The organism is Micromonospora sp. WMMB482, assembly GCF_019038635.1.
In the GTDB taxonomy this organism is placed as follows: domain Bacteria; phylum Actinomycetota; class Actinomycetes; order Mycobacteriales; family Micromonosporaceae; genus Micromonospora; species Micromonospora marina.
Genome location: NZ_JAHOPD010000020.1, coordinates 630,941 through 687,274, shown reverse-complemented (window position 1 = coordinate 687,274; position 56,334 = coordinate 630,941). Strand labels below are relative to the sequence as shown.

Annotated in this window: 53 protein-coding genes, 1 tRNA gene and 1 riboswitch (1 of these 55 running past the window's edge); of the genes, 22 read left to right on the top strand and 32 right to left on the bottom strand. The window is 73.7% G+C overall.

Annotated elements, in window-relative coordinates; all coding sequences use genetic code 11:
• Together KSK32_RS03975 and KSK32_RS03970 are read left to right on the top strand one after the other, a co-directional pair.
• Positions 1-811 carry the 3' portion of an NADH-quinone oxidoreductase subunit NuoF family protein gene (locus KSK32_RS03975; RefSeq protein ID WP_216928570.1) on the top strand. It extends 656 nt beyond the left edge of the window, so only the last 811 of its 1,467 coding nucleotides appear in the window; its start codon lies off the left edge, out of view; its stop codon occupies positions 809-811.
• Between the two features lie 16 nt (positions 812-827).
• Positions 828-1,409 carry a redoxin family protein gene (locus tag KSK32_RS03970; RefSeq protein ID WP_216928568.1) on the top strand — a complete coding sequence of 194 codons (582 nt, stop codon included), beginning with the start codon at positions 828-830 and terminating at the stop codon, positions 1,407-1,409.
• Between the two features lie 69 nt (positions 1,410-1,478).
• On the opposite strand, the gene serS is transcribed toward KSK32_RS03970, so the two are convergent.
• The 5 genes from serS to KSK32_RS03945 all read right to left on the bottom strand — a co-directional run bounded on the left by serS (position 1,479) and on the right by KSK32_RS03945 (position 7,165).
• Positions 1,479-2,762 carry a serine--tRNA ligase gene (gene serS / locus KSK32_RS03965; RefSeq protein WP_216928566.1) on the bottom strand — a complete coding sequence of 428 codons (1,284 nt, stop codon included), beginning with the start codon at positions 2,760-2,762 and terminating at the stop codon, positions 1,479-1,481.
• 427 nt (positions 2,763-3,189) lie between these two features.
• Positions 3,190-4,347: a MerR family transcriptional regulator gene (locus KSK32_RS03960; protein ID WP_216928564.1), complete on the bottom strand. Its 1,158-nt coding sequence runs from the start codon at positions 4,345-4,347 to the stop codon at positions 3,190-3,192.
• Positions 4,348-4,378: 31 nt separating this feature from the next.
• On the bottom strand, positions 4,379-5,554 hold the full coding sequence (locus KSK32_RS03955) for a trans-acting enoyl reductase family protein (protein WP_216928561.1): 1,176 nt from the start codon (positions 5,552-5,554) through the stop codon (positions 4,379-4,381).
• Between the two features lie 31 nt (positions 5,555-5,585).
• The gene (locus tag KSK32_RS03950) at positions 5,586-6,725 is read right to left on the bottom strand and encodes an alcohol dehydrogenase catalytic domain-containing protein (protein WP_216928559.1); all 1,140 of its coding nucleotides are present in this window, start codon (positions 6,723-6,725) and stop codon (positions 5,586-5,588) included.
• Positions 6,722-7,165 carry a hypothetical protein gene (locus tag KSK32_RS03945; RefSeq protein ID WP_216928557.1) on the bottom strand — a complete coding sequence of 148 codons (444 nt, stop codon included), beginning with the start codon at positions 7,163-7,165 and terminating at the stop codon, positions 6,722-6,724. Before KSK32_RS03945 ends, KSK32_RS03950 begins: the two co-directional genes overlap by 4 nt.
• A 156-nt stretch (positions 7,166-7,321) precedes the next feature.
• Between KSK32_RS03945 and KSK32_RS03940 the strand changes: the two genes are divergently transcribed.
• Positions 7,322-10,096: a LuxR C-terminal-related transcriptional regulator gene (locus KSK32_RS03940; RefSeq protein WP_216928555.1), complete on the top strand. Its 2,775-nt coding sequence runs from the start codon at positions 7,322-7,324 to the stop codon at positions 10,094-10,096.
• A 3-nt stretch (positions 10,097-10,099) separates the two neighbouring features.
• On the opposite strand, the gene KSK32_RS03935 is transcribed toward KSK32_RS03940, so the two are convergent.
• The 3 genes from KSK32_RS03935 to KSK32_RS03925 form a co-directional block, all read right to left on the bottom strand.
• Positions 10,100-10,654 (bottom strand): DsbA family protein, encoded by a 555-nt coding sequence (locus KSK32_RS03935; protein WP_216928553.1) that lies wholly within the window; start codon positions 10,652-10,654, stop codon positions 10,100-10,102.
• Positions 10,655-10,754: 100 nt separating this feature from the next.
• Positions 10,755-11,429 carry a BON domain-containing protein gene (locus tag KSK32_RS03930; RefSeq protein WP_216928551.1) on the bottom strand — a complete coding sequence of 225 codons (675 nt, stop codon included), beginning with the start codon at positions 11,427-11,429 and terminating at the stop codon, positions 10,755-10,757.
• Between the two features lie 160 nt (positions 11,430-11,589).
• A complete protein-coding gene (locus tag KSK32_RS03925; RefSeq protein ID WP_216928550.1) occupies positions 11,590-11,994 on the bottom strand; it encodes a hypothetical protein in 405 nt (134 codons plus the stop codon).
• 419 nt (positions 11,995-12,413) lie between these two features.
• On the opposite strand from KSK32_RS03925, the gene KSK32_RS03920 reads away from it, so the two are divergent.
• Positions 12,414-12,773, top strand: coding sequence for an STAS domain-containing protein (locus KSK32_RS03920; protein WP_013287849.1), 360 nt, complete (start codon positions 12,414-12,416; stop codon positions 12,771-12,773).
• Positions 12,774-12,874: 101 nt separating this feature from the next.
• Entirely contained in the window at positions 12,875-13,327 is a 453-nt protein-coding gene (locus tag KSK32_RS03915) for an SRPBCC family protein (protein WP_018787115.1), read from the top strand.
• A 23-nt stretch (positions 13,328-13,350) separates the two neighbouring features.
• Here the strand turns inward: KSK32_RS03915 and KSK32_RS03910 are convergent, their stop codons facing one another.
• The 4 genes from KSK32_RS03910 to KSK32_RS03895 all read right to left on the bottom strand — a co-directional run bounded on the left by KSK32_RS03910 (position 13,351) and on the right by KSK32_RS03895 (position 18,862).
• Positions 13,351-14,424: a hypothetical protein gene (locus KSK32_RS03910; RefSeq protein ID WP_216928548.1), complete on the bottom strand. Its 1,074-nt coding sequence runs from the start codon at positions 14,422-14,424 to the stop codon at positions 13,351-13,353.
• 4 nt (positions 14,425-14,428) lie between these two features.
• Positions 14,429-14,559: riboswitch (cyclic di-AMP (ydaO/yuaA leader) on the bottom strand.
• Positions 14,560-14,702: 143 nt separating this feature from the next.
• Positions 14,703-15,617 carry a cation diffusion facilitator family transporter gene (locus tag KSK32_RS03905; RefSeq protein WP_216928546.1) on the bottom strand — a complete coding sequence of 305 codons (915 nt, stop codon included), beginning with the start codon at positions 15,615-15,617 and terminating at the stop codon, positions 14,703-14,705.
• 91 nt (positions 15,618-15,708) lie between these two features.
• Positions 15,709-17,823: an AAA family ATPase gene (locus KSK32_RS03900; protein ID WP_216928543.1), complete on the bottom strand. Its 2,115-nt coding sequence runs from the start codon at positions 17,821-17,823 to the stop codon at positions 15,709-15,711.
• Between the two features lie 124 nt (positions 17,824-17,947).
• The gene (locus KSK32_RS03895; protein ID WP_216928541.1) at positions 17,948-18,862 is read right to left on the bottom strand and encodes an alpha/beta fold hydrolase; all 915 of its coding nucleotides are present in this window, start codon (positions 18,860-18,862) and stop codon (positions 17,948-17,950) included.
• Positions 18,863-19,009: 147 nt separating this feature from the next.
• On the opposite strand from KSK32_RS03895, the gene KSK32_RS03890 reads away from it, so the two are divergent.
• Entirely contained in the window at positions 19,010-19,639 is a 630-nt protein-coding gene (locus KSK32_RS03890; RefSeq protein WP_216928539.1) for a carbonic anhydrase, read from the top strand.
• A gap of 37 nt (positions 19,640-19,676) precedes the next feature.
• Here the strand turns inward: KSK32_RS03890 and KSK32_RS03885 are convergent, their stop codons facing one another.
• Positions 19,677-20,006: a hypothetical protein gene (locus KSK32_RS03885; protein WP_216928537.1), complete on the bottom strand. Its 330-nt coding sequence runs from the start codon at positions 20,004-20,006 to the stop codon at positions 19,677-19,679.
• Between the two features lie 330 nt (positions 20,007-20,336).
• On the opposite strand from KSK32_RS03885, the gene KSK32_RS03880 reads away from it, so the two are divergent.
• The 3 genes from KSK32_RS03880 to KSK32_RS03870 are packed head-to-tail and all read left to right on the top strand — an operon-like array spanning position 20,337 to position 22,871.
• On the top strand, positions 20,337-20,828 hold the full coding sequence (locus tag KSK32_RS03880) for a DUF3145 domain-containing protein (protein WP_013287841.1): 492 nt from the start codon (positions 20,337-20,339) through the stop codon (positions 20,826-20,828).
• A 33-nt stretch (positions 20,829-20,861) separates the two neighbouring features.
• Positions 20,862-22,586, top strand: a complete 1,725-nt coding sequence (locus KSK32_RS03875; protein ID WP_216928535.1) for a glycoside hydrolase family 3 protein — start codon at positions 20,862-20,864, stop codon at positions 22,584-22,586.
• 54 nt (positions 22,587-22,640) lie between these two features.
• Positions 22,641-22,871, top strand: a complete 231-nt coding sequence (locus tag KSK32_RS03870) for a hypothetical protein (protein ID WP_216928533.1) — start codon at positions 22,641-22,643, stop codon at positions 22,869-22,871.
• An 87-nt stretch (positions 22,872-22,958) separates the two neighbouring features.
• Here KSK32_RS03870 and fabF read toward each other — a convergent pair whose 3' ends face one another.
• The 5 genes from fabF to KSK32_RS03845 all read right to left on the bottom strand — a co-directional run bounded on the left by fabF (position 22,959) and on the right by KSK32_RS03845 (position 27,998).
• Positions 22,959-24,185, bottom strand: coding sequence for a beta-ketoacyl-ACP synthase II (gene fabF / locus KSK32_RS03865; RefSeq protein WP_216928531.1), 1,227 nt, complete (start codon positions 24,183-24,185; stop codon positions 22,959-22,961).
• Positions 24,186-24,187: 2 nt separating this feature from the next.
• Positions 24,188-24,427 (bottom strand): acyl carrier protein, encoded by a 240-nt coding sequence (locus KSK32_RS03860; protein WP_007072348.1) that lies wholly within the window; start codon positions 24,425-24,427, stop codon positions 24,188-24,190.
• An 84-nt stretch (positions 24,428-24,511) separates the two neighbouring features.
• Positions 24,512-25,456, bottom strand: a complete 945-nt coding sequence (locus KSK32_RS03855) for a beta-ketoacyl-ACP synthase III (RefSeq protein ID WP_216928529.1) — start codon at positions 25,454-25,456, stop codon at positions 24,512-24,514.
• Positions 25,457-26,626, bottom strand: a complete 1,170-nt coding sequence (locus KSK32_RS03850; protein WP_216928526.1) for an acyltransferase domain-containing protein — start codon at positions 26,624-26,626, stop codon at positions 25,457-25,459.
• A gap of 97 nt (positions 26,627-26,723) precedes the next feature.
• Positions 26,724-27,998, bottom strand: coding sequence for a CdaR family transcriptional regulator (locus KSK32_RS03845; protein ID WP_289256489.1), 1,275 nt, complete (start codon positions 27,996-27,998; stop codon positions 26,724-26,726).
• A 104-nt stretch (positions 27,999-28,102) separates the two neighbouring features.
• Here KSK32_RS03845 and KSK32_RS03840 point away from each other — a divergent pair, with 104 nt between their 5' ends.
• Positions 28,103-28,432 (top strand): hypothetical protein, encoded by a 330-nt coding sequence (locus KSK32_RS03840; protein WP_216928522.1) that lies wholly within the window; start codon positions 28,103-28,105, stop codon positions 28,430-28,432.
• 77 nt (positions 28,433-28,509) lie between these two features.
• Here the strand turns inward: KSK32_RS03840 and KSK32_RS03835 are convergent, their stop codons facing one another.
• Positions 28,510-29,172 (bottom strand): hypothetical protein, encoded by a 663-nt coding sequence (locus KSK32_RS03835; RefSeq protein WP_216928520.1) that lies wholly within the window; start codon positions 29,170-29,172, stop codon positions 28,510-28,512.
• Between the two features lie 192 nt (positions 29,173-29,364).
• On the opposite strand from KSK32_RS03835, the gene KSK32_RS03830 reads away from it, so the two are divergent.
• Positions 29,365-29,967, top strand: coding sequence for a copper resistance CopC family protein (locus KSK32_RS03830; protein WP_216928517.1), 603 nt, complete (start codon positions 29,365-29,367; stop codon positions 29,965-29,967).
• Between the two features lie 169 nt (positions 29,968-30,136).
• Here the strand turns inward: KSK32_RS03830 and gltX are convergent, their stop codons facing one another.
• The 3 genes from gltX to KSK32_RS03815 are packed head-to-tail and all read right to left on the bottom strand — an operon-like array spanning position 30,137 to position 34,182.
• Positions 30,137-31,546, bottom strand: a complete 1,410-nt coding sequence (gltX, locus tag KSK32_RS03825) for a glutamate--tRNA ligase (protein WP_216928515.1) — start codon at positions 31,544-31,546, stop codon at positions 30,137-30,139.
• Between the two features lie 48 nt (positions 31,547-31,594).
• A complete protein-coding gene (locus KSK32_RS03820; RefSeq protein WP_216928513.1) occupies positions 31,595-32,872 on the bottom strand; it encodes an MFS transporter in 1,278 nt (425 codons plus the stop codon).
• The gene (locus tag KSK32_RS03815) at positions 32,869-34,182 is read right to left on the bottom strand and encodes a GH1 family beta-glucosidase (RefSeq protein ID WP_216928511.1); all 1,314 of its coding nucleotides are present in this window, start codon (positions 34,180-34,182) and stop codon (positions 32,869-32,871) included. The genes KSK32_RS03820 and KSK32_RS03815 overlap by 4 nt, the downstream gene beginning before the upstream one ends.
• A gap of 200 nt (positions 34,183-34,382) precedes the next feature.
• Here KSK32_RS03815 and KSK32_RS03810 point away from each other — a divergent pair, with 200 nt between their 5' ends.
• The gene (locus KSK32_RS03810; protein WP_018787096.1) at positions 34,383-34,829 is read left to right on the top strand and encodes an SRPBCC domain-containing protein; all 447 of its coding nucleotides are present in this window, start codon (positions 34,383-34,385) and stop codon (positions 34,827-34,829) included.
• Positions 34,830-34,967: 138 nt separating this feature from the next.
• Here KSK32_RS03810 and aceE read toward each other — a convergent pair whose 3' ends face one another.
• Entirely contained in the window at positions 34,968-37,712 is a 2,745-nt protein-coding gene (gene aceE / locus KSK32_RS03805) for a pyruvate dehydrogenase (acetyl-transferring), homodimeric type (RefSeq protein WP_216928509.1), read from the bottom strand.
• A gap of 189 nt (positions 37,713-37,901) precedes the next feature.
• On the opposite strand from aceE, the gene KSK32_RS03800 reads away from it, so the two are divergent.
• Positions 37,902-38,309: a secondary thiamine-phosphate synthase enzyme YjbQ gene (locus KSK32_RS03800; protein WP_216928507.1), complete on the top strand. Its 408-nt coding sequence runs from the start codon at positions 37,902-37,904 to the stop codon at positions 38,307-38,309.
• Between the two features lie 37 nt (positions 38,310-38,346).
• On the opposite strand, the gene KSK32_RS03795 is transcribed toward KSK32_RS03800, so the two are convergent.
• Entirely contained in the window at positions 38,347-39,990 is a 1,644-nt protein-coding gene (locus KSK32_RS03795; RefSeq protein WP_216928505.1) for an alkaline phosphatase, read from the bottom strand.
• A gap of 185 nt (positions 39,991-40,175) precedes the next feature.
• Between KSK32_RS03795 and KSK32_RS03790 the strand changes: the two genes are divergently transcribed.
• The 5 genes from KSK32_RS03790 (at position 40,176) to KSK32_RS03770 (ending at position 44,371) form a co-directional block, all read left to right on the top strand.
• Positions 40,176-40,646 (top strand): MarR family winged helix-turn-helix transcriptional regulator, encoded by a 471-nt coding sequence (locus KSK32_RS03790; protein WP_216928503.1) that lies wholly within the window; start codon positions 40,176-40,178, stop codon positions 40,644-40,646.
• Positions 40,647-40,708: 62 nt separating this feature from the next.
• Complete coding sequence (locus tag KSK32_RS03785) at positions 40,709-43,117, top strand: transketolase C-terminal domain-containing protein (RefSeq protein ID WP_216928501.1); 2,409 nt, start codon at positions 40,709-40,711, stop codon at positions 43,115-43,117.
• 110 nt (positions 43,118-43,227) lie between these two features.
• Positions 43,228-43,662, top strand: coding sequence for a DUF3052 domain-containing protein (locus KSK32_RS03780; protein WP_013287823.1), 435 nt, complete (start codon positions 43,228-43,230; stop codon positions 43,660-43,662).
• A gap of 83 nt (positions 43,663-43,745) precedes the next feature.
• Complete coding sequence (locus tag KSK32_RS03775) at positions 43,746-44,213, top strand: peroxiredoxin (RefSeq protein WP_128138072.1); 468 nt, start codon at positions 43,746-43,748, stop codon at positions 44,211-44,213.
• Between the two features lie 83 nt (positions 44,214-44,296).
• Positions 44,297-44,371 (top strand) — tRNA-Val (locus KSK32_RS03770).
• A gap of 215 nt (positions 44,372-44,586) precedes the next feature.
• On the opposite strand, the gene KSK32_RS03765 is transcribed toward KSK32_RS03770, so the two are convergent.
• Positions 44,587-45,123, bottom strand: coding sequence for a hypothetical protein (locus KSK32_RS03765; RefSeq protein ID WP_216928499.1), 537 nt, complete (start codon positions 45,121-45,123; stop codon positions 44,587-44,589).
• Positions 45,124-45,438: 315 nt separating this feature from the next.
• Between KSK32_RS03765 and KSK32_RS03760 the strand changes: the two genes are divergently transcribed.
• Positions 45,439-46,437, top strand: coding sequence for a phosphotransferase enzyme family protein (locus tag KSK32_RS03760; protein WP_216928497.1), 999 nt, complete (start codon positions 45,439-45,441; stop codon positions 46,435-46,437).
• Between the two features lie 39 nt (positions 46,438-46,476).
• Here the strand turns inward: KSK32_RS03760 and KSK32_RS03755 are convergent, their stop codons facing one another.
• On the bottom strand, positions 46,477-48,228 hold the full coding sequence (locus tag KSK32_RS03755; protein WP_216928494.1) for an ABC-F family ATP-binding cassette domain-containing protein: 1,752 nt from the start codon (positions 48,226-48,228) through the stop codon (positions 46,477-46,479).
• Between the two features lie 200 nt (positions 48,229-48,428).
• Positions 48,429-50,276 carry a glycoside hydrolase family 15 protein gene (locus KSK32_RS03750; protein WP_216928492.1) on the bottom strand — a complete coding sequence of 616 codons (1,848 nt, stop codon included), beginning with the start codon at positions 50,274-50,276 and terminating at the stop codon, positions 48,429-48,431.
• A gap of 226 nt (positions 50,277-50,502) precedes the next feature.
• On the opposite strand from KSK32_RS03750, the gene KSK32_RS03745 reads away from it, so the two are divergent.
• Positions 50,503-51,300, top strand: coding sequence for an alpha/beta fold hydrolase (locus KSK32_RS03745; RefSeq protein ID WP_216928490.1), 798 nt, complete (start codon positions 50,503-50,505; stop codon positions 51,298-51,300).
• 1 nt (position 51,301) lies between these two features.
• On the opposite strand, the gene KSK32_RS33175 is transcribed toward KSK32_RS03745, so the two are convergent.
• From KSK32_RS33175 to KSK32_RS03735, 3 genes are read right to left on the bottom strand one after another with little or no spacing between them, the layout of a single operon-like run.
• Positions 51,302-51,517 (bottom strand): hypothetical protein, encoded by a 216-nt coding sequence (locus KSK32_RS33175; protein ID WP_254186933.1) that lies wholly within the window; start codon positions 51,515-51,517, stop codon positions 51,302-51,304.
• Positions 51,427-51,873: a hypothetical protein gene (locus KSK32_RS34885; RefSeq protein ID WP_353939617.1), complete on the bottom strand. Its 447-nt coding sequence runs from the start codon at positions 51,871-51,873 to the stop codon at positions 51,427-51,429. Before KSK32_RS34885 ends, KSK32_RS33175 begins: the two co-directional genes overlap by 91 nt.
• Complete coding sequence (locus KSK32_RS03735) at positions 51,780-52,235, bottom strand: MarR family winged helix-turn-helix transcriptional regulator (RefSeq protein ID WP_254186932.1); 456 nt, start codon at positions 52,233-52,235, stop codon at positions 51,780-51,782. Before KSK32_RS03735 ends, KSK32_RS34885 begins: the two co-directional genes overlap by 94 nt.
• Positions 52,236-52,339: 104 nt before the next feature.
• On the opposite strand from KSK32_RS03735, the gene KSK32_RS03730 reads away from it, so the two are divergent.
• Both KSK32_RS03730 and KSK32_RS03725 read left to right on the top strand, forming a co-directional pair.
• Positions 52,340-53,221, top strand: coding sequence for a universal stress protein (locus KSK32_RS03730; RefSeq protein WP_216928488.1), 882 nt, complete (start codon positions 52,340-52,342; stop codon positions 53,219-53,221).
• Positions 53,222-53,365: 144 nt separating this feature from the next.
• Entirely contained in the window at positions 53,366-54,580 is a 1,215-nt protein-coding gene (locus KSK32_RS03725) for an ROK family transcriptional regulator (RefSeq protein WP_216928486.1), read from the top strand.
• A gap of 168 nt (positions 54,581-54,748) precedes the next feature.
• Here KSK32_RS03725 and KSK32_RS03720 read toward each other — a convergent pair whose 3' ends face one another.
• Both KSK32_RS03720 and KSK32_RS03715 read right to left on the bottom strand, forming a co-directional pair.
• On the bottom strand, positions 54,749-55,681 hold the full coding sequence (locus KSK32_RS03720; RefSeq protein ID WP_216928484.1) for a phosphotransferase: 933 nt from the start codon (positions 55,679-55,681) through the stop codon (positions 54,749-54,751).
• A gap of 40 nt (positions 55,682-55,721) precedes the next feature.
• Positions 55,722-56,297: a dihydrofolate reductase family protein gene (locus KSK32_RS03715; protein ID WP_216928482.1), complete on the bottom strand. Its 576-nt coding sequence runs from the start codon at positions 56,295-56,297 to the stop codon at positions 55,722-55,724.
• Positions 56,298-56,334 lie beyond the last annotated feature (37 nt).

Genomic DNA, 56,334 nt, shown 5'->3' with positions numbered 1-56,334 from the left:
CGAGTACGCCGCGCTCGGCACCGACGACGAGCCGGGCACCGTGCTGCTCACCGTCACCGGGTCGGCGAAGCGTCCCGCCGTGGTGGAGTGCGCCGCCGGCACCCCGCTGCACGAGATCCTCGACCTGTGCGAGGTGCCGCCCGGTCCGGGCATCCTGACGGGCGGCTACCACGGCAAGTGGATCACCGCGGCGGCCGCCGAGCGGGCCGAGGTGTCCCGCAAGGGACTCGCCGCTGTGGGCGGCACGCTCGGCGCCGGCATCGTCGTGCCGCTCGGCGCCGACACCTGCCCGCTCGGTGAGGCTGCCCAGGTCGTGCGGTACCTCGCGGGTGAGTCCGCCGGGCAGTGCGGACCGTGCAAGATGGGCCTGCCCGACCTGGCCCGCTCGGTCGACCTCGCGGTCTCCGGCAGCGCCCCGGTCGAACTGGTCCGGGCCGCGGCCGGCGACGTCAAGGGCCGCGGCGCGTGCAGCCACCCGGACGGCACCGCACGGTTCGCGCTGTCCGCCATGGAGGTGTTCGCCGACGACCTGCGGCTGCACGCCACCGGCGAGGGCTGCGGCAAGCGGGTGAAGGGCACGATGGGCCTGCCCGGCGCGCCGGACGCCAACCCGCAGAAGCTCACCCTGGACTGGTCGCGCTGCGACGGCCACGGGCTGTGCGCGCACGTGGTGCCGGACTTCATCCGGCTCGACGGCAACGGCTACCCCGCGTTCCCGCCCACCCCGGTGCCGACGTGGCTGCGCGAGGGCGCGCTCAAGGCGGTCAAGGTCTGCCCCGAACTCGCGCTCCGCCTGGTCCGGGCCGAGTAGAACCCAGGAGCCGCCGATGCGTACCGCCGTTCGTGTCACCGCCGCCGCCGTGCTGGCCCTCGCCGCCGCGCCCGCCTGTGCCGCCGGACCCGAGCCCGGAACGCAGGCCGGAGCGGTCGCCCCGGCGTCCCCCGCCGCCGCGTCCCCATCCGGGTCGGCGTCCGGACCGGCGTCCGCGTCGACGGCCGCGGTGCCGGCCGCGCTGTCGTTCACCGGCAAGACCCTCGACGGTACGGCGTTCGACGCCGCCGCCCTCGCCGGGCGGCCGGTAGTGCTCTGGTTCTGGGCGCCGTGGTGCGCCACCTGCGCCAGCCAGGCGTGGACGGTGGCCGAGATCGCCCCGGCCTACCGCGACACGGTCCCCATCGTCGGCGTCGCCGGGCTCGGCGAGCAGAAGGCCATGAAGTCGTTCGTCACCGAGTTCGACCTGGGCGGCACGACTCAGATCGACGACCGGACGGGCGCGCTGTGGCGCCGGTTCAAGGTGGCCGAGCAGAGCACGTTCGTCGTCCTGGACCGCACCGGACGGGTCGTACGCAAGGGATTCCTGGACGGCGAGGCGCTGACCCGGCAGGTCGAGACGCTGGCCCGGGAATGACCGGCGGCGGCCCGCGCCGCGCCCGCCTCACTCACGGGGGAGGGGCGGGGACGGCGGCGGGTGTACGGGTCAGCGCGGGGTGAGGCGGTCGGTGCCGAGCTTGTCGCGCAGGACCTCCGGGACCACCACCGAGCCGTCGGGCTGCTGGTGCTGCTCCAGGATGGCCGGGAACAGGCGGCTGGTGGCCAGCGCCGAGCCGTTGAGCGTGTGCACGAAGCGGGTCTGCTTCGCACCCGGCTCGCGGTAGCGGATCGCCGCCCGGCGGGCCTGGTAGTCACCGGCCCACGAGACCGACGACACCTCCTTGTACTTGCCGGTGCTCGGCATCCACACCTCGACGTCGAGCGTCTTCTTCATCGAGGCGCTCGCGTCACCCGCGGCCAGCAGGCTGGTCTGGAAGTGCAGACCGAGCTTGCCGACCAGGCCCTCGACGTGGCCGACCATGGCCTCCAGCGCCGCGCCCGCCTGCTCCGGCAGCGTGAACTGGAAGACCTCCACCTTGTTGAACTGGTGGCCGCGCACCGTGCCGCGCTCGTCCGAGTGCGAACCGGCCGCCTCGCGCCGGTAGCACGGCGTGTACGCGAACGCCTTCAACGGCAGCTTCGGCGTCTCCAGGATCTCGTCCTGGTACGCGCCGAGGATCGCCGTCTCCGCCGTGGGCAGCAGGAACTGGCCGCGCGAGGACGACTGCTTGTCGATGTGGTAGACGTCGTCGTGGAACTTCGGGAACTGCCCGGCGGCGAAACCGGCGCTCTCCAGCAGCAGGTGCGGCGGAAGCAGGAACTCGTAGCCGGCCTGGATGTTCTGCTCGATCAGCCAGTTCACCAGCGCCCACTCCAGCCGGGCGCCGAGACCGGTGTACATCCAGAAGCCCGAGCCGCCGAGCTTGACGCCCCGCTCGTGGTCGACCAGGCCGAGCGCGCGGCTCAGCTCCACGTGGTCGCGTACCTTCTCGATGGCCGGCGCCTCGCCGAACGTCCGGACCACCCGGTTGGCCTCCTTGCCCCCGGCGACCACGTCGTCGGCGGGCAGGTTCGGCAGCTCGCTCATCGCCGAGCGGAGCCGGGACTGCACCTCGTCGAGTTGGGACTCCAGCTCCGCGAGCTGCTTGCGCTCGGCCTCCGGGGCGACCGGCTGCGGCGTGCCGCCGGACCGTTTCGCCTCCGCGTACGCGCGCGCCTCGGCCTTGCGGCGCTGCCGCTCGGCATCGATCTCCGTGATCAGGGCGCGCCGTTCCTGGTCGAGCCGCTGGATGTCGTCCAGCGCCCGGGTGACCTCGGCGGGATCCAGACGCTTCGCCAGCGCGGTCGCCACCGCCTCGCGATCCTTCCGGATCAACTCCATGTCGAGCATGCTGCTCGTACGCCTCCGTCCAGGCAGTCAGGTGGGACCTCCAGATGCTACCGTCGCGCCCCTGCCGCCCCGGCCCGGCCCGCGCAGCCCGCCGTCGCGAGGCCTTTTCCGGTGACGGTGCGTGGTGGTGGTGCCGCCGATCGGCCGTGCTCACGTTCCGTGATGGCGCTCTGATGCTCGTGCCGCCCCTTTGCCGCTCGACAGTCCGCTGACCTGGTCAATCTCGCGGAGCCGCGTTCCGGCAGGCATGTCCCTCCGGCGACTTTGCTCTGCAGCCACCGACGCAGCGTTCGACGCAGCGTCAGCGTTGCACGGATGGCTGCAGAGCAAAGTCCGCATGGGGCGAGCACCCTGGAGGGCGACCGGCGTCACGCACGGTCACGGTTTGCTGCCGCAGTGCGGTGCCGGCGCCGGCGAGCGCGGAACCTCAGAGGCGTACCGGCATCAGGACCGAGAAGGCGTGCGCGTCGTCGGCCCGCCGCACGGCCAGCGGGGTGATCGGGCCGTCCAGCTCCAGCACGAGCTGGCCGTCGCCGGCCCCCAGCGCGTCCAGCAGGTACTCCCGGTTCACCGCCACCCGAAGCACATCCGGGCCGCCCGCGCCCGCCGGGCCACCCGCGCCGTCCGCGCCGCCCGTGCCCGCCGGGCCACCCGCGCCGTCGCCCACCCCGTTCGGGTCGACCAGGCGCAGCTCGCCCCGGCCGTCCAGGCCGAGCGCGACCACCTCGTGCTCGACGCCCTCGTGCGCCCGGTGGCAGACCGGGACGCCCTCGGCGGTGAGCGCCGCGCGCAGCGCCGCGCCGTCGAACGGGATCCGGTACGCGGGCACGTCGCCGAGCTGCGCCCGCAGCAGACGCCGGTAGTCAGGGAAGTCGTACGGCAGCGGGACGGCGACCACCGGGCGGCCCGCCACCGTCACCGTCACCCGGCCGGCGGCCACGACGACCTCGGCGGCGTCGGCGCCGCCGAGATCCAGCAGCGCACGCACCTCGTCGACCGACGCGACAGGCAGCAGCGCGCTCACCGGCGGGCCGTCGACGGTGCCGGCGACCCGGGCCACGGCGAGGCGGTGCCGGTCGGTGGCGACCAGCCGGACCCCGTCCGGCTCGACCTCGAGCAGGACGCCGGACAGGACCGGCAGGTCGGGGTCGGCGCCGACGGCGAAGCGTACGGCGTCCACGGCGGCGGCGAGGTCGGTGCGGGACAGCACGAGGCGGGTGGTCACGACGGTCTCCTCCGGGTCGATCAGGCTGCGGATCCGGGAGAGTTCGCGGCGCGCGTCGGCCAGGCCGTCCTCCAGACGGCGCAGATGCGCGTCCAGCAGCCGGTGCACCTCGGCCGGCCGGTGCCGGTGCCGTAACGCCTCGGCGATCCCGGCCAGCGGCATGCCCACCCGGCGCAGCCCGGCCACCAGACGGGCCGGGTCCACCTGCTCCTCGGTGTACCAGCGGTAGCCGGTCACCGGGTCCACCCGGGCCGGGGCCAGCACGCCGGAACGGTCGTAGAACCTCAGTGCGCTGACCGTCAACCCGCTGGCCCGGGCCAGTTCCCCGATGCTGCGAAGCTCGCTCTCCACGGCCGTCATCCTGTGACCTCAAGCGGGTCGAGGGTCAACCTCACGCCGACAGGGTGCGGAACGTGATGCCCGCGCGTACCAGCCGGTCCAGCAGCGCGTCACCCATCGCCGCGACGGGTGTGACCTGCCCGGCGGTCTCCGGCAGGTCGTCGAAGGCCAGGCAGAGCGCAGACTCGGCGAGCATCTTGGCCGTCTCGTCGTACCCCGGGTCGCCGCCGGCCACCTCGGTCACCACCCGCCGCCCGCCGCCGGTGCCCACGAACCGCACCCGGAACCACGACCTGGCCCGCTGCTCGGCGGTCGGACCCTGCCCGGAGGCGAGCCGCCCGAGCAGCCAGCGCCGCGTCGGCGCCACCTTCACCAACCCCATGACAACGGCCAGCCCGGCACCGGCGACCAGCACCGTGGGCAGCCGCTTCATCGCGGCGAAATGCCGGTAGCGGAAGTCCGGGCCGTACTCCGGGCGGGCCGCCGCGGACCGGCGGACCACCTGCGGGTCGATGGTGGGCAGCGGCACCGCCCACTGGTCGAACTCGCGTACCCGGCCGACCTTGCCCGGCACCGCGCGGACCCGGCGTCCGTCCGGGCCGGGCTCCATCGCCCGGCGGGCCCGCGCCGCCCGGCTCATCTCACCGGTACGGGAGAACGCGGTGAGCGCCGAGTGGTACGTCCCGGCGGAGAACCGGCCGCCGGCCCGCACGTAACCGTCGACGGCGATCGGCGCGTCGGCCGGCAGTTGCTTGACCGTGTACCAGACGCCCAGGTCGTGCGGGATCGAGTCGAAGCCGCAGGCGTGCACCAGGCGAGCCCCGGTGCGCACCGCCTCGGCGTGGTGCCGCACGTACATCCGGTCCACGAACTCCGGCTCGCCGGTGATGTCGAGGTAGTCGGTGCCGGCCGCGGCGCACGCGGCTACCAGTGGCTCGCCGTGGTGCACGTACGGGCCGACCGTCGTGGCCACCACCCGGGCGCACTCCGCCACCGTGCGCAGCGACGCCGCGTCGGTCACGTCGGCGGTGAGCAGCGGCAGGACGGTCAGGGCCGGGTCGATCGCGGCCAGCCGGTCCCGCACCGCGGCCAGCTTGTCCGGGTTGCGCCCGGCGAGTGCCCAGCGCAGCCGGTCCGGCGCGTGCCGGGCCAGGTACTCGGCGGTCAGCCCGCCGGTGAAGCCGGTGGCGCCGAACAGGACGATGTCGTACGGACGGTCTGCGCGCATCAGCCGAGTGTGCCATCCACGGCGCTCACCTTCACGGTGTGAAGACCACCCGGACGCAGCCGTCGGCCCGGTCCCGGAACAACGCGTACCCCTCGGCGCCGCGCTCCAGCGGCATCCGATGGGTGGCCAGGTGCTCGGTGACCAGCTCGTCGCGGGCCATCCGCTCCAGCAGCGCCGGGATCGCGGCCCCGCCCCGGCGCCGGGCCGCGCGGACCGCGAGCCCCTTGTCCGCGAACGCGCCGAGCGGGAACCGGTCCACGAACCCGGGCCGGGCGTCGAGCACCACCACCACGCCGCCCTTGCGGCAGGCGTGCACCGCCTCGCGCAGCGCCGCCCCGCCGTCCGGCTCGGCCGCCGGCCACCGGCCCGGCGCGGCGGCCGTCACCCCGGAGGCGTCGACGCACACGTCCGGGCCCCGGCCGCCGCTGCGTTCGCGCAGCTCGGCGAGCACGTCCACATACCTGTGGTTGAGCGCCTCCACGCCGTCGTGCCCGGTGACCATCCGCAGGCGGTCGTCCCGGTCGTCGACCACCACCACCCGGTCCGCGCCCCGGGCCACCGCCGCACCGGCGGTGAGCTGGCCGACCGCGCCCGCCCCCCACACCGCCACCACGTCGCCGGGGGCGACCTCGCCCAGCTCGGCGCCGTACCAGCCGGCCGGCGCGGCGTCGGCGGCGAACACCGCCCGCTCGTCGCTTACCGACTCCGGCACGGCGAACGCGCCCACGTCGGCGTACGGCACCCGCACGTACTCGGCGTGACCACCGGCGAAGCCACCCAGCCGGGCCGGCCGGCCGTAACCCCCGGCGGGCGGCTGCCCCCACTCCGGCTCGGCCGGCACGCCGTTCGTGCCGTTGTCGCAGCAGGCCGGCATCCCCTGCCGGCAGAACCAGCACGCCCCGCAGGCGACCGCCGCGCCCACCACCACCCGGTCGGCGACCCGGTGCCGGCGTACCTCCGGACCGACCTCGACCACATCGCCGAGGAACTCGCGCCCGAGCACCTCCCCGGCGGACGCCTCGGGCACCCGCCCGGCCAGAAGCGGCAGGTCCGCGCCGCAGGTCGTGCTCCGCCGGACCCGGACGATCATGTCCTGGGCGTTGCGCAGCTCCGGGTCCGGGACGCGGCGCACCTCCACGAGGCCGGCACCGGCCCAGCACAGCGCCCTCACGCCGCAGCTCCCGGCCGGTCCAGTGGCGAACGGTCCGCCCGCAGCACCTCGCCGGTCTCCAGGAGCTGCTTGGTCTGCCGCAGCACCAGGCGCAGGAACCGGCCCGGGTCGTCGCCGACCAGGTGCGCGGCGAACCCCGGGAGCGTGCACTCCCCGCCCAGCGGCCGGACCGCCAGCTCGGTGCCGCGCCCGCCGGGGGCCGGACGGGCCCATACCTCGACCGCGCCGTCGAGGCGCCGCAGCGGCTCGGGCCACCGCCCGGCCGGGAGCACCTGCTCGGGCGGAGCGGCCACGGTCACCACCTGCCACCGGCCCGGCCGCGGATCGGCACCCGCCCGCCGCGCGCGGCGGCGGGCCAGCACCCGCGCGCCCGCCGGAGCCAGCACCCGTGCCCCCGCCGCCGCCAGCGCGCCGGTCGCCAGCCGTCTGCTCCGCGCCACCTGACCTCCCGCCGGTCCCCGGGCGGCCGGCGCATCCGGCCGGCCGCCCCGCGTGCCTACAGGGTGCGTGCCGCCCGGGTGAGCGGGGTTCGCCCCGAAGGGGTGAACCGGCGCGGTGCGGGTAACCGCTGCCCGCACCGACGGGGGGAGGGACGCATGCCGGAGGAGGCAGACCAGGTCGTCACCGCACCGAGCGGCACAAGCGACATCACCGGTACGCCCGATCTGCTCACCACCGGCCTCGATTCACCCGATGTCGCCGGTGGTGCGCTGCCAGGCGGCCCGCCGCTGCTGGCGTCCCGATTGACGCCGCCCGCGCCGCCCGAGCCGGTCCTGCTGCGTCCCCGGCTGCTGGACCGGCTGGAACGGGGCGCGTCGGGGCCGGTGACGCTCGTCTGCGCGCCGGCCGGCTGGGGCAAGACGACGCTGCTGTCGACGTGGGCGCAGGGGGAGCGGGACGGGTCGGCGCCGGCCTGGGTGACGGTGGCCGAGGGGGAGACCACCCGGCGGCTCTGGGGCTACCTCGCGGCGGCCCTGCGTACCGCCGCCGCAGGCGACCCGGACGACGGGCCGCCGCCGGTGCCGGACGGGCCGCCCGGGCCCGACCAGCTCGAAGCGCTCGCCGCCGCGCTCGCCGCACGGGAACGACCCGTGCTGCTGGTCCTGGACGACCTGCACCGGGTCACCGATCCGGCCGCCCTGACCGGGCTGGAGTTCCTGCTCCGGCACACCGACGGCCGGCTGCGGCTGGTGGCCGGCTCGCGCGGCGAACCACCGCTGGCGCTGCACCGCTGGCGGCTGGCCGGGGAACTGACCGTGATCGGTGCCGACGACCTGGCGTTCACCGCCGACGAGGTGGCCGACCTGCTCGTCGCGCACGGCGTGGCCGTACCCCCACCGGCCGTGACCCGGCTGGCCGAGCGCACCACCGGCTGGCCCGCCGGGCTGCGGTTCGCCGCGCTCGCGCTCGGCGACGGCGCCGACCCGGCGCGCACCGTCCAACGGTTCGCCGGTGACCAGCCGGACGTCGCCGCGTACCTGCGGGACGAGGTGCTCGCCCCGCTGGAACCGGCGACCCGCGACGTCCTGCGCCGGGCGGCGGTGGCCGTCGCGGTCCACCCCGACCTGGCCGCCGCGCTGACCGGGCGGCCGGACGCCGGGCACCTGCTCGCCGAGGCGGCCCGGGAGGGCGGTTTCCTCCACCAGGACGGCGGCAGCCCGCAGTGGTACCGGCCACACCCGCTGCTGGCCGACGTGCTGCGCGACGAGCTGGACCGGCTGCCCGCCGGCGAGGTGCGCGAGCTGCACCGGCGGGCGGCCGGCTGGTACGGCGTTCACGACCGTCCGGCCGAGGCGCTGCGGCACGCGCTTCTCGCCGGTGAGTGGGCCGACGCCACCGAGCTGCTCGTCACCCGCTGGCCCGAGCTGGCGCCGGACGAACCGGCCGCCGTACCGGCTCCACCCGAGCCGCCCGCCGAGGCGGTCCGCCGGGATCCGGAGCTGGCGCTGGCCGCGGCCGCCGAGCGGGCGTACGCCGGGGATCCGGCCGCCGCCGGCGCGCAGTTGCGGCGGGCGCTGGCCGAGGCCGCCGGCCTGCCCGCGCCGCGCCGCGACCGGTTCGGCCGGCTGGCCGCCGCCGTGGAGCTGAGCCTCGCCCGGCTCGGCGGCGACCACGAGGAGGTACGGCGGGCCGCCGACCGCCTGCTGGCCACCGGCCCGGCGCAGGCGCCCTCGACCCCGGACGGCGGAGCCGGCGATCCCCGCGCCGGAACGGCGGAGCGGGACGACGTGCGCGCGGTGGCCGGCGCGGCGCACGGGCTGGCCGCGCTGGCCGAGGGGAAGCTGTCCATCGCCCGGGACCGGTTCGCCACCGCCCGGGAGGCGGCGCGGCGGGCCGGTCGGCCGCGTACCGAGCTGCTCTGCGTCAGCCGCTCGGCGTTGCTGGAGGCGGCCCGGGGCGCGCTGCGGGCCGCCGAGGAGCTGGCCCGCGAGGCGCTGGCGATGCCGCCCTGCCAGGGCTGGTCGTCCCGGTCCGACTGCGGCTACGCGTACCTGGCGCTGGCGCTCGTGGACTGGCAGCGGGACCGGCCGGCGGAGGCCACGGCCCATCTGGCGCTCGCCGGGCCGGCCGGCGCGGAGCCGGGCGGCGCCGCGCTCACCGCGCTGTGCCGGGCCGGGCTGCTGGCCGACCGCGACGACCCGGGCGGCGCGCTGCGCACGCTCGCCGGGGCGCGGGCCGTCGCGCCCGGCCGGGAGCTGGGCGAACGGCTCGCCGCCGACGAGGCGCAGGTACGCGCCGCGGTCGGCGACGTCGACGGCGCCCGGACGCTGCTCGACGCGGCGGGCGACGGGCCGGCGCCGGCGCTGGTGGCCGCGCGGCTGCGGTTGCGCGCCGGTGACGTCCGCGCGGCCGAGCGGGCGCTGCCCGACTGGACCGCGTCCGGCGCGGCGGACTGGCCGCTGCCGGTGCGGCTGGGCGCCGGGCTGCTCGACGCGGCGCTCGCCGACGCCTCCGGTGACGCCCGCCGGGCCGGCCGGCTGCTGGAGGAGGTGCTGGCGCTCGCCGAGCCGGACGGCTTCCGGCGCGTCTTCACCCGGGCCGACCCCGGAGTACGGAACCTGCTCGCCGCGCGCCTGGACTCGGGCACCGCGTACTGGGCCACGGTGAGCGAGCTGGTCCGGGGCGTGGACGCGCAGCCGGTGGCCGCGGCGGCCGACGGTCCGGCCCGGACGCTCGACGAGCCGCTCACCGAGCGGGAGCTGACCATCCTGCGCTATCTCCAGAGCATCCTGTCCAACGTGGAGATCGCCGCCGAGCTGTCACTTTCGGTCAACACGGTCAAGACGCACGTGCGCAACATCTACCGCAAGCTCGACGCGACCCGCCGGCGGGACGCCGTCCGGCGGGCGCGCGAGCTGCGGCTGATCTGACAGTCAGCCGTCGTCGGTGGCGGCGTCCACCATTGTCAGCAGGTCGGGCAGGTCGTAGCCACCGTCGTGCCGGACGTCGTTGACGAACAACGTCGGGGTGCCGTTGACGCCGCTGCGGATGCCACCGACGAAGTCCTGCCGGACTCGGTCGGCGTACTCCTGCCGGCCGACCTCCGCGGCGATCTCCTCCGGCGACAGGCCGATCTGCTCGACGCCCAGCGACAGGTGCACCGGGTCGAGCTGGTCCTGGTGCTGGTAGAGCCAGTCGTACATTTCCCAGAACCGGCCCCGGGCCGCGGCGGCCTCGGCGGTCTCCGCGGCGGTCTCCGCGTACGGGTGGACGTTGGTGATCGGGAAGTGCCGGTACGCCAGCCGCACCACGTCGGCCCGCTGGCGCAGCACCTCGGTCAGGTTCGGGTACGCGGCGCCGCAGAACCGGCACTGGAAGTCGCCGTACTCGACGATGGTGACCGGCGCGTCCACCGGCCCGCGGACGTGGTCGCGTTCGGTCACCGGTATCCGCAGCCGTGCGGTGGTGACCTGGAGGGGCGTGGTCATCCGGTACTCACCCGCCGATCCGGACCGTTCGGATCACTCATGCCTCCCACCATGGCCCCGGCCCGGGTGAGGTGGGCTCACCCGGGCGGGGTGGTTCCCGTCAGCGCACCGCGAGGTGGTTGCGCACCTCCCGGATGCCCGGGGCGTTCCACACCACCCGCTCGATCTCCGCACGCTCGCCGGCCGAGTGGACCTGCCCGTTCAGCAGCACCGTGTCGCCGTGCACCCGTACGTCGACCTCCTCGGCCTCGGTGGCACGGTTGCGGGCCAGCGCGTCCACGATCCGCTCGGCCAGGTCGTGGCCGCCGGCGTGCACCGCCGGGCGTACCGCGATCCCGTTGCTGACCCCGCGTACGCCGGTGAGCCGGGCGACCGACCGTTCGGCGGCCCGCCGCTGGTACTCCCACTCGACCTCGCCGTGCAGCGTGACCCAGCCGTCGGCGACGGTCACCTGCAACGCCTCGATCGGGACGAACGCGTCCCACTCCAGCGCCCGTACGGCGGCGACCGCGATCTCCGGATCCTCTCGCCCGGCGGCGGTGTCGATCCGGACGGCGAGGTCGTTGGCGACCGCACGGACCCGGGCGACCCGGTGGGCGGCCCGCTCGGCGGCCCACTTCTTGGCGTAGCTGTCCACCCGGCCGGTCAGCGTCACCACGCCCTCGGTGACGGTCACCCCGATCTCGTCCGGGCCGACCCGCGGCTCCCAGGTCAGCTCGTCGAGCACGGCGCTCTGGATGTCCCGGTCGGTACGCGTGATCGTGTCGGTGGCCATCCGGCTCTCCCTCCCGTCGATCGCGGCACGGGCATGTGGTCCCGCACCCGCGATCCTGCGCGTGCCCCGGGTGAGCGGGCCTCACCCGGTCCGGGTGAGGCAGCACGGTGGCCGCCCCCGGGAGTCCCGGGAGCGGCCACCGTGTCGGGTCGCCTGTCGCTCAGCCGTCCAGGCCGGCCGGCGAGTTCGGCCGGTCGACGTCCACGAACTCGATCTCGTCCGCGGTGCGGTCCCGGCTGCCGGCGGCGCGTGCGGCGGTGCCGGCGGCCCAGCCGATCGCCGCGCCGGCGAGCGCCGCCGCGATCAGCAGCGTCCAGGGCAGCGCGGGCCGGCGGCCGGCGAGCGCGTCGAACGCGAGGCCGGCCCGGCGGCGTGCCTCTTCCGCGGCGGTGCCGACCAGGTCGGTGGCGTCGTCGGCGAGGCCGGAGGAACCGCGGCGTGCGGTCCGGGTGGCGTCGCGCACGCTGTCTCCGGCGGAACCGACGGCGGAGAGCAGGTGCTGCCACGCCTGGTCGGCGACCCGCTCGGCCTTGCCCCGGCGGTCCAGCAGGTTGGATCCGAACATCGTTCTACCTCCTCGGGTGCCGAAGGCCGGCGGCCACTTCGGACTCCGGTGTCCATCCGGCGGGTTCACTGTCTCGGGCAGTGCCCAGCGGGCGGGCGCGGCAAACCACGCCCGGGTCACGGCGACCGGGCGGTGAACGGGACGAACCACTCGAACGCGCCGGGACCGGTGCCCACGGGACGTGCGTGCGCCCGCTACCCTGGTCGGCGGATCGGCGGGGCCGACCGGCCGGACGGCTGGTCGCGACCCGTCCTTGAAGGGGAAACTGGAACCCGGAGGTCCGGATTGGGTACGCCCAGGTGTGCCCAGTTCGCGAATTGCTCATCCCGGGGGGTGGCGACCGGGCCGTGAGAGGAATACGCTCGGTCGCGGCCCGCGTACTGATGAGGCGCCCGTCATGGGCGAGTGGAGGTGCTCGCGTGAGCCTGTCGATCGTGAAGTCGGTGCGACCGGGTGGTGTCGTCCAGATCGCGCCCCGTGGGGAGATCGACGTCGACACCGCGTACGAGGTGCGGGAAGCGATCGCCGAAGTGCTCGCCAAGGGCCGCCCCTCGCGGATCGAGCTGAACATGCGGCTCGTCACGTTCATCGACTCGGTAGGCATCAGCGCCATGGTCGCGGGCTTCCAGACCTGCGAGGTCAGCGGCGTCAAGCTCGTGGTCACCGAGCCGAGCCGGTTCGTGCACCGGCAGCTCTGGGTGACCGGCCTGCTCGGCCTGTTCGGCGCGCCCGAGCCGTGGTTCGCCGACGACACGCCCGAGGTGCTGCCCGGCGCCTGAGCGCCGTTCACACCCCCTGCGGCCAGGGGGCCTTCTACCCGTTGCCAGTCCGGCGCCGGTACGGGACGATCGTCGCGACGCACGACGGCGAGGGGGCCCGCTTGCAGAGCAGCGACAGCTTCAGCTACACCGTGCAGGCCCGGTGCAGCCGGGCCGAAGCGGTGGCCCTGTTAGGTGATCTGAGTCGCCAGGGCGAGCTGCATCCGCTGATCGTCCGGGTCCGGAAGCTGCCGGCCCGGCCGGGCGCACTGGCCAGCTACGCGATCACCGACCGGCTGCAGCTCGGCCCGCTGCACTTCCCGGTCACGTACCAGGCGGACGTGCTGATCGCGGGCGAGGACGAGGTGGTCACCGTGGCGCGGCAGCAGCCCGCGACGACGGTCCGCAACCACACCCGGCTGCGCGACGAGCCCGACGGCACGGTACGCATCGACGTGGAGATCACGCTGACCGCGCCGGCGCCGCTGTTCGGGTACGCGTTCCGCCAGGCCCGGGCGGCTCACCTGGGCCTGGCGGCGCGTCTCGGAGCGACCCTGGAGGGCCGGCCGGCCTGATCCGGCCGGCCCGTCCGGGGCGGTCAGTACACCGAGAGGTGCACGTGGTTGGTGTGGTCGCTGGACGGGTCGCCGTTGGCGCCGCTGTACGACTTCCACCCGCTGCTGGGCAGCCAGATCTGCTTGAACCAGATCACGTAGAGCACGGCGAGCGGGTCGGCGTTGCGCACGAAGTACGCGGCCAGGTTGTTGCCGTACGTCCGGTCACCGCCGGAGGCCACACCGCCGAAGCCGCTCTTCTGCGCGGCGAAGTCGCAGGCCCGCCCCTTCGGGTGCTCACCGGAACCGCTGGGCCGGTGACACGAGACGTACCGGGTGAAGCCGGCCGCCTTGGCCTGTTGCAGCGCGTGCAGCGTGCGCGGGGTGATGCAGCCGTTCGCCGGCGTCGGGTCGTTGACGCTGCACGACTCCGACGGCCAGGAGCCGTCCGAGTTGCGCGGCGCCGGCTTCGCGTTCTTGCTGGAGGTGCCCTGGACGCTGCCACCGCCGCTGCTGCCGCGCGAGGTGCGGTCGTTGGCCACCTCCAGGGCGCGCTCGGCCTGTTCCTTGCGCTTGGCCATCACCGTCACCTGCTTGCGCTGCTCGCGGATCTCGCCGTCGAGCTGGGCGCGGGTGCGGGTGGCCTCGTCCCGGGTGGCGATCAGGTCGCGCAGCGTACGGTCCTCGTTCGCGGCGACCTGCTCCAGCGCGGCGGCCCGGTCCATGAAGCCCTCCGGGCTGCTGCTGCCGAGCAGTGCCCCGGCGGTGCCCAGGCGGCCGTTGCGGTACGCCACCGCGGCGATCTCGCCGACCTTGGCGTCGCGTACCGCGAGTTCGGCGCCGACTGTCTTGAGCTGGTCGTTGAGCTGCTTCTGCCGGCTCACCGACCGGTTCAGCGCGGCTTTCGCCTCCAGCCAGCCCTTGCCGGCGGCGTCGAGCTGGGCACGCAGTTCGGGCGTGCCGCCCTCGTCGTCGCCGGGAGCGGCGGCGAGCAGGCCGGTCGCCGGCGCCGCCGAGGCGGGGGAGACCGGAACGGTCGCGACGCCGAGGGCCAGCGTCGCGACGATCAGGGCCGCCAACCGGGCGGCCGTCCGTCGTACAGGTGCCACTGGGGGCATTCACACGTCCTTCCGTCAACGCCGACCGGGTTAGCTGACGGGTTCGGGACGGAAGATCCCTACCGCTGACGCGGATGCACCCCACGTACGTGGTTCCCCGGCTCGTCCCTGCGGACGATTAGGCGACGGCCGCCCCACCGGGGCCGGTGGCGTCCGCGGGTGCGGCCGCGACCGAGACTACCGGCGCTGCCCGGGCACGGCTCCGCGGAGCAACGCCGCTAGGCGGGGCAAAACCGGCATAAGACTACATTAGCCACAGTGATTTAAGTGTGTCCTAATCACCACTCGGTCGGTCCGCACACTCCGGCCGACGCTCCGGGTTCGACCTGCAACGTGGCGTGATCGATGGAGAAGTCCTCGTGCAGGGCGGCCCGCGCCGCGGCCAGCACCCCGCCCGGGTCCACGCCCGGCTCGGTGGTCAGGTGCGCCGAGGCCACCTCCATGCCCGAGGTGAGCGTCCAGACGTGCAGGTCGTGCACCTCGGCCACGCCGGGTACGGCGGCCAGCCGGTCGTGCACGGCGGTCACCTGGAGGTGCTCCGGCGCGGCCTGCACCAGGATGCGCAGCGCGGCCCGGCCGAGCCGCCAGGTGCGCGGCAGGATGAACAGGCCGATGCCGACGGCGACCAGCGGGTCCGCCCACCACCAGTCGGTCACCGCGATGACCAGCGCGGCGGCGATCACGCCGAGCGAGCCGAGCAGGTCGCCGAGCACCTCCAGGTACGCCCCGCGCAGATTGATGCTCTCCTTCGACCCGGCGCGCAGCAGTGCGAACGCGGCGATGTTGGCGAGCAGGCCGAGCGCCGCCACCACGAGCATCGGGCCGGCCAGCACCTCCGGCGGCTCGCCGAACCGGCGTACCGCCTCGACCAGGACGTAGACGGCGACGGCGGCGAGCAGCACGGCGTTGGCGAGGGCGGCGAGCACCTCCAGCCGGTAGAGCCCGAACGTGCGCTGCGGATCGGTGCCGACGCGGCGCGTGGCGGTGATCGCGGCGAGCGCCATGCCGATGCCGAGGACGTCGGTGAACATGTGCCCGGCGTCGGAGAGCAGCGCCAGCGAGCCGGTCGTGAAGGCGGCCACCGCCTCGACCACCATCAGGATGGCGAGCAGCGCGAAGGCGGCCCAGAGGCGGCCCCGGTGGCGATGTGCCGCGTTGGCCACCGCACCGCTGTGGTCATGACCTGCGCCCACGCCAACACCCTTCCTGCCCCGTACCGGCCCGACCCAATGTATGTTCACATCGCTATGTGTGCAAGTGAACTGCGGGTGGCGGCCGGGCGACTCACCCCACCGGGTCGAGCGTGGTGAGGCGCTGGGTGGCCCGGGACAGCGCCACGTAGAGCGTGCGCACGCCCGAGGGGTCGGCCCGGATCTCGCCCGGCGCCACCAGCACCACGCCGTCGTACTCCATGCCCTTGGCCTGGAGGCTGGTCACCACCTGGAGCCGGCCCGCGCCGAGCGCGCCCAGCCAGCCGGCCACCTCGTCCCGGCGCGGCACCGGCGTGATCACGCCGACCGTGCCCTCCACCTGCCCGAGCAGCGTCTCGGCCGCCTCGACGGTGGCCGCCGGCAGGTCGGCGGCGGGCACCGTGCGCTCCACCGGCGGCACCCCCGTGGACCGCACCGCGTCGGGCAGCGGCAGGTCCGGGTAGAGGCGGCGGATCTCCGCCGCCGCCACCGCGAAGATCTCCGCCGAGTTGCGGTAGTTGGTGGTCAGCTCGTACCGGTGCCGCTTGCGCCGGCCCAGCGCCTGGTCACGGGCCCGGTCCAGCTCCTGCGGGTCGCCGGTCCAGGCGGTCTGCGCCGGGTCACCGACCACGGTCCAGGACGCCAGCCGCCCGCGCCGGCCGACCATCCGCCACTGCATCGGCGAGACGTCCTGCGACTCGTCCACCACCACGTGCGCGTAGTCGCGGTAGTCGGCCGGACGCTCCCGCGCCGCCGCGCGGGCGGCGCGCTGCCGGTCGGCGTACGTGCTCAGCTCGCGCACGCCACCGGCGAGCTGGTACGGGTCGCGCCTGGGCCGGGCCCGCTGCACCGGCTTGCCGAGCAGCGCGTCCAGCTCGTCCAGCAGCGCGATGTCGGCCACCGTCAGTCCCTCGGTCCCGAGCGTCCGGTACGCGTCGCCGAGCAGCCGGATCTCCGCCGAGGAGAGGATCCCCCCGGCGTAGCGGCGCAGCCGGTCCGGGCGGGCCAGCCAGCCCAGCACGTGCCGCGGGTGCAGCCGGGGCCACCACGCCTTGAGGAACTCGCGGAACTCCGGCCGTTCGATGATCTCGTCCTCGAACGCGGGCTGCTCCGGCAGCCGGCCCACCCGCAGCGTGCGGGCCTGCGCGTAGAGCGCGGCGAGCACCGCGTCGAACGCCGCCCGGCGTACCTCGTTGCGGCGCGCCCCACGGGCCAGCGTCCGGTCCCGGATCGCGTCCAGCGCGGGACGTTCCAGGCGTAGCAGCTCGCCCCGGTAGAGCAGGCGCAGCTCGGCCGGGGAGTCCGGCACCGCGTCGCGTACCGCGCGTTCCAGCACCCGGCGCATCCGCAGCGAGCCCTTCACCGCCGCCACGTCCGGTGGGTCGGTCCGGGACGCGGACAGGCCGGGGAACAGCGAGCCGAGCGAGTGCAGCGTGGCGGTCTCCTCGCCCAGTGACGGCAGCACCGAGGCGATGTACTCGACGAACACGCCGGACGGGCCGACCACCAGGATGCCGCCGCCGGCGTACCGGGCCCGGTCGGAGTAGAGCAGGTACGCGGCCCGGTGCAGCGCCACCGCCGTCTTGCCGGTGCCCGGGCCGCCCGACACGATCGTGACGCCGTTGCCCGGGGAGCGGATCGCCTCGTCCTGCTCGCGCTGGATGGTGGCGACGATGTCCCGCATGCCCCGGCCGGTGGCCCGGGACAGGGTGGCCAGCAGCGCCCCGTCGCCGACCACCGCCATGTCCGGCGGGGCGGCCTCCGGGTCCAGCAGGTCGTCCTCGATCCGGGTGACCTTCTCCGAGGCGGACTGGATCGTACGGCGACGCACCACGCCGCGCGGCTCGGCGGGCGTGGCCTGGTAGAACGCGGCGGCGGCGGGTGCCCGCCAGTCCACCACCAGCGTCTCCGCGTCCACGCCCCGCACACCCAGGCGGCCGACGTGCAGCACCTGCCCGGTCCGCAGGTCCAGCCGGCCGAACACGAGCCCCTCGTGCTCGGCGTCCAGCACGTGCCGGCGCTGGGCGGCGTGGAAGACCATCGCGTCCCGCTCGACCAGCGCGCCGAAGTTGCCGACCCGGGCCAGCCGGTAGCCCTCCCGCTCGGCGTCGGCCGCCGACCGGCGCAGTTCGGCCAGCCGGGCGTACACCCGGTCGAGGTGGCGCTGCTCGGCGGCGATCTCCCGGTCCAGCGTGGTCTGGTCGGTCAACGCGGATGCTCCTGTGTTCGGAGGGCACGACGGGCTGAATGAGGGTACGGGCCGCCGGCAACCGGCACGCCGGGGCATGCCGCGCACGTGGCGTACGCCGGTGCCGCTCGCGAGCGGGAGACGCTCAGAGACGGGCGGCCGGGCGGCCGGCCAGTACCCGGTCCAGCACGCCGGCGAGGGCGGTGTTCACCTCGTCGGGGCGCTCCATCATCAGCATGTGCCCGGCACCCGGGCAGACGGTCAGCTCCGTGGTGGGCAGCGCCGCCGCGATCGACTCGGCGCAGGGCGGCGGGGTGAGCCGGTCCCGGTCCCCGACCAGCGCGGCGGCCGGCAGCCCGCCGAGCGCGGCGAGCGTCTCCAGCCGGTGCTGGGCGCCGATCGAGGCGCGGAAACCGCCGATCGAGCGCAGCGTGGCTCGGGCCACCGCGGAGGTGACCAGCCGGATGTCGGCCGGGTCGCAGAGGTCGCCGAACAGCATCCAGCGGATGCTCGGGCGCAGCGCGCGCAGCAGCGCGTGCGGGGGCCGCCAGCCGCCGCAGCGGGCCAGCACCCCGGCGCCTGTGGTCTCGGCCAGGCGGATCAGCCGGGTGATCCGAGGGGACAGCCCGTACGCGGTGTGCGTGTGCCCCTCGGCAGTGGTGGAGACGAAGACCAGCCCGGCGGTACGCGCGGCGAACCGGCCGGGATGGCGGTGGGCGTACTCCATCACCGTCATCCCGCCCATCGAGTGCCCGACCAGGACGATCGGCCCGGACGGGGCGATCTCGTCGACCACCGCCGCCAGGTCGTCACCGAGCTGGGCGAGGGTGGCGTCGCGCAGCGCCAGGCAGCTCGACCGGCCGTGGCCGCGCGCGTCGTAGGTGATCACCCGGACCCGGCCGCCGAAGCGTTCCCGCAGCTCGGCGACCTGGCGGTGCCAGCTGCGCCCGTCCAGCGTCCAGCCGTGCAGCAGGACGGCGGTGACCTCGGCGTCGACCGGCCCGGTGACGCTGACGTGCAGGCGTACGTCGTCGGGGAGCCGCAGTTCCAGGTCCGGCATCGTCCACCTCCCGGGCCCGCCGGTGTGTGTCCACCGGATGACCCGGCGGTGACACCGGCGTTACCCGCCATGACACCACGGCAACCGGCCCGGAGAGAAGATTCCGGTCCGGCTCCGCGGCGTCGGATCGATGGCCAGGCTGAAGGCATGCCCTCCACCGCCCGCGGTCCGCGCGCCGCCCTGGCCGAGCTGCTCGCCGGCAACCGCCGCTTCGTCAGCGGGCAGCCGGTGCACGGGCACGACGTCACCGCCGCCGCGGCGGTGGCCTCCGGCGACCAGCAGCCGTACGCGGTGGTGCTGGGCTGCATCGACTCGCGGGTGCCGTTGGAGGCGATCTTCGACCAGACGTTCGGTTCGATCTGCGTGATCCGTACCGGCGGGCACGTCCTGGACCGGGCCGTCCGGGGCTCGATCGAGTACGTGGTGGAGCAGCTCGGCGTACGCCTGGTGATGGTGCTGGGCCACGAGCGCTGCGGCGCGGTCGGCTCCACGGTCGAGGCGCTGCGCACCGGGCGGTGCCCCGGCGGCGACTTGGCGTACGTGGTGGACCGGATCGCCCCGGCGGTCACCGACGTCGGGGTGGACGACCCGGACGCGCACCCGCTGGCGATCCGTCGCCACCTCCGGCGCACAGTGGCCGCGCTGCGCCGCGACGACCGGCTGGCCGGGCCGGTGGACGCCGGCGAACTCGCCGTGGAGGGCGCGCTCTACGACCTGGCCACGGGCGAGGTGACGCTGCTGCCGCAGGAGCAGACGCGAAACCGCCCGCCGGAATGATTCCGGCGGGCGGTTCCGGTGGTGCGGGTGGGGGCGCTCAGCCCTCGAAGACGCCGGCCTCGACCAGGCGCTTCTCGGTGGCGTCCCAGCCGTGGTCCGGGTAGGTCGCGGCCAGGCCGTTGATCTCGGCGCGGATCTTGGCGGCGTGGCCGGCGGCGGCCAGCACCCGGATCTCCTCGACGAACGCCTCGGAGTCGGTGCGCAGGTGCGCGGTCTTGCCGTTGGTCAGGTTACGCACGTAGGCGTGCTTGCCGCCGTTGAGCGGGATCAGGTACTTGAACTCGCCCAGCACGCTGAGGGCGCCACCCTGGCCAGCCTGGCCGGCCCGGACGGACGCGCGCGCGGTCTTAGAGGTGTTGCTCGCCACGGAGGTACTCCTTGCAGACGTACGGTGGGGACGGAAGGCCGTCCGGGGGCTGTGCAGGTGACGCCCGGGTGGGCGCCGGCCCGCGAAGATGTACGGCGGCACAGAGAACCGCCCAGAGAACTGTACACGACCACGACACCTGGCTGGTCGTCGCGGCGTCAGAGGGCACAACCAGGTCCACCACCCGGGTATTTCCCGCCCCCGGGGCCCGGCGAATTTTCCGATTCGCTGGCGCACCACCAGTCACACGGGTCATCATGTGTGCCAGGTACCACTCGCGTAGGACGAGGTCGTAGGGGAAGACGCACCTCGGCTCACCGGGAGGTCACCGTGCCAACGCGTGGCGTCGTATACGTCCACTCGACCCCGCTCGCCGTGTGCTCGCACGTCGAGTGGGCGATCGCGCGCGTCCTCGCCGCGCCGGTCAACCTGCACTGGACGGCGCAGCCCGCCGATCCGGGCGCCCGTCGCGCCGAGTGCGGCTGGACCGGCAGCCCGGGGACCGGCGCGGAGCTGGCCGCTGCCCTCCGGCAGTGGCCCATGATCCGTTTCGAGGTCACCGAGGAACCCAGTCCCGGCGTCGACGGCGAGCGCTTCATGTACGTACCGGGCCGAGGGCTGTTCCGTGCCGCGGTCGGCGCGGCCGGCGACATCCAGCTCGGCGAGGACCGCCTCCGCAGCCTGATGGCCGCCGCGCGCAGCCCGGAGGCGCTGGCCCACGCCCTGGACAAGGCGCTCGGCACCGCCTGGGACGCCGAACTGGAGCCCTACCGGTACGCCGGGGACGGTGCACCGGTGACGCTGCTCACCCGGGTCGGGTGACGGAGGCCGAGTTGCCCCGATACGGTGGGCCGCGTGTCGATTTCCTCGCGGCGCTCCGCCGTCGCGCTCGCCGCACTGACCGCGCTGCTCGCCTCCGGGTGCTCGGACGGGCCGGACCGGCCCCGGCCCGCCCCGTCGAGCCCGGCGCCGTCGTCGGCCGCGCCCGCGCCGAGTGACCCGCCGGCCGCCGACCCGGCCGCCCGCGCCGCCGCGCTCGTCGGCACGCTGAGCGACGAGGACCTGGTCGGGCAGGTGCTGATGCCGTATGCGTACGGCAGCTCGGCCACCGAGGTCTCGGCCGGATCGGCGGCCGGGAACCGGGCGCTCGCCGGGGTCGACACCCCCGCCGAGATGGTGGCGAAGTACCGGCTCGGCGGCGTGATCCTGGTCGGTTTCAGCGCCGACGACCCGACCTCGGGCAACCAGGCCACCACGAACGTGGACAACCCCAAGCAGGTCCGCGCGCTCACCGACGGGCTGCGCGCCGCCGCCGGCAAGCTGCCCGCGGGTGCCGCGCCGTTCCTGATCGGCACCGACCAGGAGTACGGCGTGGTCACCCGGATCACCGACGGCGTGACGCTGCTGCCGAGCCCGCTCGCCGCCGGCGCCGCCGGGAACCCGGCGCTGACCGAGGCCGCCTGGCGAGCCGCCGGTGCCGAGCTGGCCGCGATGGGGATCAACCTCGACTTCGCGCCGGTCGCCGACGTGCTGGCCACCCGCAGCACGGTGATCGGCTCCCGCTCCTTCGGCGCCGACCCGGCGACCGCGTCCCCGCAGGTGGCGGGCGCGGTACGCGGTCTCCAGGCCGAGGGCGTCGGCGCCGCCGTCAAGCACTTCCCCGGGCACGGCCTGAGCGCCGAGGACTCGCACACCGAACTTCCGGTGATCAAGCAGTCCCGCGCCGAGCTGGACCGGCTCGCGTTCCCGCCGTTCCGGGCCGGGATCGGCGCCGGGGCCATGGCGGTGATGTCGGCCCACCTGGACGTCAAGGCCGTCGACCCGGGCACCCCCGCGACGTTCTCCCGCAAGCTGCTCACCGACGTGCTGCGCGGTCAGCTCGGCTTCCAGGGCGTGGTGATCACCGACGGCATGAACATGGCCCCGGCGAAGAAGTGGTCGCCGGGTGAGGCCGCCGTGCGCGCGCTCAACGCCGGCAACGACCTCATCCTGATGACGCCGAACGTCAAGCAGGCGTACGACGGGCTGCGCGCCGCGCTCAAGGACGGCTCGCTGCCCCGCGCCCGCCTGGTCGAGGCGGTCACCCGGGTGCTGACCATGAAGTTCCGGCTGGCCGGGCGGGACGCGCCCGCGCTGTCCACGCTCGACGGCGCCGCGCACCGCAAGGCCGCCGACGACCTGGCCGCCGCCGCCGTGACGGTGCTGCGCGGCACGTGCGGCGGCGCGGTGAAGGGGCCGGTGAGCGTCACCTCCTCCGGCGGCCGGGAGCGCACCCGCAAGCTGCTGACCGAGGCGCTCACCGCGGCCGGGGTCAAGGTGGTGCCCTCCGGCGGCACAGTGGTGCACCTGGTCGGGTACGGCGACGGCGCGAAGGACCTGAGCGCGGGCGCCGCCGTCACGGTGGCCATGGACACGCCGTACGTGCTGTCCGGGGCGAAGTCGCCGACGCTGATGGCCACCTACTCGTCCACCCGGGCCTCGATGACCGGGCTCGCCGCGGTGCTCGCCGGCAAGGCCCGCCCGGCCGGGCGCTCCCCGGTGCCGGTCTCCGGCCTGCCGGCCACCACCTGCCGCACCTGACCGCCGCCGAAACCCGGGTGCGTCCGGGCGGCCCCGGCTGGCAGGGTGGCGCCCATGGGAGAGACAGCACAGGGATTCCGGTACGTCGAGCGCGGTGACGGCACAGTGGTCATCACGCATCACGGCCGGGTCGCCGGCACGTTGCGCGGCGGACGGGCCGCGCAGTTCCTGGCCGAGGTCGGCGACGACCCGCAGCTGACCATGGCCCGGTGGACCGGCAACTACCGGCGGGGCAACGAGCGGACCGCCCGGCAGCACCCCCGCAACCGCCCCGGAGCTGTGTAAGGAAGGGCCCCCTGTTAACGCCTGCGGTAGAGGAAGGGCCCCTTCTTAACAGCGAGCTGTTAAGAAGGGGCCCTTCCTTACGTCCGCTCAGGGGCGGGTGAAGACCAGCGCCACGTTGTGCCCGCCGAAGCCGAACGCGTTGTTCAGCGCCGCCGGGATCTCCATGTGACGAGCCTTGTGCGCGGCCACGTCTAGGGTCAGGCCCTCGTCCGGGTCGTCGAGGTTGATCGTCGGCGGGATCACGCCGTCCCGGATGGCCAGGATGGTGGCGATCGACTCCAGCGCGCCGGCCGCGCCGAGCAGGTGCCCGGTCATCGACTTCGTGGCGGTGAGCACCGGGTGGTCGCCGACCGCCTGACGCAGCGCGCCGATCTCCAGCATGTCCCCGACGGGGGTGGAGGTGGCGTGCGCGTTGACGTGCACGATGTCGGTACGGGCCACGTCCGCGTCGGCGACCGCCCGGGCGATGGCGCGGATGGCGCCCTCACCCTCGGCGTGCGGCTGCACGATGTCGTACGCGTCCGAGGTGATACCCGCGCCGGCCAGGCGCGCGTACACCCGGGCGCCCCGGGCGGCGGCGTGGTCGGCGCGCTCCAGGATCACCACGCCCGCGCCCTCACCGAGCACGAAGCCGTCGCGACCGGAGTCCCACGGCCGGGAGGCCCGCTCCGGCTCGTCGTTGCGGGTCGACATGGCCCGCATCGAGCTGAAGCCGGCGATCGGCAGCGGGTGGATGACCGCCTCGGTGCCGCCGGCCACCACCACGTCGGCCCGGCCGGCGCGGATGATGTCCAGCCCCAGCGCGATCGCCTCCGCGCCGGTCGCGCAGGCGCTGGCCACCGTGTGCACGCCGGCCTTGGCGCCCAGTTCCAGGCCGACCCAGGCGGCCGGGCCGTTCGGCATCAGCATCGGGATGGTGTGCGGGGAGACCCGCCGCGGTCCGGACGCCTCCAGGATGTCGTCCTGGGCGAGCAGGGTGGTGGCGCCGCCGATGCCCGAGCCGACGCTGACCGCCAGGCGCTCCGGGTCCGGCCCGGCGTCGGCCAGACCGGCGTCGGCCCACGCCTGCTTGGCGGCGATGATGGCGATCGCCTCCGAGCGGTCCAGCCGGCGCAGCTTCACCCGGTCCAGCACCTCGGACGGGTCGACCGCCAGCTCGGCGGCGATCCGGACGGGCAGTTGCGCGGCCCACTCCTGGGTGAGCGCACTCACCCCGGAGCGGCCGGCGAGCATGGCGTCCCAGGTCGACGCGACGTCCCCGCCGAGCGGGGTCGTCGCGCCGAGCCCGGTGACGACGACGTCGGGACGACTCATGATCAGGACTGCGCCTCGATGTAGCTGACGGCGTCCCCGACGGTCTTGAGGTTCTGCACCTCGTTGTCCGGGATCTTGACGCCGAACTTCTCCTCGGCCGCCACCACGACCTCGACCATGGAGAGCGAGTCGACGTCGAGGTCGTCGGTGAAGGACTTCCCCTCGGCCACGTCGTCCGGGTTCACCCCGGCAACCTCTTCGAGGATCTCGGCGAGGCCGGCGGTGATCTCGTCACGGGTCATTGCGGTTGGTTCCTCTCATCGGGGGTTACCGGTGACCGGCGTCGCCGGTCACCGCACCTCGGCGCGTTCGCGCCCGAGGGGGTTTCAGGGGCAGCGCACGACCTGACCGGCGTAGGTCAGGCCGCCGCCGAAGCCGAACAGCAGCACCGGGGCGCCCGAGGGCACCTCGCGCCGCTCGACAAGCTTCGACAGGGCCAGCGGGATGCTCGCCGCCGACGTGTTGCCGGACTCGACGATGTCCTTGGCGATGAGCGCGTCCGGGATGTTCAGCCGCTTGGCGATGCCGTCGATGATCCGGGCGTTGGCCTGGTGCGGCACGAACGCGGCCAGCTCCGACGGGTCGATCCCGGCGCGCTCGCACGCCTGGAGCGCGAGCGGGGCCAGCGCGGTGGTGGCCCAGCGGAAGACCGACTGTCCCTCCTGGCTGATGTACGGCTGCCAGCCCTCGATCCGGACCGCGTCGCTCTTCTCCGGCGCGGAACCCCAGACCACCGGCCCGATCCCGGCCGGCTCGTCGTCAGCGGTCGCGCTGACCACGGCCGCCCCGGCACCGTCGGCGAAGATGATGCAGGTCGAGCGGTCGGTCCAGTCGGTGAAGTCGGAGAGCTTCTCCGCGCCGATGACGATCGCGTTGCGCGCCGCGCCGGCCCGGATCGCGTGGTCCACGGTGCCCAGCGCGTACGCGAAGCCGGAGCAGGCGGTGTTGAGGTCGTACGCCCCGGGCGCGTTGATGCCCAGCTTGGCCGCGACCCGGCAGGCCACGTTGGGGCTGCGGTCCACGGACGTGCAGGTCGCCACCACGACCAGGTCGATGTCGGCGGCGGTCAGCCCGGCGTTGGCGAGCGCCTTGCCGGCGGCGGCGGTGGCCATGTCGGCCACCGTCTCGTCGCCGGCGATCCGGCGGGTGACGATGCCGACCCGGTCCCGGATCCACTCGTCGTTGGTGTCGACCATCTGGGCGATCTCGTCGTTCGTGACGACGCGGGAGGGCTGATAGTGCCCCATCGCGACGATCCGGCTGCCGGCCATTTAGTGCGTTCCTCCGATACGGACGAGGGGCTGGCCCGGTGCGACCGGGTCGTCGTGGTGTGCGAGCCACTCGACGAGCGACCCGTTGTCGTGCGCGGTCACCTCGACCGGCCCCCGGCCGGTGGCGATGTGGCCGACGACCTGTCCGGCGCGTACTCCGGCACCCTCGGCCGGCGCGGCCGACCGGTCGAGCCGGCCGGCGGAGGGGGAGACGACCACCCGGTACGACGGCGCGGCCGGGCGGGCCGCGGGGCCGGCGTGCCGGGCGATCAGGCGGCGCGCGGCGGGCAGGTCGGCCGGGGTGTTCAGGGTGACGATCTCGGGTGCGCCCTCGCCCTTGAGCTCCCGCTTGACCAGCCCGGCGAGGGTGCCGGCCGGCGGCAGTTCGATCACGCCGGTGACGCCGAGGTCGGCCAGCGTGCGCATGCACAGGTCCCAGCGGACCGGCGCGGTCACCTGCCGGACCAGCCGCCGTACCGTTTCCGGGCCGTGCCCGGCCGGTGCGCCGTCGAGGTTGGACAGCAGGATCCGGGCCGGTGCGGAGGCCGGGACTCCGGCGGCCACCGCGGCGAGGGCGGTCTCGGCGGGCGCCATGTAGGGCGTGTGGAACGCGCCGGCCACCTGGAGCCGGATGACGCGGGTCCGGGCCGGCGGCTCGGCGGCCAGCTTGTCCAGCGCGTCGACGGCGCCGGCGGCCACGATCTGACCGGCGCCGTTGCGGTTGGCTGGGTGCAGCCCGTGCGCCGTCAGCGCGGCGATCACCTCGTCCGGGTCGCCGCCGAGCACGGCGGCCATCCCGGTCGGCTCCAGCGCGCAGGCGGCGGCCATCTCCCGCCCGCGTACGCCGGCGAGCGTCACGGCGGACTCGGCCGGCAGCACCCCGGCCAGCGCGGCGGCGCCCAGCTCACCGACGCTGTGCCCGGCGACCAGCCCGACGTCGTGCATCGGCAGGTGCTCGGCGGCGAGCAGCGCGGCGGCGACCAGCAGCGGCTGGGTACGGGCGGTCTCCTTGATCTCGTCCGCGTCCGCCCGGGTGCCCAGGTGGATCAGGTCCACCCCGGCCAGCGCCGACCACCAGCGCAGACGCGCCTCGGCGCCGGGGAGGTCGAGCCACGGCGCGATGAAGCCGGGCTTCTGCGAACCCTGTCCGGGAGAGAGTACGGCGAGCACGTGTACGACTCTGACGGATGCCGGCGTGCCGCGCTGTAACGTACGGCACGAAACCGCACTAGAACCTTTAGAGGAAACCTACAAAGATCGTCGTCGGTCATCGCCGGTCGGTGACCGTCGGCACCACCGGGTCGAGGCGTCCCACTGTCAGCGCGACCTGCAGCGCGAAGGCGTCGCGCGGGGCCAGCGGCGAGAAGCCGGTCACCTCGGCGATCCGCTTCAGCCGGTAGCGCACGGTGTTCGGGTGCACGAACAGCGCCCGGGCGGCGCTCTCCAGCGTGCCGCCGGCGGCGAAGAACGCGTCGAGCGTCTCCAGCAGTTCGCCGCCGGAGCGGGCCAGTGCCGCGTACACGTCGTGGCGCAACCGGCGGCGGGCCTCGGTGTCGCCGGCCAGCGCGCGTTCCGGTAGCAGTTCGTCGGCGGCGACCGGGCACGGCGCGGTCGGCCAGGCCGGCGCGGCCCGGAACCCGGCCAGCGCCGCCCGCGCCGACTCGGTGGCCTCGTCCAGGCTGGGCACCGCCGGGCCGACCACCACCGGCCCGTCGCCGAAGGCGGTACGCAGCTTCTCCGTGGCCGCCACCGGATCGGCCGCGCCGCCCAGCACGATGACCAGACGGTCGCCGTGCACGCCGCCGATCACCTCGACGCCGATCCGCCGGGCCTGCCGGTAGACGGTGTGCAGCACGGCGGCCACCTCGCCGCCGGGGGAGCGGCCCACCGCCACCGCCACCGGCGGCGCGTCCATCCAGCCCAGCGCGGCGGCGCGGCTGGCCAGCACGTCCGGGGAGTCGCCGCGCAGCAGCGCGTCGACCAGCAGCGCCTGCAACCGGGCGTCCCAGGAGCCGCGGCTCTCGGCGGCCCGGGCGTAGACCCGCGCGGCGGCGAACGCGATCTCCCGGGAGAAGCGCAGCACCGCCTCGCGCAGCGACTGCTCCTCGCCCGGCACCGCCAGGTCCGACACCTGCTCCTCGACCACGTCGATGGTCACCTTGATCAGCGCCACGGTCTGCTGGAGGCTGATCGACCGGGCCAGCGCCTGCGGCGCGGCGGCGAAGACCTCGTCCGACACCTCCTGGGTGCGGTCGGTCGCGCCGCCGCCCTGGCGCAGCCACTGCACCAGCGAGCGCACGCCGGCCTGGGCGACGAGCATGACCCAGGAGCGCTGGTCGGCGGGCAGCTCACGGAACCACGGCAGCGTCTCGTCCATCCGGGCCACGCTGGCGGTGGCCAGGCCGCCCGCCGCCCGTTCGATGCGGCGCAGGGTCGCCGACGTCTCCGTTCCGCCCGGTTCGCTCACCGCACCAGCCTGACACGGCGTGACCAGCGGATGCACTTCGAGGCCACGCCCTGGCCGCGGCGTGACGATCTCCACCGGTACGCGCTGACGATCTTGTTCGGCCGGGCCAGTACGGTGTCAGGGCACGCCGGGCCAGACTCCGGCCGGGCGGGCGAGGGCGACGCGTGAGGGGGGCCGGGATGGCGCAGGGGGAGGCCGAGCACGGTTGCGCCCAGGGTGAAGCCTGCCGGCGGGGCCACGACCAGCCGGTGACTGCCACACACCCGCGCCGGCCGTGCCTGAACCAGCAGGGGGAGCAGCCGTCCGGCCGGGCGCCGGAGCGTGCCGAGGACGAGCCGGGTGTGCCCCGGCAGCGGGCGGCGGAGCCGGCCCGCCCGGCCGATGAGGAACCGGCCGACCGGAGTTGCCGCAGCGGCCTGGCGGGCTGGGCGGGTGCCCACCGTCACGGCGCGGTACGCCCGCGCAACCGCACCGTCCGCCGGGAACGCCCGCCGCACCGCTGGTGCTGACGCGTCGTCTGCCGGGCTGACGGGTGCCGGCCGGAGCTGACCGGCGGGCGCCGGGCCGACGGGGCGCGGAACCGGGTTCAGCGGGTGCGGCGGCGGACCAGGAGCGCGATGCCGGCCAGCCCGGCGGTGATGACCAGCACGACGCCCACGTTGAGCAACAGCAGCCGCTGGAGTTCGCCGAGCGCGGTGTCGATGTTCTGCACCGGGTCGAGCGCCTCCTCCGGGAGCACCCGCTCGCCGCCGCCGATGCCGCCGGCGAGCGTGTCGAACTGCGCCGGCATCGGCACGCCGACCGAGCGCAGCGTCTCGGGCATGTTGAGCCGCCCGAAGAACCAGCCGGCCCGGCTGCTGCTCAGGTCCGGCTGCTTGCCCGGCCGGTAGATGCGGGGACCGCCCTTGGCCAGCGGGAACAGGTCGTAGGTGCGCTGCGGACCGGCGGCGGCGAGCACCACCACCGTGTACTTCGGACCGAGATCCTTGGCGGCCGGGCCGCGCAGCTGGCCGGTCGTGCCCAGCCACCTGACCTGGTCGATCACCAGGTTGACCTCGCCCGGGCTGGTGTCGGCGCGCAGCTTCAGCGGGGCATCGAGCCGCTCGCCGGTGATGTCGACGCCGGTCGGCGCCGGCTTGGGTTTCGGCGCGGCCTGGGCCGCCACCGTGCCGGCCAGCGCCAGCGTGCACGCCAGAGCCGCCGCGCTCCCGGTCACGGCGACAAACAGCCGTCTCACCCTTCGGACCATCGCCGCCTCCTCGCCCCGTTCGATGGCTGGCTTTCGCTGCAGGTCACACTGGACCGGTGTCCACCACAAAGACTCCGCAGAACGGCGCTCGGTTGCAGCTGGTGGAAGAGTATTTGGAACTATCTGCGAGCTGAGACCGACCAGAGAACGGTCGATGATCATCGGCCGGATCCTACCCGGACGGAGGGAACTATGGGGGGCAGGGTCGCCCGCGTGGCGCGTACCTGGGCGGTGGTGCTCGGGGTGGTCGCGGCGTCCGCGCTGCTGCCGGCCGCGCCAGCCGCCGCGCACAACTCGCTGACCGGCAGTGATCCGCGTGACGGGGCCCGGCTGGCCGCCGCACCGGAGCGGATCGAGCTGCGGTTCCTCGCCACGCCGAAGAAGGCGACCACCGAGGTCACCGTCACCGGCCCGGACAACGTGGCCGCGACCGGCGGCGCACCGACCTTCGCCGGCAAGCGCGTGACGGTCCCGTCCCGGCCGGGAGCGGCCGGTCTCTACATCGTGACCTACCGGCTCGCGTCCGACGACGGCCATCCGGTCAAGGGGGAGATCCGGTTCACAGTGACCACCGGCACCCCGGCGGAGTCGCCGTCGGCGAGCGCGCCGCCCACCAGCGCCGCCCCCGCGACTTCCACCGCTCTGCCCACCAGCGCGGCGCCGAGCCCGACCCCGGCCGCCGCCGGGGCGGACGACGACGGGGGTACGGGCTGGCTGTGGGCGGCCGGCGCGGTGGTGGTGCTCGCGGTGCTGGGCGGCGGGCTGCTGCTGCGCCGCCGGGCCACCCGCCGGTGATCGTGGCCAGCGCGCCTGACCACTCTGCGTAACACTGCTGGCGCAATGATCGCCGAAAACGCATATGCCTCTGAGTCATAACTATGACTCAGAGGCATATCGCTCAATAGAGGTACCGCTTTCCGGCCACGACACGCCCGAGCGTCGGAACCGGCGCCGTGCCTGCGGCTCAGACCAGGCGTACGCGGGCGGCGCGCAACCGGGTCAGCGTACGGTCGCGGCCGAGCACCTCCAGCGACTCGAACAGGGGCAGGCCGACGGTGCGCCCGGTGACCGCGACGCGTACCGGCGCCTGCGCCTTGCCCAGCTTCAGCCCGCGCTCCGCGCCGACCGCCTCCAGCGTGGCCTTCAGCGACTCGGCGTCCCAGGACTCCAGCGCCTCGAACGCGACGATTGCCGCGTCCAGCAGGTCGGCGGCGCCCTCCTTCATCGCCTTCGCCCAGGCCGCCTCGTCGATCAGCGGGTCGGCCAGGAACAGGAAGTCGACGTTCGGCACGATCTCGCTGAGCACCGCGATCCGGGTCTGCGCCAGCGGGGCCACCGCCGCGAACGCGGCCGGGTCGAACTCGTCGGGCTGCCACGGCGGCGGGGCGATGGTCCCGGTGCCGGTGAGCCACGGCCGGCACGCCCCGACGAAGTCCTCCACCGGCAGCGCCCGGATGTAGTCGCCGTTGAACGCGCGCAGCTTCTTCTCGTCGAAGAACGCCGGGGACGGGTTGACCTCGTCCAGCCGGAACTCCTCCTCGATCACCGACCAGGGCACGATCTCCCGGTCGCCCGAGGGCGCCCAGCCCAGCAGCATCAGGTAGTTGCGCATCGCGTCGGCGAGGTAGCCCTCGTCCCGGTACGCCTCCAGCGCGACCTTGTCCCGCCGCTTGGACAGCTTCTGCCGCTTCTCGTTGACGACCACCGGCACGTGCGCCCAGACCGGCGGCTTGACGCCGAGCGCGTCCCACAGCAGCTGCTGCTTCGGGGTGTTCGGCAGGTGCTCCTCGGCCCGGATGACGTGGGTGATCCCCATCGACATGTCGTCGACCACGTTCGCCAGCAGGAACACCGGGGAGCCGTCGCCGCGGGCGATGACGAAGTCCTCGATCAGCTTGTTCTCGAACGTCGGCTCGCCGCGGACCAGGTCGACCACCACTGTCTCGCCCTCGTCCGGCGTACGGAAGCGCAGTGCCCGGCCCTCGCCCGGTTCCAGGCCGCGGTCGCGGCAGAAGCCGTCGTAGCCGCGCTGCTGCGGACCGGTACGCGCCTGCACGTCCTCGCGGGTGCAGTCGCAGTAGTAGGCCCGGCCGCCCTCGTACAGCCGCTGTGCGGCGGCCCGGTGCTCGCCCGCGTACGAGGACTGGAAGTACGGGCCCTCGTAGCTGCCCCGGGCGATGCCGATCCAGTCGAGCGCGGAGAGGATGCCCTCGGTCCACTCGGGCCGGTTACGTGCCGCGTCGGTGTCCTCGATACGCAGCACGAACACCCCGCCCTGCTGCTTGGCGAAGATCCAGTTCTGGAGCGCCGAGCGGGCGCCCCCGACGTGGAACATACCGGTCGGGGAAGGGGCGAAGCGTACACGTACCGTCACGCCCCCAGCCTACGGCGGACCGCGACGGGTTTCGGGCGGGGGGCCGGGTCAGGGCACCGACTTGATCTTCACGACCAGAGCGCTGCCGAGCAGGGTGACCGCCGCGGTGACCGCGTACAGCGTCGGGTAGCCGCCGAGGTGCACGACGATCGGGGCGGACAGCGCCGGCCCGAGCACCTGCGGCGCCGAGTTGGCGATGTTGATCACGCCGAGGTCCTTGGCCCGGTCGGTGGCGGCGGGCAGCACCTGGGTGATCAGCGCCGCGTCCACCGACAGGTAGACGCCGTACCCGGCGCCGAGCAGCAGCGCCGCCACGATCGCCATCGGCCAGGTCGGCGCCACCGCCAGCAGCACCGCCGCCACCGCCATGATCAGCCCGGAGGCGATCACGAAGACCTTGCGCCGGCCGGAGCGGTCGGACATGCGCCCGGCGACCACAGCGGTGAGCATCATGCCCAGCGTGTAGAGCAGGATCAGCACCAGCAGCGAGCCCTCGGGGTCGGCCACCCGCACCCCGTCGGTGAGGAAGTAGAGCAGGTAGAGCGTGCCGAGCGCGTTGCCGGTCTGCACCAGGAACCGGGTGAACCAGGCCCAGGCGAAGTCGGGGTGGCGGCGCGGGCTGATCCACATCGAGGCGAACAGCGAGCGCAGCCGCAGTGGCGAGCGGTGCTCCCGGGGCAGGTGGTCGTCCTGGGTCAGCAGCGCGAACGGCAGCGACAGCAGCAGTACGGCGAGCGCGATCGCCGCGTACCCGGCCGCGTTGCCGGTGACCACGGCGGTCACCAGCACCGCGCCGAGCACCAGGCCCAGCGCCTGCGGGATGCCCACCCAGCCGGACACGCCGCCGCGCTGCGCCACCGGCACCCGGTCCGGGATCGCGGCGGTGAGGCTGGCCAGCATCGCGTTGAAGCAGACCTGCGCGGCCACCCAGGCCACCGCCACCCCGGCGATGGTGTTCTGCCGGGCCAGCAGCACCAGGGCGAGCGCGCCGACGACCGCGCCGAGCGCGGTCCAGACGTGCCGGCGGCCGAAGTGCCGGTTGGCCAGCCGCAGCGAGGTGCGGTCGGACAGCGCCCCGGCCAGCGGGTTCGCCAGCACCGCGGCGAGCGCGCCGAGGCCGGTGACCACCGCCAGCATGGCCTCCTTGTCGGCCGGCGCGATCCGTTCCACCTGCTGCGGCAGCAGCACCTGGATCGGGGTGAAGAACGCCATCCAGACGCCGAGGTTGGCCGCGAAGATCAGCGCGATCCAGCTCCGCCGGACCGGGACGGTCGGCTCGGCGAGCGCCGCCGGCAGCGACGCCGGCGTCGGGTTCATCGTGGTCATCGCCGGACCAGATCCTGAAACCAGGTGTACGACGACTTCGGCGTCCGCCGCTGCGTGCCGAAGTCGACGTGCACCAGGCCGAACCGCTTGGTGAAGCCCTCGGCCCACTCCCAGTTGTCCAGCAGCGACCAGACGAAGTACCCGGTCACCGGCACGCCCTCGGCCATCGCCTGGTGCACCGCCCGGATGTGCCCGTCCAGGTACGCGATCCGCTCCGGGTCGTGCACCCGGCCGCCGGCGTCGGGCGCGTCGTCGTACGCGCAGCCGCTCTCGGTGACCTGGATCGCCGGCAGCGCGCCGCCGTACCGCTCGTGCAGGAGGAGCAGCAGTTCGCGCAGCCCGTCCGGGGCCACCGGCCAGTCGAAGGCGGTACGCGCGTAGCCCTCCAGCGGCACGATCTCGAACGGCAGCGGCGAGTCCGCCTCCGGCGCCCGGATGCCGGTCGGGTTGTAGTAGTTGACGCCGAGCACGTCGATCGGGGCGGCGATCACGTCCAGGTCGCCGTCGCGCACCACGCCCGGGTCGGGGCCGAGCGCGTCCGGGTAGCCGCGTCCGAGCAGCGGATCGGTGAACAGGCGGTTGTGCAGCGCGTCGTACGTCGCGGCGGCGGCCCGGTCCGCGTCGGTGTCACCGGCCAGGCGCACCGGCGAGTAGTTGTTGGCGATCGCCACCGGGGACGTGCTGCGGGCGCGCAGCGCCGCGACCGCGAGACCGTGCCCGAGGAGCTGGTGGTGGGCCACCGGGAAGGCGTCGAACAGCAGCGTCCGGCCGGGCGCGTGCGCGCCCATGCCGTGGCCGAGGCTCATGTGGATGAACGGCTCGTTGAGCGTGATCCAGAGCTTGACCCGGTCGCCGAGGCGCGCCGCGGTCAGGTCGGCGTACTCGGCGAAGCGGGCGGCGGTGTCCCGGTTCAGCCAGCCGCCGGCGTCCTCCAGCGCCTGCGGCAGGTCCCAGTGGAACAGCGTGGCGACCGGGTCCACGCCGGCGGCGAGCAGGCCGTCGACCAGCCGGTCGTAGAAGTCCAGCCCGGCGGCGTTGGCCGCGCCGGTGCCGGCCGGCTGGATCCGCGGCCAGGCGATCGAGAACCGGTACGCGGACACCCCCAGCCCGGCCAGCAGCGCGGTGTCCTCGGCGTACCTGTGGTAGTGGTCGCAGGCCTGGTCGCCGGTGCTGCCGTCGGTGATCCGGCCCGGGGAATGGGCGAACGTGTCCCAGATGGACGGACCACGCCCGTCGACTGTGGTCGCACCCTCGATCTGGTACGCGGAGGTGGAGACCCCCCAGCGGAAGCCGGCGGGGAACTCGGGCATCGGCGCGGTCGTCAAGTCACCCTCCAGACGTGAAGCGTGCTCGCGACTCTAGGGCCCTGCGGACCGCTGCGCCATAGGCCGTCATGGGTGGATGACGCAAGGCGGTTCGGCGTGTCTTTTCCGAACCCGTCCACTTAAGTCCGATTTACACATAGAGTGCCGAATATCGCGGATGTGATTTAAGTGGGGGAAAGATACTCATGATCCTCGTGGAACGCAGCGCACACGTGGCGGCGCCGGTGGAAGTGGTCTGGGACGTCGTGCAGCGCGCCGAGCAGCTGCCGGCCTGGCTGGCGGGAGTCCGCGCGGCCGAAGTCCTGTCCGGGGAGGGATTCGGGCGGCGGCAGCTGGTCCAGGCCGGACGCGGCGCCGCGCACGAGGCCGAGGTGATCGCCTTTCAGGAGCCGACCCTGATCGGCTGGCGCGAACGCGCGAAGGGCGCCGGCGCCCGGGCCGAGGCGCGCACCGAGATCTACGTCCAGTTGACCCCGGACGAGGAGGAGGGCGGCACCGTCGTACGCCTGATCGTCGTGCGGTGGCCCGCCGGACCCGTCAAGGCGGCCCTGCTCCGGCTCGGCCTGCGCCGGGTCGGCGCCGACCTGGAGGACTCGCTGGCCCGGCTGACCGACCTGGCCGCCGTCGGCTGACCGAGCCCGTCCCGGCGTCGCCCGCGATGGTGACGGCCCGGCGTTCCCGCCAGGGACGCCGGGCCGTCGTCGTCTCCACCCGAGGTGTTAAGAAGGGGCCCCTCCTCTACCGGAGGCGTTAAGAAGGGGCCCTTCCTTTCAGCTGTCGCCGCCGGTCTCGCCGACCGGGGCGGCGTTGACGTCGTCCAGCGCGTACTTGCGGGCGGCGTCGGCCGGCACGTGGGCCGGCACCACGCCACGCAGCGCGAGCTGGCGCAGCGTGGCCACAGCGACCGACTCGGCGTCCACGTGGAAGTGGCGGCGCAGCGCGTGCCGCGTGTCCGACATGCCGAAGCCGTCGGTGCCGAGCGAGGTGTAGTCCCCGGGTACCCAGCGGGCGATCAGGTCCGGTACCGCGCGCATCCAGTCGCTGACCGCGACCTTCGGCCCGTCGGCGTCGGCCAGCTTCCGCGCGACGTACGGCACCCGCGGCTCCTCGCCCGGGTTGAGCAGGTTGTGCTCCTCGCACTCCACCGCGTCGCGGCGCAGCTCGGTCCAGGACGTCACCGACCACACGTCGGCTGACACGCCCCAGTCCTCGGCGAGCAGCTGCTGGGCCTTGAGCGCCCACTGCATGCCGGTGCCGGAGGCGAGGATGTTCGCCTTCGGCGCGTCGTCGCCGACCTGCGGCGCGGGGGAGTAGCGGTGGATGCCCTTGAGGATGCCCTCGACGTCCACGCCCTCCGGCTCGGCCGGCTGGAAGATCGGCTCGTTGTAGACGGTGAGGTAGTAGAAGATGTTCTCCTGCGCCTCGCCGTACATCCGGTGCAGGCCGTTCTCCACGATGTGCGCCAGCTCGAAGGCGAACGCCGCGTCGTAGGAGACCACCGCCGGGTTGGTGGCGGCGAGCAGCAGCGAGTGGCCGTCCTCGTGCTGGAGGCCCTCACCGTTGAGCGTGGTCCGGCCGGCGGTCGCGCCGAGCACGAAGCCCCGTGCCATCTGGTCCGCCGCCGCCCAGAACCCGTCGCCGGTGCGCTGGAAGCCGAACATCGAGTAGAAGATGTACAGCGGGATCATCGGCTCGCCGTGGGTGGCGTACGCCGTGCCCGCGGCCGTGAACGAGGCCACCGACCCGGCCTCGTTGATCCCCTCGTGCAGGATCTGGCCGGTGGTCGACTCCTTGTAGGACAGGAACAGCTCCCGGTCCACCGAGGTGTAGCGCTGGCCGTGCGGCGAGTAGATCTTCTGGGTCGGGAACAGCGAGTCCATACCGAAGGTACGGGCCTCGTCCGGGATGATCGGCACCCAGCGCTTGCCGAACTCCTTGTCCTTCATGATGTCCTTGAGCAGGCGGACGAACGCCATCGTGGTGGCGACCTTCTGCTTGCCCGACCCGCGCTTGACGTCGGAGAACCGCTCGGTGCCCGGGATGGTCAGCGTCTTGCGCGCGGTGCTGCGCGTGGGCAGGTAGCCGCCGAGCTGCTGACGCCGGTCCTTCAGGTAGGCGATCTCGTCCGACTTCTCACCCGGCGTGTAGTACGGCGGGAGGTAGGGGTTCTCCTCCAGAGCCTTGTCCGGGATGTCCAGGTAGAGGCGGTCGCGGAAGAGCTTCAGATCCTCCAGCGTCAGCTTCTTCATCTGGTGCGTGGCGTTACGGCCCTCGAAGTGCGAGCCGAGCGTCCAGCCCTTGATCGTCTTGGCGAGGATCACCGTCGGCTGGCCGGTGTGCTCCATCGCCGCCTTGTAGGCCGCGTAGAGCTTGCGGTAGTCGTGGCCACCCCGCTTGAGGTTCCAGATCTCGTCGTCGGACAGCTGCTCGACCATCTTGCGGGTCCGCGGGTCGCGGCCGAAGAAGTGCTCCCGCACGTACGCCCCGGACTCCGCCTTGTAGGTCTGGTAGTCACCGTCGGGCGTGGTGTTCATCAGGTTGACCAGCGCGCCGTCGGTGTCCGCGGCGAGCAGCGGGTCCCACTCGCGGCCCCAGACGACCTTGATGACGTTCCAGCCGGCGCCCCGGAAGAACGCCTCCAGCTCCTGCATGACCTTGCCGTTGCCGCGGACCGGTCCGTCCAGGCGCTGGAGGTTGCAGTTGATCACGAAGGTGAGGTTGTCCAGCTCCTCGCGGGCGGCCACGCCGATCGCGCCGAGCGACTCCACCTCGTCCATCTCACCGTCGCCCAGGAACGCCCAGACGTGCTGCTGGGAGGTGTCCTTGATGCCCCGGTGGTGCAGGTAGCGGTTGAACCGCGCCTGGTAGATGGCGTTCAGCGGGCCGAGGCCCATGGAGACCGTGGGGAACTCCCAGAAGTCCGGCATCAGCCGCGGGTGCGGGTACGACGGCAGCCCGCCGCCGGGGTGCGACAGTTCCTGCCGGAAGCCGTCGAGCTGACTCTCGCTGAGCCGGCCCTCCAGGAACGCCCGCGCGTACATGCCGGGGGAGGCGTGACCCTGGTAGAAGATGTGGTCGCCGCCGCCCGGGTGGTTCTTGCCCCGGAAGAAGTGGTTGAAGCCCACCTCGTAGAGGGACGCCGAGCTGGCGAACGTGGAGATGTGCCCGCCGACGCCGATCTCCGGGCGCTGCGCCCGGTGCACCAGCATCGCGGCGTTCCACCTGATGTACGCCCGCAGCCGCCGCTCGACGTGCTCGTCACCCGGGAACCACGGTTCGCGCTCCGGCGGGATCGTGTTGATGTAGTCGGTGGTGGTCAGGGACGGCACCCCGACCTGCCGCTCGCGGGCCCGCTCCAGCAGGCGCAGCATGACGTACCGGGCTCGCTTTGTCCCGCGCTCGTCGATGACACCGTCGAGTGACTCGACCCATTCGCTGGTCTCTTCAGGGTCGATGTCCGGAAGCTGGCTCGGCAGACCAGCGGTGATCACCGGGCGCTTGCGTTCCGTAGCCACAGGCGTTCCCTCGGTTTCGTGTGGGATAGGTCTCTAGCGCCATCCTGCCCCCTGGTGGCGCGTGCCGTCACCTCTCCCACCCTCAGACGCGACGCTGAACACAGGTACCCATCAGTAACTTTGCGCGATCACCGGGTGCGCTATCGGCGGGCGCGGCGGAGAACCGGGCACTGCGGCAGAATGCGCCGTATGCGCAGTGAGGTGATCACCGTCCGGACCGGCTCCCGGCCGACCGTCCGGGACATCACGAGCGAGGCCGAGCGGTTCGTGTCCGGGGCCGGCGACGGCCTGCTGCACGTCTTCGTCCCGCACGCCACCGCCGGGCTGGCGATCATCGAGACCGGCGCCGGGTCCGACGACGACCTGCTGCGGGCGCTCGACGACCTGCTCCCCACCGACGACAGGTGGCGGCACCGGCACGGCTCACCCGGGCACGGCCGCGACCACGTGCTGCCGGCGTTCGTGCCGCCGTACGCGACGCTGCCGGTGCTCGGCGGACGGCTCCAGCTCGGCACCTGGCAGTCGATCTGCCTGGTCGACACCAACGGCGACAACAACCCCGACCGTCAGGTGCGCCTCTCGTTCCTGGCCGGCTGACCGGGCCGGGCGCCGCGCGCCCGGCCCGGTCGCGCCGTCACGGGCGGACCGTCTCCGCCTCCACCGTCTGCCGGCCCTGGTCGACGCCGGGGGCGGCGGTGCGGGCCGCGGCCGGCGGCCGGTCGTACGTCAGGTTCAACCCGGGTACGCGGTCCTCGATCACGAACCTCGCCCGGGTGTACGCGGGCGCGTCCGGCCGGCTCACGTACGGCAGCACGTCGAAGTCGGCGGTCAGCTCGGCCGGGGTGATCGTGGTGCGCACGTACCCCCGGAGGTTGTTCTGGAAGCGCAGGTGCGGGTTGAACGCCAGCCACGGGTGCGAGCCGGTCGGCGAGTCGGCGCCGTCCCCGGTCGAGGTGATCGACGAGCAGACCAGCTCGCTGCCGACGGTGCGCGAGGTCGGGTCGGCGTAGTCCAGCTTGAGGTCGCTGGCCCAGTGCGCGTGCACGTCGCCGGTGAGCACCACCGGGTTGCGTACCCCGGCGGCCGTCCAGCCCCGGGTGATCCGGTCCCGGGAGGCGGCGTACCCGTCCCAGGCGTCCATGCTCGTCACCGTCAGCGGGCCGGAGTTGTTGTCCCGCTGGGCGAAGAAGACCTGCTGGCCGAGCAGGTCCCAGCGCGCCTCGGAGCGGCGGAAACCGTCCAGCAGCCACGCCTCCTGGGCGGCGCCGGTGATCGAGCGGGCCGGGTCGGACGCCGCGTCGCAGCTCTTGTACCCGTCGCCGCACGCCTGGTCGTCCCGGTACTGCCGGGTGTCGAGCATGTGGAAGGTGGCCAGCCGCCCCCACCGCACCCGCCGGTAGAGCTGCATGTCGATGCCGCGCGGGATCGAGGTGCGGCGCAGCGGCATGTTCTCGTAGTACGCCTGGAACGCCGCCGCCCGCCGGGCGGGGAAGTCCGGGTCGGGCGCCTCGGGCACCTCGTCGGCCCAGTTGTTCTCCACCTCGTGGTCGTCGAAGACCACCACCCAGGGCGCGACCGCGTGCGCCGCCTGGAGGTCGGTGTCGGTCTTGTACTGGGCGTGCCGCTGCCGGTAGTGCGCCAGCGTCCGGGTCTCCGGCCCCTCGTGGTCGCGCGGGTTGCCGCCGGGCACGTTGTACGTGTCCCTGGCGTATTCGTACTGGTAGTCGCCGAGGTGCAGGATCAGCTCCGGCTCGGTCTCGGCCAGCCGCCGGTACGCGGTGAAGTAGCCGTGCTCGTACTGGGAGCAGGAGGCGAAGCCCATGGCCAGCGCGGACGGCATCGTCCACGGCGCGGGGGCGGTCCGGGTCCGCCCGGCCGGGGACAGCCAGCGCTCGGCGCGGAACCGGTAGAAGTACTCCCGTCCGGGCAGCAGGCCGTTCAGCTCGACGTGCACGCTGTGCGCGGACTCCGGCCGGGCCAGCCGTACGCCCCGGCGTACCACGTGCCGGAAGCGTTCGTCGGCGGCCACCTCCCAGGCCACCGGCACGACCCGTGACGGCATGCCGCCCAGGCCGTCCTCGGCCAGCGGCTCCGGCGCCAGCCGGGTCCAGAGCACGAAGCCGTCGTGGTCCGGGTCGCCGGAGGCCACACCGAGCGTGAACGGGTCGCGGCGCAGCGGGCCGGGCGACGCGGCGGCCGCGACCGGCAGGCCGGCTGCCGCGCCGGCGGCGCCGAGCGCCGCGCCGCTGAGCAGGATGGTACGTCGGGACAGAGCCACGGTTTCCTCCCCGGAGTCCGGTTCGTCGACTCCGGGCAGCCTCACGGACGTCGATGGCCGGAAGGTGACGCGCGGACGACCGGCCGGGAATTTCCGCCGAACAGAGCTTCATGATCGGCAATCGGTTGCATGAGGTGCCCGACCGTTCGGCTGATCGAAGATCGACTCGCCCATACGATGATCGGATGGCGCAATCCACCGTTCCCACCGTCCACAACCGGGCGGACCTGGCCGGGGAGATCGTGCGCCGGATCCTGCACGTCGCCGCCGCGGTGCGGCACCACCAGGACGAGGGAGTCGCGGCTCTGGGCCTCACCCCGGCGGTCGCCCGGGCGCTGCACGAACTGGACCCGGACCGCCCGCTGCCCGCCCGTGACCTCGCCGCGCAGCTCGGCTGCGACAGGTCCAACGTCACCGGCCTGGCCGATCGCCTGGAGCGGGCCGGGCTGGTGGAACGGCGTACCGACCCGGCCGACCGGCGGCAGAAGACGCTCGTGGTCACCGGGCGGGGGCGGCAGGTACGCGACCGGCTCCGTCAGGTGATGTCGGACCCCAGACTCCTCGACGGACTGAGCACCGACGAGCTGGCCACACTGCGGGACCTGGTGCTCAAGGTCTCCGACGGCGGCTGCCCGCAGGACTGTGTCCAGGTCTGAGCCACGCCGGGCGGAACGTGTCCGACTGGGCGAGGCGGGCCCGAGTCGGTAATGCTGTCCGCGTGACCACCCCGCGCGATCTCGACGACCGGCTCCGAGCCGAACTGGCCGCGCTCGGGACGCCCGACCAAAGGCGCGACCTGGGCGAACCGCTGCCCGACGGCGGGCCGTTGACCGGGGCGCAGACGCTGGCCCTGTTCGACGCGCAGCTCACCAGCCGGCTGCTCGACCTGGCCGGGCGGTGGCTGTCCGGCTTCGGCGAGGGGTACTTCACAGTCGAGTCGGCCGGGCACGAGGGCGACGCCGCGGTGGCCGCCGCGCTGCGCCCGACCGACCCGGCGCTGCTGCACGCCCGTTCCGGCGCGTTCTACTGCCTGCGCGCCGCCCAGGCCGCCGGCGCCTTCCCGGAAACGGAAAGATCTTGGAGCGAAAGTGCCCCTCTGGGGGCCGTTTCCTACCAAGATCTCGACGCTGACGCGGGGGACCGGGAGGCGGGCAGCCTTCCCGTGGGCGCCGGGATCGTCGTGGACGCGGACGGTGACGCGACTGTCGTCGTACCCGATCTGCCGCAGCCCGCGCCCGACGACGCTTACGCGGCGGCGGCGCGAGACGTGCTGCGCGGCCTCGTCGCCTCCGCCGAGGAGCCCGCCGCCGGCGGGCGGGCGAAGGTCTTCGGCCGCGCCGACCTGGCCGTCGTGCCGACCACCTCGGCCGCCGGTTCGCACCTGCCGCGCGCCGTCGGCCTGGGGCTCGCGCTGGAGCGGCTGCGCCGCGGCGCGCGGCCCGCCGACGGCGAGGCCGAGCCGGCGCCCTGGCCCGCGGACGCCGTGGTGGTCTGCTCCTTCGACGACGGGGCGGTCGACCACGCCACCGCTACCGCCGCGCTGAACACGACCGGCTGGTACGACCACACCGGCCTGCGCATCCCGGTGCTGTTCGTCTGCGCCGACAGCGGCGCCTCCGCCGAGGGCTGGGTGGCCGCCACGCTGCGGGCCCGGCCCGGCATCGAGTACTTCGCCGCCGACGGCACCGACGTGGCCGCGACCTACCAGGTCGCGGCGGAGGCGGCGGACTGGGTACGCAGGCAGCGCCGGCCCGCCGTGCTGCACCTGAGCGCGGTCCGGCTGATGGAGCAGGGCGACGGCGACGCGACCCGCGACCCGCTGCTGGCCACCGCGCGGCTGCTGGTGACCTCCGGGTACGCCGGCGGCGAGGAACTGCTGGCCCGGTACGACGAGCGGGGCTGGCAGCTGCGCCGCGTCGCCGAGGAGGTGCTGGACGAGCCGAAGCTCGCGTCCCCGGTCGAGATCGTGCGGGAGTTGGCGCCGCGCCGGCCGGTGCGGGTGTCCCGGGCGGTCGCCGAGGCGGCGGCGCACGCCGCAGGGCCGGGTGCCGGAGCGCGGGCGGAGGCGTTCGGCGGCAAGCCGCCGGAGCTGACCGGCCCGCTGACGCTGGCGCAGAGCATCAACGCCGCGCTCGCCGACGGCATGCTCGACCACCCCGGGACGGCGGTCTTCGGCCACGAGGTGGCCGCCCGGGGCGGGGTGTACGGGGTGACCGAAGGGCTGCGGGACCGGTTCGGGGCGGCGCGCGTGTTCGACACGCTGCCGGACGAGACCTCGATCCTCGGGCTCGGGCTGGGCGCCGGACTGGCCGGCCTGCTGCCGGTGCCCGAGATCCGCCACCTCACGTCGCTGCACGGGGCCGGGGACCAGCTCCGCGGTGAGGCGGCCACCATGCGCTTCCTGTCCCGCGGCGCGTTCCGCAACCCGATGGTGGTGCGGGTGCCCGGCCTGGCGAGCCCGGAAGGACTTGGCGGGCACGACCGCAACGACAGCTCGCTGGGGGCGCTGCGGGACGTACCGGGGCTGGTGGTGGCCGTGCCGGCCCGGCCGGACGACGCCGCGCCGATGCTGCGGACCTGCCTGGCGGCGGCCCGGGTGGACGGCAGCGTCTGCGTCTTCGTGGAGCCGATCGCGCTCTACCACGTGCGCGACCTGTACGCGGACGGTGACGACGAGTGGGCCGCCGAGTACGCCGAGCCGGGCACCTGGGCGGACCGGCACGTGCCGATCGGGCGGGCCCGCGTCTACGGGATCGGCTCCGCCGAGGATCTCACCATCATCACGTTCGGTAACGGGGTGCGGATGTCGCTGCGCGCCGCCGCCAGGCTGGCCGAGGAGGGCGTGGGCAGCCGGGTGGTGGACCTGCGCTGGCTGGCCCCGCTGCCCGTGGCCGACGTCATCCGGGAGGCGTCGGCGACCGGCCGGGTGCTGGTGGTGGACGAGACACGGCGAACCGGCGGGGTGGGCGAGGGCGTGCTGTCCGCGCTCGTCGACACCGGGTACGTGGGTGCCGCGCGCCGCGTAGCCGCACTTGACTCGTTTGTACCATTAGGCCCGGCTGCCCGTCAGGTTCTGGTCTCCGCGGAAGCCATCACCCAGGGTGCCCGTACGCTGCTGGCACGGTAAATTCCGTTCCACCCGGTGCGCCACTTGCGCGGCGAGCCGCAACTGTGTGGACTGGGCCCGACGGTGTCACCCGACGCCACGAGCAGGGATAGATGAGGAGGCACGCGACAGTGAGCGCGACCGCTGGCCAGGCCGACGGGGTACGCAGCCTGGCGGACCGGTTCGGTATCGAGCCGGGCATGGTCGTCATGGAGATGGGCTACGACGACGACGTCGACACCGATCTCCGGGACGCCCTGACCGACCGCTGTGGGGAACTCGTCGACGAGGACACCGACGAGGTGGTCGACGCGGTTCTGGTCTGGCACCGCGACGGCGACGGTGACCTGTTCGAGCTCCTCGTCGACGCCCTCGGGCCGCTCGCGGACAACGGCGTGGTCTGGCTCCTGACCCCGAAAGCCGGGCGCGACGGGCACGTCGAGCCGAGCGAGGTCGCGGAGAGCGCGCAGACCGCCGGGCTCCAGCAGACCTCCACCATCAACGCCGGCCGCGACTGGAGCGGAGCCCGCCTCGTCATGCGTCGCGGGTCCAAGAGCAAGAAGTAGGGCGGCGCCGCACACCCGGCGACGGCGGTCGCCGGGTGTGGCAGGCTGATCAACTCCAGACCCGACCCCCCGAGGGAGCACGCATGCCCATCGAGGTTGGCGCCGAGGCGCCCGACTTCCTGCTCAAGGACCAGAACAACCAGGAGGTCCGGCTCTCCGACTTCCGCGGTCGCAAGACCGTGCTGCTGGTCTTCTACCCGCTCGCCTTCACCGGCATCTGCCAGGGCGAGCTGTGCGAGGTGCGGGACAACCTCAACGAGTACGTCAACGACGACGTCCAGGTGCTGACCGTCAGCGTCGACTCCGTGTACGCCCACAAGATCTGGGCCGACCGGGAGGGCTACCAGTTCCCGCTGCTGGCCGACTTCTGGCCGCACGGCGCGGTGGCGCAGGCGTACGGCGTCTTCAACGACGTCGCGGGCATCGCCAACCGGGGCACCTTCGTCATCGACAAGGCGGGCGTGGTCCGGTTCGCCGAGATGAACATGCCCGGCGAGGCGCGCGACCAGCAGGGCTGGCGCAAGGCGCTGGCCGAGGCCGTCGCCGCCTGAGTCCCACACCCCAGGCACGTCGTTGCGCCGGGCCGGAGGCGGACAGGTAAGCTGGCCGCTCCGGCCTGCCGTACGGGCGTTCCGGGCGCGTAGCTCAGTGGGAGAGCACTCGCCTTACAAGCGAGGGGTCGCAGGTTCGAAACCTGCCGCGCCCACCATCTCGCCCCGAGAAGATCACTTCCCCGGGTGACAGCAGTGGTGCTCTGGAGAGCATGCGTCTGATCCTGGCTTGACGCCGGCGCAGGAAATCAGAATCACGAAGGCCTCGTTCTCGGCAAGGTCCGCGATGGTGTTGCGTAGCAGGCCCAGAGTCTCGGTCACGGCTACCTGAAGTTCGTCGTCGTCCTGCCACGTCCTTGACTTGGCCGATCGATTACAAGTTCGGCGGTGTGCCCGACGCGGCGAACGCCTTCACTGCGTGGAGCAGGCGGTAGAGGAAGATCGGCAGGTCCGGGGCGGCTACCTCGAAGCGCGGGTCCTCCGAGGTGTGGGTGCCGCCGAGGACAACGTCAGGTGGCAGGCGGTAGACGGGAGATCCTGCCGGCAGGGCCAGCCCGTACTGGGTGCCACCGCCATCGCTGGCGAATACGACGACGTCGGCGTCGTGGCGGCCACTGACGTGCCAGAGGTCTCGTGACTCGTGGGCGTGAGCCACGTCGGAGGCAGTGTGCAGGAAGAACCCGTAACCGACGTCCTCCAGGTCTACGGCACCGACTGCGGCGTAAAGGTCCAGGAGGTCGGCGGGAAGACCGGGGCGGACAGCAGCGAGCCGTGCGGCAGCGGCCGTGTCGGGCTCGCTGACGGAGTTCTCGCCAGGCGGGTATCCGTAGCGGCCCTCGAAGTCGAGCACCGCGGAGGCAACGGCCGTCCGCAGACCCTCGCGCCAGGTCTCCAGCCGGCGATAATCCACACATCACCTCCGGATCGCACCGACGAGCCGGGCCGACTCCACATGCTCTCAGCCGACGGCGCCAAACATGTCTCCCAGAACGGGACGTGGGCTGCCGGCGGCCCCAGGCTCCACTCGATGTGTCATGGGTCGGTGTCAGGTCTTGGCTGGCACTTCCGCTAGACGATCATAGGGAAGGATTCTTCGGGCTCCGTCGAAGTAGCGGGTCCATCAGGTGGCGTCGCCGGGGCGAAGTAGCCGGATCCAGGCGCGGTGAGGTGAGGTGAGGTGAGAAGTTCGTAGCCGGTTCCGGCGGATGGTGTTTGACTCTTGCCGGTGATCAGTGACGGGAAACTGCGTGCCTGCATCGAGGCTCACTGGGGATTGGCGGACGCGACGGTTCAGGTGCACAACGGCGGAATGAACTCGGCGACGTGGTTCGTCTCCAAGGGCGGCGAACGATGGGTGGCCAAGGCAGTCGCGCCGGGATCACGCCGTTCCTTCATCGGCGGGCTTCAGGCCGCGGCTCACGTCGAGGCGGCAGGTGTTCCGGCGGGCACCCCGGTAGTGACGAGGCATGGAAGCCTCGTCGCCGATGTCGACGAAGTGCCGCTCGGATTGTTGAACTGGGTCGCGGGCACCGGGTTACGAGGCGAGAACCCGGACGAGCAACGGCTGATCGGGACGACCCTGGCGCGAGTCCACGCAGCACTGAGCGGCGTGACGATCAAGGATGCTGACCGGTTTCACTGGGTTGAGACGCAGGCGCCTCATCTGGCGGTTCGTCCTTGGGTCCGAGCCTCAGTGGCGGCAGCCCTTGCGGAGTACGAGGCGCTTGATGCCGGATCCTTGTCGTGGGGTCTGCTACACACCGATCCGGCTCCAGAGGCATTCCGGCTCGACCGCATGACGGGAGAGTGCGGGCTGATCGACTGGAGTATCGCGATGAACGGTCCGCTGTTGTACGACCTCGCTTCGGCAGTGATGTATGTCGGGGGCATCGATCAGGCCGATCACCTGGTGGAGGCATACCTGGAGAGCAAGACCATGACGCGCGCCGAGGTGGAACACGGCTTGCCGGCCATGCTCCGGTTTCGCTGGGCGGTGCAGGCTGACTACTTCGCCCACCGCCTCGTCACCGACGATCTGACCGGAGTCTCGAGCGCGTCCGACAACGAGATGGGCCTGGAGAACGCGCGCCGACTGCTCAGCCGCGCCGCTCCCGTAGCCGCCGCCGGAACCGCGTCCACTCGGCCGGTACGACGAGGCCAGCCCGCCACGGCGCGGGCTGCGCCAGCGCGGCGAGAAAGTGGGGACGGAATGCGATATGCCTGAGAGGTATATTGATGACTCTCAGGCATATCGCTCGGAGTATCACTCTTCCGGATGGGCATGACCCTCCGTGACCGAACGACCTGGCGTCGCCGGAGGGGCGAACGCGTCCACCCGCTGGTCCGGGGCCGCAGCGGTGAGCGGCAGTGCCGGCCAGGCCGCCAGGTCGTGGAGCATCTGCCGGTCGTGGGTGGCGACGACCACCGCCGCCGGCGTCGTCAGCAGGGCGGCGGTGAGGTCGTCGACCAGCGGCGCCGACAGGTGGTTGGTGGGTTCGTCGAGGATCAGCAGGTCGGGACGTTCGGCCAGGCGCAGCGCCAGGTTCAGCCGCCGTTGCTGTCCGTGCGACATCCGGCCGACCGGGGTACGCCGGGCCTCGGCGTCCAGCAGGTTCGTCGCGCCCAGCGGCAGGGTCGCGCCGGAGCCGAGGCGCCCGGTGGAGCGCAGCCGCCCCACGTGCTGCTCGTACAGGTTGTGGGCGAGCATCAGGGGAGGCCAGTCGGGCACCTCCTGACCGAGGTACGCCACCCGTGCGCCGGACGGGTGCCGGACCTCGCCGGTCGACGGCGCGAGGTCGCCGGCCAGCACGGAGAGCAGCGTCGACTTGCCCGCGCCGTTGGGCCCGGTCACCAGCAGCCGGTCCCCGCCGTCGAGCGTGAGCGTGACCCGGGTACGCAGGCGCCCGGCCACCGTCACGTCGTGGCACCGCAGGATCGGCAGTCCGGCCCGGGTGTCCAGCGGTGGCCAGCGCAGCGGCTTCGGTGGCTCCGGGACGGTGATCCGGTGCTCGTCGAGCGCCTCCTGCCGGCGTCGCAGCGCCTGCACCAGGCCGGGGGCGCGGGACTGCCGCTGATGTTTGCCGTGGCCCTTGTCCGGACGCCAGCCGGTGCTGAGCCGGCCCTGCGCCTCCCGCACCGCGTCGGCCAGGCGCTGGTGCTCGGCCTGCTGCGCCTCGTGGTCGCGGACCCAGTGCGCGAAGTCGCGGCGGCGCCCGTCCTGCCAGGCAGCGTAGTCCCCGGCGTAGCGGCGCGGGCGGCCGTCCGCGCTGGGGTCGAGGTCCAGGAACTCCGTGGCCACGTCCCGCAGCAGGGCGCGGTCGTGGGTCACCAGCACCACGCCGCCCGGGTGCTCGCGCAGCCGCGCGGTGAGAAAGGCCAGGCTGTCCGCGTCGAGGTGGTTGGTCGGCTCGTCCAGCATCAGCAGGTCGACCCGCGCCCCGAGCAGGCACGCCAGCCGGACCCGGTAGCGCTGGCCGACCGACAGCGTCGCCAGCGGGCGGTCCCGGTCCGGGCACGCGTCGAGGCCGGCGAGCGCCACGTCGACGCGACGCTGCGCGTCCCAGGCGTCCAGCCGGGTCGCCGCGTCGAGCGCTGTGGCGTACGCGTCGTCCGCGCCCGGCCGGCCCTCGGCCAGCGCGTCGGCGGCGTCGTCCAGCGCCCGCAGCGCGCGTTCGGACTCCCGGATCGCCCCGTGGACGAGCGTGCCCACTGTCTCGCCGTTGCGCGCCTCCAGGTTCTGCCGGGCGACGCCGACCGTGCCGAGCCGTTCCACGGTGCCCTGGTCGGGCACGATGATGCCGGCCAGCACGTGGAGCAGGGTGGTCTTGCCGCGGCCGTTCTCGCCGACGACGGCCAGACGGGATCCGGCGGAGACTGTCACGTCGACGCCGGACAGCACGACCCGGCCGCCGCGTACGACGCGGACACCGTCGGCGCGGACGTGCGCCCGGTGCCCGGCGGGCAGCAGGCCGTCCGAGGTGAATGGGGATGAAGGGATGTTGTCGAGGTTGTGCACAGTCCGCTCTCGGCTCGTCGTGGAGCCGGGCAGCGCGAGGACACCGCCCGGCGGGAACGCCAGGACGGCGGAGCAGAGCTGGTACGTCAGAAGAAGCCGGTCACCCTGCCGCCGTCAGCGTAGGGACCAGGGCTTCATGACGGCGGCGTGGAACCTCATGCGGCCGACCCTACCCGGAGCCGGACCGGGGGTCGCCGGGATTATCGGCGGAGGCGGGCGTCGGCCTCGGCGTCGAGCAGGTCGTTGAGGGTCAGCGCCGAGTTGATCAGAGCGAGGTGGCTGAACGCCTGCGGGTAGTTGCCGATCTGCTCACCGGTGGAGGCGATCTCCTCGGCGTAGAGGCCGAGGTGGTTGCTGAAGGTGAACATCTTTTCCAGGGTGAGCCGCGCGTCGTCCAGCCGGCCGGAGCGGGCCAGCGCCTGGACGTACCAGAACGTGCACATGTTGAACGTGCCCTCGTGGCCGGGCAGCCCGTCGGGGGAGTGCACCGGGTCGTAGCGGTGGACCAGGCTGTCCGAGACCAGATCCCGCTCGATCGACTCCAGGGTGGACAACCACAGCGGGTCGGTGGGCGTGACGAAACCGACGACCGGCATGTACAACAGGGCGGCGTCGAGCACGTTCTCGTCGTACGCCTGCACGAAGCTGCCGCGTTCCCGGTGGAAACCGCGGGCCATGACCTGGTTGTAGATCCGGTTGCGCTGCTCGGTCCAGCAGCTCATGTCCCCGGGCCGGCCGGTCCGGTTGGCCAGCCGGATGGCCCGGTCCAGCGCCACCCAGGACATCACCCGGCCGAACGTGTAGTTGCGGGGGTGGTGCCGGCTCTCCCAGATCCCGGCGTCGCGCTGGTCCCAGTTGTGGCAGAGCCAGTCGACCAGGCGCACGGTGCTCTTCCACACCTGGTGCGACACGCGGATGCCCTGCTCGTCGGCGAGGTGCATGGCGTACAGCGCCTCGCCGTGGATGTCGAGCTGGAGCTGGTCGGCCGCGCCGTTGCCGATCCGCACCGGTCGGGAGCCCCGGTACCCCTCCAGGTGGTCGAGCACCTCCTCGTGCAGGTCCGAGGAGCCGTCCACCCGGTACATGATCTTCAGCGGGTCCTGGTGGTCGCCGGCCTCGCGGATGCGCTCGTCCAGCCAGTCCATGTACCGGCTGACCTCCTCGGTGAACCCGAGGCCGAGCAGGGCGTGCACCGAGAACGAGGTGTCGCGTACCCAGGTGTAGCGGTAGTCCCAGTTGCGGGTGCCGCCGACCAGCTCGGGCAGCGCGGTGGTCGGCGCGGCGATCATCGCGCCGGTCGGCGCGTACGTCATGAGCTTGAGCGTGATGGCGGAGCGCTCGACCATCTCCCGCCAGCGCCCGGTGTAGCGGGAGCGTTCGACCCAGCGCCGCCAGTAGTCCCGGGTCCACTCGAACATGCCCTGGACCTCTTCCGGCGGGATGAGCCGGGGTTCCTCACTACCGGTCTCCAGGATCACCCCGCCGGTGTCGCCCTCGTTGAGCGTGCCGTACACGATGAGGTCGCCGCCCTCGATCCGGACGTCTGCGGTCTGCGCCCACCGTTGCCGGGCCGGGTCGATCGGGTTGAAGGTGAGTGTCGCCGACGAACCGCGGAACAGGTAGCCGTTGCGGTGCCGCTCCAGCTCGTGGCTCTCGCGCGCGTAGTCGAATCGGGGCCGGCACTCCACCCGGAAGCGCATGCTGCCGCGCACCATGTTGACCATGCGGACGATCCGGTGCGAGTCGGTGACCCGCTCGCCGGTGACCGGCATGAAGTCCATCACCTCGGCGACACCGTCCGCGCTGATGAACCGGGTGATCAGGATCGGCGTGCCGGGCAGGTAGAGCTGCTTGGTGACGTACCGGACGTCGTCCGGGGCGATCTGGAAGAAGCCGCCCCTGTCCTTGTCCAGCAGTCCGGCGAAGATGCTCGGCGAGTCGAAGCGCGGCGCGCAGAACCAGTCGATCGTCCCGTCGCAGGTCACCAGCGCGGCGGTCTGGAGGTCGCCGATGAGCCCGTGATCCTCGATCGCCGGATAGCCCTTCACATCGCCCCCCAGGTTCCGACTGCCCTCTCCGACCCAACCTAGGGGAAGAATTGTCAGGTTAGGGGTGATTCGTGGTCACCCACCCTCCCGCGCACCACGCCTGCGCCGACAGGTACTCACCCGTGCTCGAGCCCGGTGAGGCGGCCGAGTTCGACACCCGCGTCCCGCTGAGGCCGGTGCACCGGTAACGCGCCCGCCCCGGCGCCGGGAGCGCGACGATCGGCGGGTGACCTATGCGGACGTCGGCGGGCTGCGGATCTGGTACGAGGAGCACGGCGCCGGCAGGCCGCTGGTGCTGCTGCACGGCGGATACGGCTCGACTGAGACGTTCGCGCCGGTCCGGCGGGCACTGGCCGCGCGCCGCCGGCTGATCGCCGTCGACCTGCGGGGCCACGGCCGCACCGGCGGTCTGGACCGGCCGCTGCGGTACGAGTCGATGGCCGACGACGTGGCCGGGCTGCTGCGTCACCTCGGCCTGCCGCGGGCCGACGTGCTCGGCTACTCACTCGGCGGCGGGGTGGCCCTGCGTACCGCGATCCAGCATCCCGCCCTGGTCCGCCGCCTGGTGCTCGTCTCCACGCCGTTCCGGCGGCGCGGCTGGTACCCGGAGACGCTGGCCGCGATGGCCGCCCACGACGAGCGCGCCGCCGAGCGCATGCGCGGCACCCCGCCGTACGAGCGGTACGCCCGGGTCGCGCCCCGCCCGCAGGACTGGCCCCTGCTGTGGGCCCGCAGCGGGGAACTGCTGCGGCGGGACTACGACTGGTCCGCCGAGGTGGCCGCGCTGCCGATGCCGGTGCTGCTGGTCTTCGCCGACGCGGACGAGATCCCGGTCGGCCACGCGGCTGAGTTCTTCGCCCTGCTCGGCGGCGGCCGGCGGGACGCGGGCGGCGAAGGCGCAGGCCGTCCCGCGTCCCGGCTGGCGGTGCTGCCCGGGCTGACCCACTACGACGTGGTGGCCTCGCCCGCGCTGCCGGCGGCGGTGCTGCCGTTCCTCACCCATCCGGCGCGCGCGCCCGGCTGACTCACCCCACGAGCGCCGGAGCGTCGGCGCACTCCGCCGTGCTGGGGCGCAGCAGCGCGTACGCGAGCACGACGGCGACCACCACGAGCCCCGCGCCGACCGCGAACGCCGCGTGGAAGCCGCTGGTCAGGGCCGAGGCCCGGTCGTCGCCGAGCGCGACCCGGTCCGCGGTGCGGGCGGCGGCCAGCGTGGACAGCACCGCGACGCCGAACGCCATGCCGAGTTGCTGGGTGGTGTTGAACAGCCCGGAGGCGAGACCGGCGTCCGAACCTGGAACGCGAACGTCGCGGCAACGGTGAGGATCTGCACCACGTCCGCCACGGCGACGCCGCGCGAGCGCAGGAGCCGCAGCGGCATGAGCGGGCGGCGCGCGGTGGCCTGCCGGACCACGAACCCGGCGACCAGCGCGCCCAGGCCGAGCGTGTGCGCCGACGTCGCGCCGTACCGCTCGATCGTGGCCAGGCCGATCGGCAGGTTGATCAGGAAGATCCAGTGCCAGCCCAGCGCGTCGGTGAGCAGGCCGCCGGCGACCTGGCCGACGGCCGCCCCGGCCGCGCCGATGAAGGCGAACACGGCGAACGCCCGCGCCCGTTCGGCGGCGTCGGGTGCACCCGGTCGACGATCTCCTGGCTGCGCCCGGCCACCCGGGCACCTTCCTCGGTGACCGCGATGATCCGTGCCCGCCGGTCCGTACGCGACGGACGCCGCTCGGCCAGCCCGGCCCGCTCCAGCGCGTCCACCGTCACCACCATCGTCGTCTTGTCCATGTCGCCCATCTCGGCGAGCTGTATCTGCGTACGCTCCTCGGGCAGCGCGTGCGCGAGCACGCAGTGCATCCGGGCGGTCCGCCCGATCTCGGCGAGCGCCGCCGCCACCCGGGTACGCAACACGTGGCTGGTGTGGTCCAGTAGATACGACAGGTCCGGGGTGCTCATCCGCCCGGCGTACCGATGATTTCGTGCCGGATGATCCGGCTCGGACCCGGTCCGGGCCCGGATACGATCTTGTGAGATGTCGTCGGCGAGAGAGGTTTGGTGCGGTGAGCGACGTGCGCGGCAGGCAAGTGTTGGTGGGTTACGACGGGTCTCCGGCCGCCAGCGCCGCCATCGAGGCGGGCGCGCTGCTGTTCCCCGGCGCGCACGCGTGGATCGGGCATCTGTGGACGCCTCCGTTCGCCAGCGAGGAACTGCGCAAGCGGCTCTGGACCGGCACCCGCAACATCAACGTGTTCGTTGAGGCGATCGAGCGCGAGGGCGGCCGGGAGGCCGACCGGATGACGGCAGTCGGCGTGATGCTGGGCTGCGCCGCCGGCTGGGACGCCGAGCCGCTCGTGTGCCGCAGCTACGGCGGCGAAGGGCTCCGCCTCGCCGAGCTGGCCGACGAGAAGCAGGCCGACGTGCTGCTGCTCGGCTCGCGGGGCCTCGGCGGCGCCCGCGCGGTGCTCGGCAGCGTCTCCGACATGGCCGTGCACTACAGCCCGCGTCCCGTCCTGGTCGTGCCGCACCCGCTGCTGACCGACGAGTACGACGCACTCGCCGCCGGGCCGGTGGTGGTCGGCTGGGACGCCTCGGCCGGGTCCGAGGCCGCACTCGCCGCCGCCCGTCGCCTCTTCCCCGAGCGCGAGACCGTCCTGGTCGCCGTCGACGGCGACGAGGGGGACACGCCCGCCCCGGAGACGGTCGACGGGAAGCCGGTGACCACGGTCCGCGTTCGCGCCGCCGGGGGCACCCCGGGCCGCGCGGTGGCCGACGCGCTCTCCGCCGTCGCCGCCGAGCGCAAGGCGAGCCTGGTAGTGGTCGGCTCGCGCGGCCGGACGGTGGTCCGCAAGATCCTGCTCGGCAGCGTCGCGATGGCCACGCTGCACCGCGCCCACCGGCCGGTGATGGTGGTGCCGCAGAGCCCGGTCCGCGAAGCGGAGTAACCCGTCGCCCGCTGCGGCGCCCGACGTCGCGTGCGTTCCACCCACGGTCCGGTGGCCCGGTGAGTGCTTGCGCGCTGGCTGCCGTCGATGTGTGGCAACTATCCTCGGTCTCGGAGAGCCAGTCGCCGTTCGACGGAGTGGTCGATGCTGAAAGGTCTGGCAGCGGACCGGCACGCGCAGGGTGACAGCCGCCGGCTCAACCTCGGCGCGCTGCTGCGCCGCGTCCACCTGACCGGCCCGGTCACGCGCGTCGAGCTGGCCGACTGGATGGGCGTCAACCGCAGCACGGTCATGGCGCTCACCGCGGAACTGGCGGCGGCCGGCCTGGTCCGGGAGGTGCGGGCCGGCGGCAGCGGCCGGGCGGGGCGTCCCTCGCATGTGGTCCGGCCCGCCTCCGACACCGTCTACGTCCTCGCCTTCGACATCGCCGTGGACCGGCTCGTGGCAGCCCGCGTCGGGCTCGGCGGTGTGGTGTCGGCACGCCTGGAGGCGGAGCGGCCACGGGCCGGGGCCGACCTCGACTCCGTGGTCTCGGTGCTCGCCGACTTCGGGCGGGCGCTGCACCACGCCGCACCACCCGGGTCGATGTGCGTCGGCGTCGGCGCCTCCTACTGCGGCATGATCCGGCCGGGCGACGGGATGGTCCGCTTCGGACCGGACATGGGATGGGTGGACCAGGCGTTCGGCACCGAGCTGGCCCGGCGGCTGGATCTGGGCCTGCCCGTCCTGGTCGGCAACGAGGCGCACCTCGGAGCACTGGCCGAGCATCAGCGCGGTGCCGGCGTCGGCGTGCAGAACCTGGTCTACCTGCACGGCGACGTGGGTGTCGGCGGCGGGATCATCGTGGGCGGGGAACTGCTCGACGGCGACGGCGGGTACGCCTCCGAGGTCGGGCACATGCTCGTGAACCCGCACCAGGGGAGGTCCTGTGGCTGCGGCTCGTGCGGGTGCCTGGAGGCCGAGGTCGGCGAGCGGGCACTGCTCGACGTCGCGGGCCGCCCGGCGCGGGAGAAGGGGCGCGAGGCGGTACGGGCCGTGCTGGCCGCTGCCGCGCGGGGCGAGCCGGCCGCCCAGGACGCGCTGCGGCACATCGGTGACTGGCTGGGCATCGGCGTGGCGAACGTGATCAACCTGTTCAACCCCGGCGTGGTGATCTTCGGAGGCACGCTCAGCGAGGTCTTCCCGGTCTGCGCCAGCCACGTCCGCAGTCGGATCGCCGCCAACGTGCTGCCCATCTCCCGCGACAAGGCCCGCCTGCGTGTGTCCGCGCTCGGCTACGACGCGACCGTGATCGGCGCCGCCGAGTTGGGCTTCTCACCCCTGTTCGCCGACCCGCTGGCCGTCCCCGCCTCCGGGTGACTCCGCGCCGTGCGCCGCCGCGCGTCCAGCCCTCTCAATCGCGTTGATCTTGCACTTCCGGCCCTGACAAAGCGCGCCAAAGCGGCATCCCGGGGGCCGAAACTGCAAGATCGCCGGGGCGGGGCGGGGCGGGGCGGGGCGGGGCGGGGCGGGCGGGCGGTCAGGGGGTCAGGGGGTCAGGCGGTGGGTGAGCCAGGGGAGCAGGGCCTCGCCCTGTAGGCGCTGGAACGCGCGCACGGTCGGGATGCCCGGTGGTGGGGGCTGGCGGGCGCCGTCGAGGAAGAAGCCGGTGAACGCGGCGAGCACTGCGGTCAGGTCGGCCGGGTCGACATCGGCGGTCAGTGGCCGGGCGGCCAGCAGCGCGTCGGGGTCGTGGCCGCCGTACACCTGCACGTTGACGATGGTGAGCAGGGTGTCCAACCAGGCCGGTCCCCGGCAGGCCCAGGGCCAGTCGACGACGGTGACCGACCCGTCCGGGCCGAGCAGCAGGTTGTCGGCACGCACGTCGACGTGGCAGAGCGTGTCGCCGTCGAGCGCGGCCAGTCCCCGGTCGGCGGCGGCGCACAGCTCGGGCAGGTGGGACCGGGCCCACGGGTCGAGGTCGGCTGGCGGGTCGGCGGCGAGGCGCCGCCAGCCGCCGAAGTCGTGGGCGAGGTGTTCCGCGGCGGTGGGTGTGGTCGCGGCGGCGGGCGCCGCGGTGAGCGCGGCGGCCATCGTCTCCAGCGTGGACAGCACGGCGGCCAGCTCGTCGGCCCGCCACGGCGTGACCGGATGCCGGCCCTCGACGTCGTCGAAGACGAGCGCGATCCAGTGGCCGTCGTCGTAGCTGCCGAGCAGCCGGGGCGCGGGCGTGTCCGGCGGCAGGGCGGCGGCGATGCGGGCCTCGGCGCGGTGCAGGCCGGGGCTGCGGTCGTTCTGCGCCGGGCTGACGGCCTTGACGAAGGCCCGGCCACCACCGGCGGTACGGACGCGGTCGGCGGTGCCGGGGGAGAAGCCGCCCGGCTGCGACTGCGCCGCGACCACCCGGTCGCCGAGGACGCCCTCGACGCCGTCGCGCACGTGCCCGGGCAGTTCGTACCAGTGCAGCCGGGTCTTCGTCACTACTCCACGGTGCGTGCCGCCCGCCGTCCGGGCAACCGGGTTAACCGTTGCGCGTGTAGCTCACGACCACGACGCCGGAGTCGAACGGGCGCGCGGAGGTGAGCGTGAGCCGCCGCGGATCGAAGCCGCTGTCGACGAGCTTGATGCCGCTGCCGACGACCACCGGGTTGAGCTTGACCACCAGCTCGTCGATCTCGTCGGCGAGCTGACCCGCGAGCCGGCCACCGCCGCAGAGCCAGATGTCGCGCCCGGGCCGGGTCTTCAGCTCGCGGACGAGGGCCACCGGGTCGCCGTCGACGACGTGCACGTCCGGGTAGTCGGCCGGCGGCAGGGAGCGGCTGAACACGTACTGCTCCAGGTGGGCGTACGGGCTGGTGACGCCGATCTTCAGGCCCGGCTCGTAGGTGCCGCGGCCCATCAGCACGGTGTCGAAGCGGCCGGCGGGCGGGGAGTCGACGCCGAGCTGGGCGTGGGCGAACGTGGGCAGCGTCTGGGGCCACTCGGCCACCAGGTGGGGCGCCACGTCGGGCATCAGCGGGAGGAAGTCGAACGTCCCGTCGGGTGCGGCGATGAAGCCGTCGAGGGTGCTGGCGACGAAGTACACGAGCTTGCGCAAACCGGCTCCGATGTCCGAGGTTATCCACGACGGCTGT

Bases quoted from the DNA above. Each gene is read 5' to 3' on its own strand.
- KSK32_RS03890 (WP_216928539.1), top strand. From the start codon at position 19,010: ATGCCCTCCACCGCCCGCGGTCCGCGCGCCGCCCTGGCCGAGCTGCTC.
- KSK32_RS03925 (WP_216928550.1), bottom strand. From the start codon at position 11,994: ATGTTCGGATCCAACCTGCTGGACCGCCGGGGCAAGGCCGAGCGGGTC.
- KSK32_RS03870 (WP_216928533.1), top strand. From the start codon at position 22,641: ATGGGAGAGACAGCACAGGGATTCCGGTACGTCGAGCGCGGTGACGGC.
- KSK32_RS03775 (WP_128138072.1), top strand. From the start codon at position 43,746: ATGCCCATCGAGGTTGGCGCCGAGGCGCCCGACTTCCTGCTCAAGGAC.
- KSK32_RS03970 (WP_216928568.1), top strand. From the start codon at position 828: ATGCGTACCGCCGTTCGTGTCACCGCCGCCGCCGTGCTGGCCCTCGCC.
- KSK32_RS03910 (WP_216928548.1), bottom strand. From the start codon at position 14,424: ATGCCCCCAGTGGCACCTGTACGACGGACGGCCGCCCGGTTGGCGGCC.
- KSK32_RS03815 (WP_216928511.1), bottom strand. From the start codon at position 34,182: ATGCCCGAGTTCCCCGCCGGCTTCCGCTGGGGGGTCTCCACCTCCGCG.
- KSK32_RS03940 (WP_216928555.1), top strand. From the start codon at position 7,322: ATGCCGGAGGAGGCAGACCAGGTCGTCACCGCACCGAGCGGCACAAGC.
- KSK32_RS03855 (WP_216928529.1), bottom strand. From the start codon at position 25,456: ATGGCCGGCAGCCGGATCGTCGCGATGGGGCACTATCAGCCCTCCCGC.
- KSK32_RS03725 (WP_216928486.1), top strand. From the start codon at position 53,366: ATGCTGAAAGGTCTGGCAGCGGACCGGCACGCGCAGGGTGACAGCCGC.
- KSK32_RS03810 (WP_018787096.1), top strand. From the start codon at position 34,383: ATGATCCTCGTGGAACGCAGCGCACACGTGGCGGCGCCGGTGGAAGTG.
- serS (WP_216928566.1), bottom strand. From the start codon at position 2,762: ATGCTCGACATGGAGTTGATCCGGAAGGATCGCGAGGCGGTGGCGACC.
- KSK32_RS03830 (WP_216928517.1), top strand. From the start codon at position 29,365: ATGGGGGGCAGGGTCGCCCGCGTGGCGCGTACCTGGGCGGTGGTGCTC.
- fabF (WP_216928531.1), bottom strand. From the start codon at position 24,185: ATGAGTCGTCCCGACGTCGTCGTCACCGGGCTCGGCGCGACGACCCCG.
- KSK32_RS03955 (WP_216928561.1), bottom strand. From the start codon at position 5,554: ATGCGCGCAGACCGTCCGTACGACATCGTCCTGTTCGGCGCCACCGGC.
- KSK32_RS03895 (WP_216928541.1), bottom strand. From the start codon at position 18,862: ATGCCGGACCTGGAACTGCGGCTCCCCGACGACGTACGCCTGCACGTC.
- KSK32_RS03790 (WP_216928503.1), top strand. From the start codon at position 40,176: ATGGCGCAATCCACCGTTCCCACCGTCCACAACCGGGCGGACCTGGCC.
- KSK32_RS03800 (WP_216928507.1), top strand. From the start codon at position 37,902: ATGCGCAGTGAGGTGATCACCGTCCGGACCGGCTCCCGGCCGACCGTC.
- KSK32_RS03860 (WP_007072348.1), bottom strand. From the start codon at position 24,427: ATGACCCGTGACGAGATCACCGCCGGCCTCGCCGAGATCCTCGAAGAG.
- KSK32_RS03930 (WP_216928551.1), bottom strand. From the start codon at position 11,429: ATGGCCACCGACACGATCACGCGTACCGACCGGGACATCCAGAGCGCC.
- KSK32_RS03820 (WP_216928513.1), bottom strand. From the start codon at position 32,872: ATGACCACGATGAACCCGACGCCGGCGTCGCTGCCGGCGGCGCTCGCC.
- KSK32_RS33175 (WP_254186933.1), bottom strand. From the start codon at position 51,517: ATGGCGTTCGGCGTCGCGGTGCTGTCCACGCTGGCCGCCGCCCGCACC.
- KSK32_RS03960 (WP_216928564.1), bottom strand. From the start codon at position 4,347: ATGACGGCCGTGGAGAGCGAGCTTCGCAGCATCGGGGAACTGGCCCGG.
- KSK32_RS03735 (WP_254186932.1), bottom strand. From the start codon at position 52,235: ATGAGCACCCCGGACCTGTCGTATCTACTGGACCACACCAGCCACGTG.
- KSK32_RS03935 (WP_216928553.1), bottom strand. From the start codon at position 10,654: ATGACCACGCCCCTCCAGGTCACCACCGCACGGCTGCGGATACCGGTG.
- KSK32_RS03835 (WP_216928520.1), bottom strand. From the start codon at position 29,172: ATGGTCCGAAGGGTGAGACGGCTGTTTGTCGCCGTGACCGGGAGCGCG.
- KSK32_RS03840 (WP_216928522.1), top strand. From the start codon at position 28,103: ATGGCGCAGGGGGAGGCCGAGCACGGTTGCGCCCAGGGTGAAGCCTGC.